60 protein-coding genes (1 of these 60 running past the window's edge) are annotated in these 53,636 nt (G+C 62.2%); 24 read left to right on the top strand and 36 right to left on the bottom strand.

Annotation, left to right across the window (positions count from 1 at the left end; all coding sequences use genetic code 11):
- Nucleotides 1-163 precede the first annotated feature (163 nt).
- A complete protein-coding gene (locus ACWGXF_RS19215) occupies nt 164-376 on the bottom strand; it encodes a hypothetical protein (protein ID WP_256628486.1) in 213 nt (70 codons plus the stop codon).
- A gap of 238 nt (nt 377-614) precedes the next feature.
- Between ACWGXF_RS19215 and ACWGXF_RS19220 the strand changes: the two genes are divergently transcribed.
- A complete protein-coding gene (locus ACWGXF_RS19220) occupies nt 615-1,619 on the top strand; it encodes a 2-dehydropantoate 2-reductase (protein ID WP_256628485.1) in 1,005 nt (334 codons plus the stop codon).
- A 42-nt stretch (nt 1,620-1,661) separates the two neighbouring features.
- Nucleotides 1,662-2,036, top strand: coding sequence for a divalent-cation tolerance protein CutA (gene cutA, locus ACWGXF_RS19225; protein WP_039049678.1), 375 nt, complete (start codon nt 1,662-1,664; stop codon nt 2,034-2,036).
- A gap of 107 nt (nt 2,037-2,143) precedes the next feature.
- On the opposite strand, the gene ftsY is transcribed toward cutA, so the two are convergent.
- Nucleotides 2,144-3,301: a signal recognition particle-docking protein FtsY gene (ftsY, locus tag ACWGXF_RS19230; protein ID WP_012839659.1), complete on the bottom strand. Its 1,158-nt coding sequence runs from the start codon at nt 3,299-3,301 to the stop codon at nt 2,144-2,146.
- A gap of 64 nt (nt 3,302-3,365) precedes the next feature.
- Here ftsY and ACWGXF_RS19235 point away from each other — a divergent pair, with 64 nt between their 5' ends.
- The 4 genes from ACWGXF_RS19235 (at nt 3,366) to coaD (ending at nt 7,531) form a co-directional block, all read left to right on the top strand.
- Nucleotides 3,366-4,799, top strand: coding sequence for a M16 family metallopeptidase (locus tag ACWGXF_RS19235; RefSeq protein ID WP_256631276.1), 1,434 nt, complete (start codon nt 3,366-3,368; stop codon nt 4,797-4,799).
- Nucleotides 4,800-4,816: 17 nt separating this feature from the next.
- Complete coding sequence (locus tag ACWGXF_RS19240; protein WP_087863501.1) at nt 4,817-6,169, top strand: M16 family metallopeptidase; 1,353 nt, start codon at nt 4,817-4,819, stop codon at nt 6,167-6,169.
- Entirely contained in the window at nt 6,166-6,876 is a 711-nt protein-coding gene (gene rsmD / locus ACWGXF_RS19245) for a 16S rRNA (guanine(966)-N(2))-methyltransferase RsmD (RefSeq protein WP_003066710.1), read from the top strand. Before ACWGXF_RS19240 ends, rsmD begins: the two co-directional genes overlap by 4 nt.
- A 160-nt stretch (nt 6,877-7,036) precedes the next feature.
- On the top strand, nt 7,037-7,531 hold the full coding sequence (gene coaD / locus ACWGXF_RS19250; protein WP_003066712.1) for a pantetheine-phosphate adenylyltransferase: 495 nt from the start codon (nt 7,037-7,039) through the stop codon (nt 7,529-7,531).
- 4 nt (nt 7,532-7,535) lie between these two features.
- Here the strand turns inward: coaD and ACWGXF_RS19255 are convergent, their stop codons facing one another.
- From ACWGXF_RS19255 to ACWGXF_RS19275, 5 genes are all read right to left on the bottom strand, one after another.
- Nucleotides 7,536-8,591, bottom strand: coding sequence for a zinc-binding metallopeptidase family protein (locus ACWGXF_RS19255; protein ID WP_256628484.1), 1,056 nt, complete (start codon nt 8,589-8,591; stop codon nt 7,536-7,538).
- A gap of 112 nt (nt 8,592-8,703) precedes the next feature.
- On the bottom strand, nt 8,704-9,024 hold the full coding sequence (locus tag ACWGXF_RS19260) for a BON domain-containing protein (RefSeq protein ID WP_003066716.1): 321 nt from the start codon (nt 9,022-9,024) through the stop codon (nt 8,704-8,706).
- Nucleotides 9,025-9,093: 69 nt separating this feature from the next.
- Nucleotides 9,094-9,636, bottom strand: coding sequence for a hypothetical protein (locus ACWGXF_RS19265; RefSeq protein ID WP_256628483.1), 543 nt, complete (start codon nt 9,634-9,636; stop codon nt 9,094-9,096).
- Nucleotides 9,637-9,797: 161 nt separating this feature from the next.
- Nucleotides 9,798-9,959 (bottom strand): DUF1328 domain-containing protein, encoded by a 162-nt coding sequence (locus ACWGXF_RS19270; RefSeq protein ID WP_003051882.1) that lies wholly within the window; start codon nt 9,957-9,959, stop codon nt 9,798-9,800.
- A gap of 158 nt (nt 9,960-10,117) precedes the next feature.
- Nucleotides 10,118-11,467 carry a sensor histidine kinase gene (locus tag ACWGXF_RS19275; protein ID WP_003066721.1) on the bottom strand — a complete coding sequence of 450 codons (1,350 nt, stop codon included), beginning with the start codon at nt 11,465-11,467 and terminating at the stop codon, nt 10,118-10,120.
- Nucleotides 11,468-11,600: 133 nt separating this feature from the next.
- Here ACWGXF_RS19275 and ACWGXF_RS19280 point away from each other — a divergent pair, with 133 nt between their 5' ends.
- Nucleotides 11,601-12,233, top strand: coding sequence for a response regulator (locus ACWGXF_RS19280; RefSeq protein WP_003051886.1), 633 nt, complete (start codon nt 11,601-11,603; stop codon nt 12,231-12,233).
- A 57-nt stretch (nt 12,234-12,290) separates the two neighbouring features.
- Here ACWGXF_RS19280 and ACWGXF_RS19285 read toward each other — a convergent pair whose 3' ends face one another.
- The 4 genes from ACWGXF_RS19285 to gpmA all read right to left on the bottom strand — a co-directional run bounded on the left by ACWGXF_RS19285 (nt 12,291) and on the right by gpmA (nt 16,007).
- Nucleotides 12,291-12,671 (bottom strand): response regulator, encoded by a 381-nt coding sequence (locus ACWGXF_RS19285; protein ID WP_003066723.1) that lies wholly within the window; start codon nt 12,669-12,671, stop codon nt 12,291-12,293.
- 106 nt (nt 12,672-12,777) lie between these two features.
- A complete protein-coding gene (locus tag ACWGXF_RS19290) occupies nt 12,778-13,545 on the bottom strand; it encodes a HesA/MoeB/ThiF family protein (protein ID WP_039049682.1) in 768 nt (255 codons plus the stop codon).
- Nucleotides 13,546-13,620: 75 nt separating this feature from the next.
- Nucleotides 13,621-15,132, bottom strand: a complete 1,512-nt coding sequence (locus ACWGXF_RS19295; RefSeq protein ID WP_003066730.1) for a S41 family peptidase — start codon at nt 15,130-15,132, stop codon at nt 13,621-13,623.
- Between the two features lie 131 nt (nt 15,133-15,263).
- The gene (gene gpmA / locus ACWGXF_RS19300) at nt 15,264-16,007 is read right to left on the bottom strand and encodes a 2,3-diphosphoglycerate-dependent phosphoglycerate mutase (RefSeq protein ID WP_003066733.1); all 744 of its coding nucleotides are present in this window, start codon (nt 16,005-16,007) and stop codon (nt 15,264-15,266) included.
- Between the two features lie 285 nt (nt 16,008-16,292).
- Between gpmA and ACWGXF_RS19305 the strand changes: the two genes are divergently transcribed.
- The 4 genes from ACWGXF_RS19305 (at nt 16,293) to ACWGXF_RS19320 (ending at nt 18,816) form a co-directional block, all read left to right on the top strand.
- Nucleotides 16,293-16,700, top strand: a complete 408-nt coding sequence (locus ACWGXF_RS19305; RefSeq protein WP_003066735.1) for a rhodanese-like domain-containing protein — start codon at nt 16,293-16,295, stop codon at nt 16,698-16,700.
- Nucleotides 16,701-16,773: 73 nt separating this feature from the next.
- On the top strand, nt 16,774-17,031 hold the full coding sequence (grxC, locus tag ACWGXF_RS19310) for a glutaredoxin 3 (protein WP_003066738.1): 258 nt from the start codon (nt 16,774-16,776) through the stop codon (nt 17,029-17,031).
- Nucleotides 17,032-17,228: 197 nt separating this feature from the next.
- Nucleotides 17,229-17,690, top strand: coding sequence for a protein-export chaperone SecB (secB, locus tag ACWGXF_RS19315; RefSeq protein ID WP_003066740.1), 462 nt, complete (start codon nt 17,229-17,231; stop codon nt 17,688-17,690).
- 115 nt (nt 17,691-17,805) lie between these two features.
- Entirely contained in the window at nt 17,806-18,816 is a 1,011-nt protein-coding gene (locus tag ACWGXF_RS19320) for an NAD(P)H-dependent glycerol-3-phosphate dehydrogenase (protein ID WP_003066742.1), read from the top strand.
- Nucleotides 18,817-18,953: 137 nt separating this feature from the next.
- On the opposite strand, the gene ACWGXF_RS19325 is transcribed toward ACWGXF_RS19320, so the two are convergent.
- Entirely contained in the window at nt 18,954-19,844 is an 891-nt protein-coding gene (locus ACWGXF_RS19325; RefSeq protein ID WP_202788514.1) for a DMT family transporter, read from the bottom strand.
- A 253-nt stretch (nt 19,845-20,097) separates the two neighbouring features.
- Nucleotides 20,098-21,345, bottom strand: coding sequence for a diaminopimelate decarboxylase (gene lysA, locus ACWGXF_RS19330; RefSeq protein ID WP_256628482.1), 1,248 nt, complete (start codon nt 21,343-21,345; stop codon nt 20,098-20,100).
- A gap of 106 nt (nt 21,346-21,451) precedes the next feature.
- On the opposite strand from lysA, the gene ACWGXF_RS19335 reads away from it, so the two are divergent.
- The gene (locus ACWGXF_RS19335) at nt 21,452-22,378 is read left to right on the top strand and encodes a LysR family transcriptional regulator (RefSeq protein WP_054074903.1); all 927 of its coding nucleotides are present in this window, start codon (nt 21,452-21,454) and stop codon (nt 22,376-22,378) included.
- 87 nt (nt 22,379-22,465) lie between these two features.
- On the top strand, nt 22,466-22,837 hold the full coding sequence (locus ACWGXF_RS19340; RefSeq protein ID WP_452102361.1) for a polyhydroxyalkanoate granule-associated phasin: 372 nt from the start codon (nt 22,466-22,468) through the stop codon (nt 22,835-22,837).
- A 20-nt stretch (nt 22,838-22,857) separates the two neighbouring features.
- Here the strand turns inward: ACWGXF_RS19340 and ACWGXF_RS19345 are convergent, their stop codons facing one another.
- Together ACWGXF_RS19345 and ACWGXF_RS19350 are read right to left on the bottom strand one after the other, a co-directional pair.
- Nucleotides 22,858-24,339 (bottom strand): SulP family inorganic anion transporter, encoded by a 1,482-nt coding sequence (locus ACWGXF_RS19345; protein ID WP_256628481.1) that lies wholly within the window; start codon nt 24,337-24,339, stop codon nt 22,858-22,860.
- 91 nt (nt 24,340-24,430) lie between these two features.
- The gene (locus ACWGXF_RS19350) at nt 24,431-24,880 is read right to left on the bottom strand and encodes a MaoC family dehydratase (protein ID WP_012839648.1); all 450 of its coding nucleotides are present in this window, start codon (nt 24,878-24,880) and stop codon (nt 24,431-24,433) included.
- Between the two features lie 98 nt (nt 24,881-24,978).
- Here ACWGXF_RS19350 and ACWGXF_RS19355 point away from each other — a divergent pair, with 98 nt between their 5' ends.
- A complete protein-coding gene (locus tag ACWGXF_RS19355) occupies nt 24,979-25,380 on the top strand; it encodes a hypothetical protein (protein WP_012839647.1) in 402 nt (133 codons plus the stop codon).
- Between the two features lie 153 nt (nt 25,381-25,533).
- Here the strand turns inward: ACWGXF_RS19355 and panC are convergent, their stop codons facing one another.
- Together panC and panB are read right to left on the bottom strand one after the other, a co-directional pair.
- The gene (panC, locus tag ACWGXF_RS19360; RefSeq protein WP_003065767.1) at nt 25,534-26,373 is read right to left on the bottom strand and encodes a pantoate--beta-alanine ligase; all 840 of its coding nucleotides are present in this window, start codon (nt 26,371-26,373) and stop codon (nt 25,534-25,536) included.
- Nucleotides 26,374-26,413: 40 nt separating this feature from the next.
- Nucleotides 26,414-27,283: a 3-methyl-2-oxobutanoate hydroxymethyltransferase gene (panB, locus tag ACWGXF_RS19365; protein ID WP_003065769.1), complete on the bottom strand. Its 870-nt coding sequence runs from the start codon at nt 27,281-27,283 to the stop codon at nt 26,414-26,416.
- A gap of 203 nt (nt 27,284-27,486) precedes the next feature.
- On the opposite strand from panB, the gene ACWGXF_RS19370 reads away from it, so the two are divergent.
- The 6 genes from ACWGXF_RS19370 to yiaA all read left to right on the top strand — a co-directional run bounded on the left by ACWGXF_RS19370 (nt 27,487) and on the right by yiaA (nt 32,020).
- On the top strand, nt 27,487-28,221 hold the full coding sequence (locus ACWGXF_RS19370; protein WP_039049688.1) for a Crp/Fnr family transcriptional regulator: 735 nt from the start codon (nt 27,487-27,489) through the stop codon (nt 28,219-28,221).
- Nucleotides 28,222-28,350: 129 nt separating this feature from the next.
- Nucleotides 28,351-28,650, top strand: coding sequence for a DUF4148 domain-containing protein (locus tag ACWGXF_RS19375; protein WP_003065771.1), 300 nt, complete (start codon nt 28,351-28,353; stop codon nt 28,648-28,650).
- Nucleotides 28,651-28,812: 162 nt separating this feature from the next.
- Nucleotides 28,813-29,997 (top strand): aminodeoxychorismate synthase component I, encoded by a 1,185-nt coding sequence (gene pabB / locus ACWGXF_RS19380; RefSeq protein ID WP_452102362.1) that lies wholly within the window; start codon nt 28,813-28,815, stop codon nt 29,995-29,997.
- Nucleotides 29,994-30,626 carry an aminotransferase class IV gene (locus ACWGXF_RS19385; protein ID WP_452102363.1) on the top strand — a complete coding sequence of 211 codons (633 nt, stop codon included), beginning with the start codon at nt 29,994-29,996 and terminating at the stop codon, nt 30,624-30,626. Before pabB ends, ACWGXF_RS19385 begins: the two co-directional genes overlap by 4 nt.
- Before the next feature lie 49 nt (nt 30,627-30,675).
- Complete coding sequence (locus ACWGXF_RS19390) at nt 30,676-31,248, top strand: DUF4274 domain-containing protein (RefSeq protein ID WP_452102364.1); 573 nt, start codon at nt 30,676-30,678, stop codon at nt 31,246-31,248.
- A gap of 253 nt (nt 31,249-31,501) precedes the next feature.
- Nucleotides 31,502-32,020, top strand: a complete 519-nt coding sequence (gene yiaA / locus ACWGXF_RS19395) for an inner membrane protein YiaA (RefSeq protein WP_003065781.1) — start codon at nt 31,502-31,504, stop codon at nt 32,018-32,020.
- 27 nt (nt 32,021-32,047) lie between these two features.
- On the opposite strand, the gene ACWGXF_RS19400 is transcribed toward yiaA, so the two are convergent.
- The 3 genes from ACWGXF_RS19400 to panD form a co-directional block, all read right to left on the bottom strand.
- A complete protein-coding gene (locus tag ACWGXF_RS19400) occupies nt 32,048-32,731 on the bottom strand; it encodes a tRNA-uridine aminocarboxypropyltransferase (RefSeq protein WP_452102365.1) in 684 nt (227 codons plus the stop codon).
- A gap of 121 nt (nt 32,732-32,852) precedes the next feature.
- Nucleotides 32,853-33,218: a 5-carboxymethyl-2-hydroxymuconate Delta-isomerase gene (locus tag ACWGXF_RS19405; protein ID WP_012839638.1), complete on the bottom strand. Its 366-nt coding sequence runs from the start codon at nt 33,216-33,218 to the stop codon at nt 32,853-32,855.
- Nucleotides 33,219-33,255: 37 nt separating this feature from the next.
- Entirely contained in the window at nt 33,256-33,636 is a 381-nt protein-coding gene (panD, locus tag ACWGXF_RS19410; RefSeq protein WP_003065787.1) for an aspartate 1-decarboxylase, read from the bottom strand.
- A gap of 347 nt (nt 33,637-33,983) precedes the next feature.
- On the opposite strand from panD, the gene ACWGXF_RS19415 reads away from it, so the two are divergent.
- Nucleotides 33,984-35,012, top strand: a complete 1,029-nt coding sequence (locus tag ACWGXF_RS19415) for a porin (protein ID WP_034355713.1) — start codon at nt 33,984-33,986, stop codon at nt 35,010-35,012.
- A 165-nt stretch (nt 35,013-35,177) separates the two neighbouring features.
- On the opposite strand, the gene ACWGXF_RS19420 is transcribed toward ACWGXF_RS19415, so the two are convergent.
- The 5 genes from ACWGXF_RS19420 to ACWGXF_RS19440 form a co-directional block, all read right to left on the bottom strand.
- On the bottom strand, nt 35,178-35,543 hold the full coding sequence (locus tag ACWGXF_RS19420) for a 6-pyruvoyl trahydropterin synthase family protein (RefSeq protein ID WP_003065792.1): 366 nt from the start codon (nt 35,541-35,543) through the stop codon (nt 35,178-35,180).
- Between the two features lie 138 nt (nt 35,544-35,681).
- Nucleotides 35,682-36,320, bottom strand: a complete 639-nt coding sequence (queE, locus tag ACWGXF_RS19425) for a 7-carboxy-7-deazaguanine synthase (protein ID WP_012839636.1) — start codon at nt 36,318-36,320, stop codon at nt 35,682-35,684.
- 136 nt (nt 36,321-36,456) lie between these two features.
- Nucleotides 36,457-37,314 carry a segregation and condensation protein A gene (locus ACWGXF_RS19430; protein WP_003065796.1) on the bottom strand — a complete coding sequence of 286 codons (858 nt, stop codon included), beginning with the start codon at nt 37,312-37,314 and terminating at the stop codon, nt 36,457-36,459.
- Nucleotides 37,315-37,384: 70 nt separating this feature from the next.
- The gene (locus tag ACWGXF_RS19435) at nt 37,385-37,591 is read right to left on the bottom strand and encodes a DUF3460 family protein (RefSeq protein WP_003051953.1); all 207 of its coding nucleotides are present in this window, start codon (nt 37,589-37,591) and stop codon (nt 37,385-37,387) included.
- Nucleotides 37,592-37,969: 378 nt separating this feature from the next.
- Nucleotides 37,970-38,428 carry a hypothetical protein gene (locus ACWGXF_RS19440; protein WP_012839635.1) on the bottom strand — a complete coding sequence of 153 codons (459 nt, stop codon included), beginning with the start codon at nt 38,426-38,428 and terminating at the stop codon, nt 37,970-37,972.
- 106 nt (nt 38,429-38,534) lie between these two features.
- On the opposite strand from ACWGXF_RS19440, the gene ACWGXF_RS19445 reads away from it, so the two are divergent.
- The gene (locus ACWGXF_RS19445; protein WP_003065801.1) at nt 38,535-39,041 is read left to right on the top strand and encodes a hypothetical protein; all 507 of its coding nucleotides are present in this window, start codon (nt 38,535-38,537) and stop codon (nt 39,039-39,041) included.
- A gap of 321 nt (nt 39,042-39,362) precedes the next feature.
- On the top strand, nt 39,363-40,070 hold the full coding sequence (locus ACWGXF_RS19450) for a YitT family protein (protein WP_256628478.1): 708 nt from the start codon (nt 39,363-39,365) through the stop codon (nt 40,068-40,070).
- Nucleotides 40,071-40,215: 145 nt separating this feature from the next.
- Here the strand turns inward: ACWGXF_RS19450 and soxZ are convergent, their stop codons facing one another.
- From soxZ to ACWGXF_RS19505, 11 genes are all read right to left on the bottom strand, one after another.
- Nucleotides 40,216-40,545: a thiosulfate oxidation carrier complex protein SoxZ gene (gene soxZ / locus ACWGXF_RS19455; RefSeq protein WP_087080775.1), complete on the bottom strand. Its 330-nt coding sequence runs from the start codon at nt 40,543-40,545 to the stop codon at nt 40,216-40,218.
- A 13-nt stretch (nt 40,546-40,558) separates the two neighbouring features.
- On the bottom strand, nt 40,559-41,059 hold the full coding sequence (locus tag ACWGXF_RS19460; RefSeq protein WP_256628477.1) for a thiosulfate oxidation carrier protein SoxY: 501 nt from the start codon (nt 41,057-41,059) through the stop codon (nt 40,559-40,561).
- Nucleotides 41,060-41,218: 159 nt separating this feature from the next.
- Nucleotides 41,219-42,550 (bottom strand): FAD-dependent oxidoreductase, encoded by a 1,332-nt coding sequence (locus ACWGXF_RS19465; protein ID WP_003065814.1) that lies wholly within the window; start codon nt 42,548-42,550, stop codon nt 41,219-41,221.
- A gap of 183 nt (nt 42,551-42,733) precedes the next feature.
- A complete protein-coding gene (locus ACWGXF_RS19470) occupies nt 42,734-43,756 on the bottom strand; it encodes a YeeE/YedE thiosulfate transporter family protein (RefSeq protein WP_452102366.1) in 1,023 nt (340 codons plus the stop codon).
- Between the two features lie 188 nt (nt 43,757-43,944).
- On the bottom strand, nt 43,945-45,222 hold the full coding sequence (locus ACWGXF_RS19475) for an NAD(P)/FAD-dependent oxidoreductase (RefSeq protein WP_256628475.1): 1,278 nt from the start codon (nt 45,220-45,222) through the stop codon (nt 43,945-43,947).
- A complete protein-coding gene (locus ACWGXF_RS19480) occupies nt 45,223-45,567 on the bottom strand; it encodes a c-type cytochrome (protein ID WP_452102367.1) in 345 nt (114 codons plus the stop codon). It abuts the gene before it with no gap.
- A 324-nt stretch (nt 45,568-45,891) separates the two neighbouring features.
- On the bottom strand, nt 45,892-46,242 hold the full coding sequence (locus tag ACWGXF_RS19485) for a hypothetical protein (protein WP_238553971.1): 351 nt from the start codon (nt 46,240-46,242) through the stop codon (nt 45,892-45,894).
- Between the two features lie 103 nt (nt 46,243-46,345).
- On the bottom strand, nt 46,346-48,505 hold the full coding sequence (gene metG / locus ACWGXF_RS19490) for a methionine--tRNA ligase (protein ID WP_256628474.1): 2,160 nt from the start codon (nt 48,503-48,505) through the stop codon (nt 46,346-46,348).
- Between the two features lie 229 nt (nt 48,506-48,734).
- On the bottom strand, nt 48,735-50,480 hold the full coding sequence (locus ACWGXF_RS19495; RefSeq protein ID WP_229227540.1) for a sensor domain-containing diguanylate cyclase: 1,746 nt from the start codon (nt 50,478-50,480) through the stop codon (nt 48,735-48,737).
- A gap of 75 nt (nt 50,481-50,555) precedes the next feature.
- Complete coding sequence (locus tag ACWGXF_RS19500) at nt 50,556-51,842, bottom strand: patatin-like phospholipase family protein (RefSeq protein ID WP_003065828.1); 1,287 nt, start codon at nt 51,840-51,842, stop codon at nt 50,556-50,558.
- Between the two features lie 93 nt (nt 51,843-51,935).
- Nucleotides 51,936-52,505, bottom strand: coding sequence for a restriction endonuclease (locus ACWGXF_RS19505; RefSeq protein WP_003065830.1), 570 nt, complete (start codon nt 52,503-52,505; stop codon nt 51,936-51,938).
- Nucleotides 52,506-52,628: 123 nt separating this feature from the next.
- Here ACWGXF_RS19505 and apbC point away from each other — a divergent pair, with 123 nt between their 5' ends.
- Nucleotides 52,629-53,636: the 5' portion of an iron-sulfur cluster carrier protein ApbC gene (gene apbC / locus ACWGXF_RS19510; RefSeq protein WP_003065831.1), read on the top strand. It continues 84 nt past the right edge of the window; 1,008 of the gene's 1,092 nt are visible here — the first part of the coding sequence; it begins with the start codon at nt 52,629-52,631; the stop codon falls past the right edge of the window.

The raw sequence follows: 53,636 nt of genomic DNA on the forward strand, positions 1-53,636 counted from the left end.
TCAAGCTACGGCCCGCGCGAGCAGGGCCGCTATGCCCAGGAGTTCTACACCACGGTGAAGACGGCCTATACGCTGGCTTGATGCGCTGGCCTGAGCGAGATCGTTGATTGTTGCTTCTCTTTTGCCGGGCCTTGGGCCCGGCTTTTTCATGGCGCGGTGGCGATCAGCCCAGCAGCGCTGCCTTGATGGTCTTGACACCGTCGGCGTTGTCCCAGACCCCTTCTTCCAGCGCGTCATGAATGCTCTTGTCCAGCGCGGCAGCCAGTTGCTCGCGTGTCTGGGCAGCCTGGGGGCTGGCGTCCAGCACGATGCGCAAGGCAGTGGCCAGTGCCGTGATCTGGGCTGTGAGATTGACGACGGTGGTGTTGGAGCTCATGAGTCGGTCCTTGAAAATGCGATGAACAGGGCAGCTGGCATGGCGCGCAGTGCGGAGTGCCCAGCTGTCAACGGCCTTCAGTGTCGCGCGGGTCGATACTGCTGTTAACGTATCAACAATGAGCAGCGGCCGCGAAGATCTCGCCTGGTTTCAAGGGTGGATAGTCTTCAGATGCTTTACGGTAAAGCACCGGCAGCTACTGTTTTTGAGAGTTCTATAAGACAGGAGAGACAAGAGCATGAGTCTGAAGAGAGTCTGTATCTATGGTGCCGGAGCCATTGGCGGTTGGCTTGGCGTGGCGCTGGCCAAGGCCGGCTGCGAGCTGAGCGCCGTGGCGCGGGGCCAGACGCTGGCTGCGCTGCAGCACAACGGCCTGACGCTGGTGCATGGCGAGGAGCGTGAGACCGTGGCCGTCAATGCGCAGCAGGACCCGGCTGAGCTGGGCGTGCAGGATGTGGTGGTGATTGCCGTCAAGGCGCCGTCCATGCCCGATGTGGCGCGTGCCGTCGCACCGCTGATCGGCCCGCAGACCCTGGTGCTGACCGCCATGAACGGCGTGCCCTGGTGGTTTCTGGCCGGTGGCGTGGATGCCAGCCTGCGCGGCCTGCAGCTCAGGACAGTGGATCCGCAGGGCGAGATTGCGCGCGCCATTCCCACCGAGCAGGTGCTCGGGTCGGTGGTGCATGCCAGCTGCTCCCTTGACGCTCCCGGCGTGGTGCGCCGGCATTTCGGCAACAGCCTCATCGTCGGCGAGCCCACGGCCCAGTCCGGCGATGCGCCCACGCCGCGCCTGCTGGCGCTGGCCGAGCTGCTGCGTGCGGGTGGTCTCGAGGTCAGGCTCAGCGACAACATCCAGCGCGACGCCTGGTACAAGCTCTGGGGCAATATGACCATGAACCCCGTCAGTGCGATCACGGGCGCGACCACGGACAGGATTCTGGGCGATGAGCTGGTGCGCAACTTCATCACGGCCGTGATGCTGGAAGCCCGCGAAATCGGCGCGCGCATCGGCCTGCCGATTGCCGACAGTCCGCAGGACCGCCATCAGGTCACGCTCAAGCTGGGCGGCTTCAAGACCTCCATGCTCCAGGATGTGGAAGCCGGCAAGCCGGTGGAGCTGGATGCCCTGGTGGGCGCGGTGCGCGAGATGGGCGCCATGTGTGGCATGAGCACGCCGTTCACCGATGCGCTGCTGGGACTGACGCGGCTGCGCGCGCAGCAGCTGGGTCTGTATCCGGTGTAAGGCGGTGGCGGGCAGGACGCTCTTGGGCCTAGACTAGATGGCATGAGCACCACATCTACCCAGACCGCCACTCTCAAGTCCGCATCCGCGCAGGACAGCCATTGGGCCACGCTGTGCGTGGTGACGACGACCGTTGGGCATTCGGCCGAGGCCGAGGACATGGCGCGGGCGCTGGTCTCGGCCAAGGCTGCGGCCTGCGTGCAGACCGAGCGCATCACCTCGTATTACGAGTGGGACGGCGTGCTGCAGACCGCTCCCGAATGGCGTTTGATCTGCAAGACCCTGCCCGAGGCCCTGCCGCGGCTGACGCAGCTGCTGCGCAGCCATCACAGCTATGAAGTGCCCCAGATCACCATGCGCACCGAGCGCTGCCTCAACGACTATGCCAAATGGCTCAAGCAGCAGGTGCAGCTCTGAAGCCTGAATAAAAAAGGAGCGCCTTGCGCGCTCCTTCATTAGGTTTCAGTACTTAATCTATCTGAAAACTTGATAGATAAAGCGCTGGCAGCTATGGTTTTTGTGCTTCAGGACAGCAAGGCCTGGGCGAACTCGCGTGCGCTAAAGGTTTCCAGATCCTCGATCTTCTCGCCCACGCCGATGAAGTAGACAGGCACGGGGCGCTCCTGCGCAATCGCGGCCAGCACGCCGCCCTTGGCCGTGCCGTCGAGCTTGGTGACGATCAGGCCCGTGAGCTGCAGCGCGTCATCGAAGGCGCGCACCTGGGTCAGCGCGTTCTGGCCGGTGTTGCCGTCAATCACCAGCAGCACCTCATGGGGCGCCGTGCCGTCGGCCTTGCTCACCACGCGCTTGATCTTCTTGAGCTCTTCCATCAGATGCAGCTGCGTGGGCAGGCGTCCGGCCGTATCGACCAGCACCACATCCTTTTTGCGTGCCTTGCCGGCGGAGACGGCATCGAAGCTCACGGCGGCAGGGTCGCCACCGTCCTGGCTGATGATCTCCACGGTGTTGCGATTGGCCCAGACGCCCAGCTGCTCGCGCGCGGCGGCGCGGAAGGTGTCGGCGGCGGCCAGCAGCACGGACTGCTCGCCGTCGGCCAGATGCTTGGTCAGCTTGCCGATGGAGGTGGTCTTGCCCGCACCGTTGACGCCGGCCACCATGATGACGGTCGGTGTGTGCTCGCCGATGGTCAGCGGCTTTTCCAGGGGCCTCAGCAAATCGGTCAGCGCATCAGCCAGCAGCGCCTTGACGGCGGCAGGCTCGGTGGTCTTGGTTTCCTTGACGCGGCGCTTCAGGTCTTCCAGCAGATGCTGGGTGGCCTTGACGCCGGTGTCGGCCATTAGCAGCGCGTCTTCCAGCTCTTCATAGAGCCGGTCGTCGATCTGCGTGCCGGTAAAGACGGTGGCGATGCTGGAGCCGGTCTTGCGCAGACCGGCTTTCAGCCGTTCCATCCAGTTTTGACGGGAATTTGGGGCTTGCGGCTTTGCGGTAGGCTCGGGGGCTGCTACAAAATCCTGAGTGGCAGGCTGATCTTCGGCGGCCTTGGCCGTCGCGCCGCCACCAAAGGGCTTGCGCCACCAGGAGCTGCTGCCGTTTTCGGCAGGCGTATCCTGTGGAGCTGGCCCGGTTTGCGGGGCAGGAGCGGGCGCCGCGGCTGCCTCGGCAGCGGGCGTGGTGTTCACTGCATCGGGTGAACTGGGCTTTTTCTTGAAAAAACTGAACATTGGCGGGTTTTTAGAATCGCATCATTCTATGAAACATGTACGCGCACTCCCTGTACTGGGCTTAATGGCCTGTTTGAGCGCTGGGGCAGCCTTGGCTGCGCCGGGCGCATCGTCGCAACCTGTGCCTGCTGCCGCCACGGCGGCCGCGCCGCAAGTGCAGCAGTTCACACTGAAGAACGGCATGCAGCTGATCGTGCAGCCCGACCGGCGCGCGCCCACGGCCGTGCACATGGTCTGGGTACGCGTAGGCTCCATGGACGAGGTCGACGGCACCACGGGCGTGGCCCATGCGCTGGAGCACATGATGTTCAAGGGCTCCAAAAGCGTCAAGCCCGGAGACTTCTCGCGTCGCGTGGCGGCGCTGGGCGGCCAGGAAAACGCATTCACCTGGCGTGACTACACGGGCTACTACCAGCAGATTCCGTCCAGCCGTCTGGAAGACGTGATGAAGCTGGAATCCGACCGTTTTGCCAACAACCAGTGGCCGGACTCCGAATTCAAGAAGGAAATCGAGGTCATCAAGGAAGAGCGCCGCATGCGCACCGACGACCAGCCGCGCGCCATGCTGATGGAGCAGCTGATGGCGGCCACCTTCATGGCCTCGCCCTATCGCCGCCCCGTGGTGGGCTGGATGAGCGATCTGAACTCCATGACGCCCGGCGATGTGCGCGATTTCCACAAGCGCTGGTATGTGCCTGCCAACGCCGCCGTGGTCGTGGTGGGGGACGTGAACGTCAACCAGGTACGTGCCTGGGCCGAGCAGTATTACGGCAGCATTCCCGCGCGTGCCCTGCCGCAGCGCAAGCCGCAGACCGAACCCAGGCAGATCGGCGTGCGTCGCATCGAGGTCAAGCAGCCTGCCGAGCAGGCCTTTATCGCCATGGCCTATCGCACGCCCACCCTGAAGAGCGTGGACAAGCTGCAGGCCGACGACAAGGATGCGCTGGCGCTGCTGGTGCTGTCCGCGGTGCTCGACGGTTATGACGGCGCCCGTCTGGAACGCGCCCTGGTGCAGGGCGAAGGCCAGGCCAACGGTCGTGTGGCCGATAGCGCCGGCAGCTCGGCCAGCATTTTGGGGCGCGGGCCCAGCCTGTTCATGCTGACCGGCGTTCCGGCCCAGGGCAAGACCGTGGCCGATGTGGAGGCTGCGCTGCGTGCCCAGATCAAGAAGGTGGCTGATGAGGGCGTGCAGGCCGATGAACTGGAGCGCGTCAAGACGCAGTGGATGGCCTCCAACGTCTATGAGCGTGATTCCGTCATGGGCCAGGCCCAGAACCTGGGCAATTACTGGATTCAGAACATGCCGCTGGATGCCGAGGACAAGCTGCTGGCCGAACTGCGCAAAGTCACCTCTGACGATGTGAAGGCCGTGGCCGTCAAATATTTTGGCGACGACCAGCTCACTGTCGGCACCCTGGTGCCTCAGCCTCTGCCGGCGGGTAGCAAGCCCCAGCGTCCCATGTCGGGCAAGGCGGATGCAGATAAATCCATGCACTGAGCGCAGCGGAGAAACCTATGAAAACTATGAAAAAGATAGCTGCTGGCGCCTTTGTAGTAAGCGCTGGAATGGGTTTTTTAACCCAATCTGCCTGGGCCTTGCTGCCGATAGAGCATTGGACCCAGCCCAGTGGCGCCCAGGTCTGGCTGGTACAAAGTCCCGGCATTCCCATGGTGGATGTGCAGGTGGACTTCGACGCCGGCAGCCGCCGTGATCCCGAGGACAAGGTAGGTCTGGCGACAGCCGTGGCCATGATGTCCTCCAAGGGCATCAAGGCGGCAGGCGATGCGCCTGCGCTGGATGAAAATGGCCTGGGTCAGGCCTGGGCCGACCTGGGCGCCAGTTTTGGCGCCAGTGCGGGGCGTGACAGCTTCAGCTACGGCCTGCGCACTCTTACCGTGCCCGATCTGCAGCAAAAGGCCGTGGCCCTGGCGGCGCGCCAGATCGCCTCGCCAAGCTGGCCCGATGCCGTGTGGCAGCGTGACCGCGAGCGCTGGAGTGCCTCCATCAAGGAAGCCGACACCCGTCCCGGCACCGTGGCCTCCAAGGCATTCCGCAAGGCCGTGTTCGGCAGCTCGCCCTATGGCTATCAGACCACGGTCGACAGCCTGGGCCGGATCGATGTTTCGGCCATGCAGGACTTTCACCGCAAGCTGATTGCCGCCTGCCGTGCCAAGGTCAGCGTGGTGGGCGCGGTCAATCGCCAGCAGGCCGATGCCATGGTCAAGCAGTTGTTGGGGCCGCTGCAGGCCACCAATGGCAACGACTGCCCGCCGCTGCCTGCCGTGGCCAAGGTGCAGGACCTGCAGCAAGCCAAGGTCGAGAACATTCCGTTCGAGTCGGCACAGGCCCAGGTGCTGATCGGCCAGCCCGGCATTGCGCGCAACAACCCCGATTTTCTCGCCGTGATGGTGGGCAACCATATTCTGGGCGGCGGCGGCTTCACCTCGCGGCTGATGGAAGAGGTGCGTGAAAAGCGGGGCCTGACCTATGGCGTCTCCAGCGACTTCTCGCCGGGCCTGGATCGTGGCGCCTTCATCATCGGCCTGCAGACCCGGCCCGATCAGGCGGCCGAGGCACTCAAGGTCTCGCAGGACGTGTTGCGCAAATTCATAGCCGAAGGTCCTAGCGACAAGGAACTCAAGGCGGCCAAGGACAATCTGATAGGCGGCTTCGCCCTGCGCATAGACAGCAATCGCAAGCTGCTGGGCAATGTGGCCAATATTGCCTGGAATGGCCTGCCGCTCGATTATCTGGAGCACTGGACCGATCGCGTTCAGGCTCTGACCACCAAGGACGTGAAGGAGGCGATGCAGCGCATGGTCCAGCCCGAGCGCATGGTCACCATCACTCTCGGAGCCAAGCCATGAGCCGCAGCGCCATCAAGCTACACACCCCGGCAGGCCGCAAGGCGCTGGACAAGATGATTCACGAGTCCGAGCGCAAGGCGCAGGAGCTGGCGGCCAGCCGTCCGGCCCGCCCCGGAGCCAAGGCTGCCCAGCCCGCTGCAGCCAAGCCGGCCGCCACGGGGGCTGGTGAAATCCGCATCATCGGCGGGCAATGGCGTCGCACGCGCCTGGTCGTGGCGCAAAAGCCCGGTCTGCGGCCCACGCCCGATCGTGTGCGCGAGACCCTGTTCAACTGGCTGGGCCAGGACTTGAGCAACTGGAAATGCGTCGATGCCTTCTCGGGCACCGGGGCACTGGGTTTCGAAGCCGCATCGCGCGGCGCGACCAGCGTCATCATGAACGAGCAGGATGCCGCCCTGGTGCAGCAGCTGCAGCGTCTGCAGCAAAAGCTCGATGCCAGGATGGTCAAGGTGCAGCGCGGCGATGCGCTGAGCTGCCTGAAGACCGTGGCGGGCCAGGATCTGATTTTGCTGGACCCGCCATTCGGCCAGACCGAGCTGTTCGAGCCCGCGCTCAAGGCGGCCATCGCGGCCTTGAACGACGGCGGTTTCATTTACCTGGAAGCTCCCGAAGCCTGGGCCGAAGAGCGCCTGCTGGAAATGGGACTGGAGCTGCATCGCTATCTGAAGGCCGGCGCCGTCCATGCGCATCTGCTGAAGAAGCAGTAGACCTTTGCTATTGAACCGGGAGCTGCAGGCGCTTTGAGCAGATGCGTCAGCAGCTCTTTTTTGTATGGGGCAGCGCTGTGCAGGCCTGAATGCATAATCTCTTTACGCTGCACTGCAGCAGCCCTCACCCTCATCAAGACCCGCAGGAGAGAGATAAGCCATGAGCCAGGACCTGATTGCTGTTTACCCCGGAACCTTTGACCCGATCACCCTGGGGCATGAAGATGTGGTGCGCCGGGCTGCACAGCTGTTTGGCAAGGTCATCGTGGCCGTGGCGGCAGGCCATCACAAAAAGACGCTGTTTTCGCTGGAGGAGCGCATTGCCATGGTGCGCGAGTCCTGTGCCAATTATCCTCAGGTGGAGGTGGAGAGCTTTGACGGGCTGCTCGCGCATTTTGTGCTCGCGCGCGGCGCCAAGGCCATGGTGCGCGGCCTGCGTGCGGTGACGGACTTCGACTATGAGTTCCAGCTTGCCGGCATGAACCGCACGCTGATGCCCGAGGTGGAAACCGTGTTCCTCACGCCCAGCGATCGCTATCAGTTCATCAGCTCCACCTTTGTGCGCGAGATTGCCACGCTCAATGGCGATGTGGACAAGTTTGTCTCCAAGGGCGTGCATGAGCGCCTGATGCTCAAGGTCGGCCGCAAGGCCTGAGCTTTCAGCCTCCCTGGCTAGTCGCCCTGCTGCGATAGCTGCTGATGGTCTCGTGGACAAAGCGCAGCTTGTCCCAGGCCGGGCCGGAAATGGCAAACGGATAGGCATCGCCATGGCCGAGGCTGCGATTCAGGCTGTTGTGCAGCAGGGTCAGCGGCACCCACTGGGACTGCATCACCGAAAAATCGGGCGGCACCGGCCCCAGCGGGTTTTGAATGAGTTGCTGGCCCGTGCTGGGTATGTCCGGCACGGTAATGCAGGTGCCGTAGCTGGCAGCGGTCTCCAGCAAGTCCACCATGTGCAGATAGTGAGCCCAGGTTTCGGCCCAGTCCTCCCAGGGGTGTGAGGTGGCATAGGCGCTGATGAACTGACCGCGCCAGCTGTTGTCCAGAGGGTCCTTGCCATAATGGCGCTGCAGGGCCTGGGCATAGTCCTGATTCTCATAGCCAAACAATGCCCTGAAGCGCTCCAGATGCTCGCTGTTGGCTATCAGCTGATCCCAGTAGAAATGTCCCGATTCGTGACGCAGATGTCCTATCAGCGTGCGATAGGGCTCGTGCAAGGCCTGGCGGCGTTTGGCACGTTCGTCGTCGTCCGCCTCGACCACGTTGAGCGTGATCATGCCGCTGGCGTGGCCGGTCATGACGGGATTCTGGCCGGGCAGGTCTGCGAGCAGGGAAAAGCGCGGCTCGGCCACGCGGTGCCCATGAGGGTCCAGCAGGCCCAGCCTGGCCAGGGTGTAGAACAGCCTGCGCTTGGCGACCTCGATCTTGGCCCAGCGCAGCTCATTGGCGGGATCGCTGCCGTCCGGCAGCCATTCGGTCTGTCGGCAGGAAACGCAAAGCGGCTGCGGGTCTGAGGCCTCGATCGCAAAATTGCACAGGCTGATGTTGTGGCGGTGGGCGCAGGCGCGGTAGCGTGTGTCGGGGCCCCCGGCCGGGGGCAGAATGCCGACGCGCAACTGGTCGGGCAGAAAGGCCTGGCTTGCTCCGCAATGCACGCATTGCAGGCTTTCAAAATAGATCAGGTGGCCGCAGGCCTCGCAGTTGAAAACTTGCATGCGGACACTTTAATGGCGAAGTCAGCGACCCGGTTGTAGGAAAAAACAAAGCCAGCTCAAAAGCTGGCTTTGGGGCTGGAAGTGCAGCAGGGCTTTGCTTCATGCGGGCAGATCAGGGTCTGACCACGATGCTGTTGCGCACTTCGCGCACATGCTTGGTCGTGCGGGCAATTTCGCCGGCACGGGCCTTTTCTGCTTCGGATTTGGCAAAGCCCGACAGCTGCACGGTGCCGTTCATGGTTTCCACGCTGATGGCGGTTGCAGAGACATTCTTGTCTTCGGCCATCTTGGCCTTCACCGCAGTGGTGATGCCGGCGTCGTCCACATAGGAGCCCACAGTCTGCTGGTCACGAGCCACCGAGCAGGCCGTGGTTGCCAGCACGGTCGTTGCGGCGACCAGACTGAAAGCCAAAGCGCGAGTCAGATTCTTCATATGGTTCTCCCTTGGTTTTGAAAAGGCGCAAAGAACGCTTGCGAAAAACGGCTCAGAGTGAATTCCTGTTCACTTCCTGCGCGAGCGGCCCAGAAAGAAGGCCGTCGCCAGAGCTGCCCCGGTCGCCGCGGCGATCAGCACGGAGCGCCCAGGTTGTTCGGACACATACTTGGTGGTCGCATCCGCTGCGGTGTTGAACTGACGGCGTGCGCGGTGCGAGCTGTCGGCCCAGAAGTTGATACTGCGCTCGGCCAGATCCTGAGCGCGGTTGGCAAGGTTGTCGATCAGCGGGTTTTCGCTGTCGTCGATATTGCGCATATGACGCCCCGTGGAGTCGATGGCCTCGGAGGCTGTGCGCCGTGCGCGGCGTGCGGCGTCATGAACCTTGTCGGCGACGTCCTCTGCCACATCCTGAGCCTCATTCACCATTTTCTGGGCGGCCTGCTTGCCGGAGTCCGCTGCATCTTCAGCGACATCGGCTACCTTGTGGGCCACATTCTGGGCGGATTGGGCAGCATGCTTTGCCGAGTCCTTGGCATCGGCAGCCAGCTCCTTGGCAGCGTCCTTGAGATCTTCAACCGTGTCCTTGGCGTCTTTTACGGCTTGGCTCATTGTTTGGAACTCCCTGAAATCTAGAAATTATCGTGACAGCGTGAAGTAACGCCAGTCTTCGTAACCCGGCCTATCGGAGGCAGAAGCTGAGAGCGATCATGGCGAATACTGGTGGTTTGTGCAATGTGCAGGAACAAAGTTCTACACATTTGGCGCCAGTGCTATTTCTTCACGAGGCCCATCAGGAAGGTGATGACGGCCATGACCAGAAACACGAAAAACAGAATCTTGGCGATACCTACGGCGCTGGCCGCGATGCCGCCGAAGCCGAACACTGCAGCGATCAAGGCAATCACCAGAAAGACAATGGCGTAGTGCAACATGGTTTTCTCCTATCGAATGCAGGCCGACAGGCATTGCCGTGCGGCCATGTATTGAATGTAGAGAACTGAGCAGCCCAAGCTTGACGGTGAGCTTCTGTCACCAGGGTCGGGGTATTTAGGGACAGTCATGTAGGACTGCGTTGACATGTGCGCCCAGTTCAGGTGCTTGCCATTGTCAAAGGAATGACTGCCGAGATCGTGGTTCCCTTGCCGAGCTGGGATGCCACGGTAAGCCTGCCGCCGACAGCTTCAACACGGTGTTTCATGCCTGCCAGTCCATGGGAGTTGGGGCGCATGCTGGCCGTCTCGAAGCCTTGGCCATCGTCCTGGATCTGCACGGCCACATAGGTGGGATAGTTGTGCACCGTGACGATGACATGGCTGGCCCTGGCGTATTTCCCGATGTTGGTGAGCGACTCCTGTACGACGCGATAGACCGTCAGCTGCGTGGATTCAGGCAGGTCCACTTGCTCCAGGCTGCATTCCACCTCGATGTTGCTGCGTTCACCGAATTCCCGGGTCAGGATTTCCAGCGCGGTGGTCAGGCCCAGGTTGGAGAGAGAAGAGGGGCGGAGGTCTTCAATGATGCGGCGTTTGAGTGCAATCCCGCTGTTGAGCGTCTCGATCAGATGGGTGATGCGTTCGGAGACGTCGGGTGTCGAGGTGTCGATCTTGGACTTGAGGCGCGCAACGTCCAGTTTCGCGGCGGTCAGCAGCGAGCCCAGTTCATCGTGCAACTCGCGTGCCAAGTGCGCTCGCTCATCCTCGCGTACCTGCTGCAAATGGGTTGCCAGCTCGGTGAGGGCCGCTGTGCGGTCGCGAACGACTTCCTCCAGACGATTGCGTTCATCGCGCTGAATCTCCTGCTCGCGCTGATGTGAGTGCTGCAACGCATTGGCCTGTCGCAGATACATGAAGAAGCCCAGAATCCCCAGAGCGGTCACTGTCGCAATTCCCAGGCGTGACAGACCCAGCGTTTGTTCGATATCCGCGAGATTGGACTTGACGCGCTGATCGATGCTGTCCATCAGGGTTTTGATATGGCCCCGTATGGCATCCATGTTTTCCATGCCTACGTCGGTAAACATCACAAAGCGCCACGCTTCATCGTTGCCCTGGCGATAAAGGCGCAGGCTCAGCTCCATTTCGCTGGTCTTGCGCTCGACCTGGCGGGCCAGCGGAGTAAAGGTTGCCAGCTCCTTGGGGTCCATGATGAAGATGCCGCGCAGGTCATCCATGCTGCTGCTGATCGCGGCGGAGGCAGAGTTATAGGGCTCGAGATAGCGCTCCTCTCCTGTCAGCAGGTAGCCGCGCAGGCCGGTTTCCGCATCCAGCATTTGCTGCATCAGCAAATTGAGCTTGGCTCTGGTGGCTTGCGTCTTGGTGAGCGTGTCCAGAGCCTGCAACGAGCGCTTATAGCCTGCTTCATTAATGCTTACCATTAAGACTGCCGCAATGACTGCGATCGTCAGGCTGACTGCAATTTTGCGGATATTGGTCCAACGCATCTACATCCTCTCACCTACAAGGCAATTACCTGATATTCTGCATAACCGTAGCGTCAACGACTGACATCATAGTGCGGGTCTTAAAATGTGATGCGCCCTGGAGATGAGCGCAGTTTCATGAAAAGAGGTGTTCATGATAAAAGTAGGCATAGTGGATGACCATGCGATTGTTCGCTCGGGATTACGCCAATTCCTGTCGGAACATGTAGACCTGAGGGTCGTGGGAGAAGCGGGCAATGGGCGGGAGGCCATTGACTTGGTTCGGGAGCATGAAATTGACGTGCTGTTGATGGACTTGTCCATGCCAGGGCAAAGCGGCATAGATGCCTTGGCAATGCTCAGAGCCAAAGCACCTGATATGGGCATCCTGATACTTAGTGGATACCCTGAGGAGCATTACGCAATCAACTTGATTCGTCAGGGGGCCAGCGGATATCTCAACAAGGAGTGCGATCCCCAGGATATTGCAGAGGCCATCCGCACCGTGGCTCTGGGAAGGCGTTACCTGACGCCGGCGGTGGCCGATCTCCTGGCCCAGCAACTCAACCGCAAGGATGATGTTCCGGCACACGAGCAATTGTCGGAGCGTGAGTTTCAGGTATTCCTGAAGCTTGCGCGCGGCGAGACTGCCGGAGACATTGCCAAATCGCTTTCGTTGAGCGTGAAAACAGTGAGTACTTACCGGACAAGGCTCATGGAAAAAATGGGCCTTTCCTCAAATAGCGATCTGACATACTATGCGTTGAAAAATCGATTGATCGATTAATGAAGACTCAAATAAAAAAGGCTTGAATATTCAAGCCTTTTTTATTTTGCGTTATTTTCAAGATTTACTGGTATTTAAATCAATACAGAAATCGATAAGCGCATCGATTTCGTTGGATTTGTCAAATACGGCATCTGCGCTGAGTTCAAGGCAGCGCTGTCGTATATCGGCGGTCGCGTAATTGCTCAACACGAGCAGCTTTTTCTGCGGTGGTCGATGTTGAAGGCTTGTGACGATGCCGAGACCGCTGCCCTCACGCAAGAACAGGTCCACGATGACCAGATCCCAGGCGTCAGGGTTGTGGCTGAGCCAGCGTACGGCATCGGCTTCGGTCTCTGCCACCCCCACCGCTTCCACATCGGCAAGCTCCGCCATCGTCGCAATCAGGTTGTCGCGAATCGTGGGATTGTCTTCAACAAAAAAGGTACGCAGTTTCACGACGGTAGCAAGCTGATGAGGTGGACGCCAAGGATCAAGCGGCGAGAGTCATTTCAATTCTCAATGTGGAAAATCAATTACGGCCCATGAAAAAATCATTGTATTGTCATTTTTTGTAATTTGTGTTTGGCGTTCCGCAGATATCACAGGTTTTAACCCTAGCAATTTTCATCCTACTCCACTCCATGGAGCGTGCATCAAGCATTTGAAGTTGTCCGACAGAAGATTGGCCAAAACCGACAATCAGCTTCAGTGCTTCCGCAGCTTGCTGGGTGCCGATCAGTCCAACCAGCGGAGCAAAGACGCCCATGGTTGAGCACTGAACCTCTTCAAATTCAGCCTCTGGCGGAAAGACGCATGCATAGCATGGGCTGTCGGGGTTGCGTGGATCAATGACCATCAGCTGGCCATCGACACGGATGGCAGCTCCTTCGACCAGGGGTACGCCGTGGCGTACGCAAGCCGCATTGATGGCCTGGCGGGTCTTGTAGTTGTCGGTGCAGTCGAGCACGATGCTTGCCTCGGGCAGCAGTTCATCGAGCAGGGTCTCGGTTGCACGCTGCTGGATGCAGCGAATCTCGATCCCGGGATTGATGGCATGTACGGCAGTGCGGATCGATTCCACCTTGGCCATGCCTATGCGCTCGGTCGTGTGGGCAATCTGGCGCTGCAGATTGGTCATGTCCACGACGTCGTTGTCGACGATGGTGATGCGCCCCACACCTGCCGAGCCCAGATAGAGTGCGGCAGGCGAGCCCAAGCCGCCGGCTCCAATGATCACTGCATGCGCCGCCAGAATGCGCTCCTGGCCTTCGATGCCGATCTCGTCGAGCATGATGTGACGGGAATAGCGTAGCAATTGATCGTCATTCATCGGTTTGCTTCCATGGTTCCAAGAAAAAAGCCGGGCAAGCCCGGCTGATTTTGAGCGGGTTCCATAACCCGGTGCTTATTTTTTGCTCTTGTCGGATTCGCCTTTTTCGGGCGCTTTCTTGTCAGCGGGCTTTTTGTCCGCGGCCGTCGCGTCTCCGGGCTTCTCTTCGATTTTGCGCTCCGTCAGGGTTTTGCTGACCTTGACAGCTTGGCCTTTGAGCTTGTTCAGTGCCTGTTGCAGCTGAAAGTCCTTTTCAGACCCGAATTCCGGCAGGCGGCGTTCGGCGGCTGGCTTCTTGGCTTCCTCTTCCAGGCGTTTGCGAGCTTCCTCGCGGGCCTTTTCAAGCGAATCGTTCTTGACCTCCGCACCCTGTCCGCTGGACAAATGCTTTTCAAGGTCTGCTTCACGCATGCTCAGTGCTGCAAACAAATCGCCGTCTGCAGTCTCGTCCACCATCACATCGGGCACGATGCCCTTGGCCTGAATGGATTTTCCGCTAGGCGTGTAGTAGCGCGCCGTCGTCAGCTTGAGAGCCGTATCGGGGCCCAGAGGGCGCACGGTTTGCACCGACCCCTTGCCAAAGGACTGGCTGCCCATGACGGTGGCGCGTTTGTGATCTTGCAGGGCTCCGGCCACGATTTCGCTGGCCGAGGCCGAGCCTTCATTGACCAGCACCACCAGAGGCAGCTTTTTCAGTGCTGCAGGCAGGCGTTGCAAGGGGTCGCCAAAACCGCGCTGGGCGTAGAACTCGGGCGAAGCCTTGTAGACGGCCTTGCTTTCGGCCAACTGGCCGTTGGTCGAAACCACGGGCACATCGGGTGGCAGGAAGGCCGCAGAGATGGCTACGGCAGCATCCAGCAAACCGCCTGGATCGTTGCGCAGGTCCAGCACCAGTCCCTTGAGATTGGGTTCCTGCTTGTAGATTTCCTCGACCTTGCGGACAAAGTCATCGACGGTGCGTTCCTGGAACTGGCTCAGGCGGATCCAGGCGTAGCCAGGCTCGATCACCTTGCCCTTGACCGATTGGGTCTTGATTTCTTCACGGGTGATGGTGACGGGGAAGCTGCGGCTTTCATCCTTTCGCAGGATGTTCAGGCGCACCTTGGTATTCGGTTCGCCACGCATGCGCTTGACAGCGTCATTGAGCGTCAGGCCCTTGACGGCAGTGTCGTCGATCTTGGTGATCAGGTCGCCGGTCTTGAGACCCGCGCGGAAAGCGGGCGAGCCTTCGATGGGGGAGACGATCTTGATCAGCCCGTCTTCCATGGTGATCTCGATGCCGACGCCAACGAACTTGCCGGAAGTGCCTTCCTTGAATTCTTTGTAGGTTTTCTTGTCGAAGTACTGGGAGTGAGGGTCCAGGCTGGAGACCATGCCGGAGATGGCGTCGGTGATCAGCTTCTTGTCGCTGACCTGCTCCACGTAATCGGTCTTGATCAGGCCGAAGACGGCCGACAACTGCTGGATTTCTTCAAGTGGCAGAGGCGTCACACCCCCGCGAGCCAGCGTCTGCAGGGATACGGTGGTCAACGCACCGGCGACCACGCCCACAGAGATCCAGCCTGCAATTTTGATTTTTTGACCCATAGCACCCCTTAAACCATTCGCAATATACACCTTGGACGGCGGAAGGCCCATGAGGTTCCAAGGCCTTTTGCCGTGTCAGTCCTGTTCAGACTGCGCAAGCGGTCTGAACAGGAACGGTGAAGAGGTCTCTCTCAGGCCTTGCCCTGGGCCGCAACTGCCGCTGCAGCCTTGGCTGCGGCTTCGGCGTCGCCCAGGTAGTAGTGGCGGATGGGCTTGAGGTCGGCGTCCAGCTCATAGACCAGAGGAATGCCGTTGGGCACGTTCACGCCCACGATCTGGTCGTCGGCGATGTTGTCCAGATACTTGATCAGGGCGCGGATGGAGTTGCCGTGTGCGGCCACAACCACCCGTTTTCCGGCCTTGATGGCGGGTGCGATGGACTCGTCCCAGAACGGCACAACGCGGGCCACCGTGTCCTTGAGGCACTCGGTCAGCGGGATCTGCTCGGGCTGCAGCTTGGCGTAGCGCACATCGCTGCGTTCGCTGCGGGGGTCGGTGGCTTCCAGGGCGGGAGGCGGCACGTCGTAGCTGCGGCGCCAGACCAGCACTTGCTCGTCGCCGTACTGCTTGGCCATATCGGCCTTGTTCAGACCTTGCAGACCGCCGTAGTGGCGTTCGTTGAGGCGCCAGCTATGCACCACGGGCAGCCAGGTGCGGTCCATTTCATCCTGCACATGCCACAGGGTACGGATGGCGCGCTTGAGCACGCTGGTATAGGCCACATCGAAGTCATAGCCTTCTGCCTTGAGCAGTTGGCCGGCCTTCTTGGCCTGTTCGACGCCGGTGGCAGTCAGATCCACATCGGTCCAGCCGGTGAAGCGGTTTTCAAGGTTCCAGGTGGATTCACCGTGGCGGATCAGAACGAGCTTGTACATGGATTCTCTCAAAGTAGCAAAGCAGTAATGACACAAAGTCAAAACCGTGCATTTTAGGGGCTGGCCTTTGTCCGGGCTTGAAGCAAGGTAAGCCGGTCGCACCCAGCGGTGGCCGCCAAGCTATTCCTGTTGGGCCCTTCGGGGATTGTGAAGAGCACTCACTTGGGGCCTAGGGCATGTGAACAGAGGGTTTTGGCTTGCGAGAACAGGGGCTGTGGCCCTCTGGCGTGATCCGCCGGCAAGCCTGCCTCTAAAATCGTTCGGTTTGCCATCCCAAGGAATGACGTGAAATTCATCATTGATAACTGGTATTTGATCCTGATTGCCGTGGCTTCGGGTGTGATGCTGCTGCTGCCCGCACTGCGCGGTGCCACAGGCGGCTCGCTGTCGGCAGCGGCTGCGGTGCACCTGATCAACCGCGAAAAAGCCGTGGTGCTGGACGTCTGCGAGCCCGAAGAGTTTGCCGCCGGCCATGTCAACGGAGCCAGGAACCTGCCGCTGAGCCAGTTGGAAGAAAAGCTGCCCACCACCGTCAAGAACAAGCAACTGCCCGTGGTGCTGGTGTGTGCATCGGGCGCCCGTGCCGTGCGTGCCGAGGCCGTGGCCAAGAAGCTGGGTTACGAAAAGGCCCAGGCGCTGGCTGGCGGCATGAAGGCCTGGCGCGATGCCGGCCTGCCGGTTGAAAAAGCCTGATTCGGCCGCAACTGAGAACTGTGACGACTGCAGCACAGCGTGCTGCATTGCAAAAACTACAAGGAAGTTGCTCATGCAAGCCGTGAAGATGTACACCACCGCCGTCTGCCCCTATTGCATTCGTGCCAAGCAGATTCTCAAGTCCAAGGGCGTGGATCAGATCGAGGAAGTGCGCATCGATTTCGATACCGCTGCCCGCGATCACATGATGCAGGTCACCGGCCGCCGCACCGTACCCCAGATCTTCATTGGCGATACCCATGTGGGCGGTTGCGACGATCTGATGGCGCTGGATGCCAAGGGCGGTCTGCTGCCCCTGCTGCAAAGCTGATTACATGCCGTGCCACTGCCGCCAAACGGCATGAATTTGCGCTTTGTGCTGCTTGCTACGATGCAGCCTCTGGCTGTCACTGCATAATGCAAAGCGCTATTTCATGGAAATGCCTGCTGTGAGGATAGCTGCGTGCTAGTCCTCTGCGCAGGCATTTGCATTTCCCTCTCAAGATTTTCTGAAAGACCTAGCTCATCATGGCCGAACAAGACAACAGCCCCGTGTTCCAGATCCAGCGCGTGTATCTGAAGGACCTGTCCCTGGAGCAGCCCAATTCTCCCGCCATCCTGCTGGAGCAAGAGCAGCCCAGCGTGGACATCCAGCTGGGTGTGGAAGCCACTCCCGTGGCTGAAGGCGTCTACGAAGTGGCCGTGACCGCCACGGTTCAGACCAAGATTCAGGACAAGACCGTGTTCCTGGTCGAAGCCAAGCAGGCCGGCATCTTCGAAATCCGCAACGTGCCCGAAGACCAGATGGGCGGCGTGATCGGCATTGCCTGCCCCCAGATCATCTACCCCTATCTGCGCGGCAACGTGGCCGACGTGGTGACCCGCGCCGGTTTCCCTCCCGTGCACCTGGCCGAGATCAACTTCCAGGCCATGTACGAGCAGCAGCAAGCGGCTGCCGCAGCACAGGCCGAAGGCCAGCTGCCCCAGTAAGCTGACGGCAATTGTTGATTCCTGCGATGTGCAAGAATCGGCAGCCAGGCAAAAAGAGGCCCTAGCGGCCTCTTTTTCTTGTGGGTTGTGCGCAAACTGCTATCAAAATTCAGGTATGAAAATTCTTGTCATCGGCGCTGGCGCCTGGGGTACGGCCATGGCCATCAGCGCGGCCACCCATCCCGAGCAGGGCAGCGTCAGACTCTGGGCACGTGACCCGGCGCAGGCGCAGCTCATGCAGGCCGAGCGCGCCAACAGCCGCTATCTGCCCGGCATCCGCTTCCCGGATGCGCTCACGGTGGTCAGCGGTGATGTGATGGCCCATGTGGCGGATGCCGATCTGATCGTGCTGGGCACGCCCATGGCGGCGCTGCGCCAGTGGCTGGGCCAGCTCAAGGATTGCCGCCGGCCCGTGGTCTGGCTGTGCAAGGGCTTCGAGGCCGTGGCCGCCGACGCACCTGCCGGCAGCTATGGGCTGATGGCGCATGAAGTCTGCCAACAGGTGGCTCCGCAGCTGCAAAGCGGTGCGCTCAGCGGCCCCAGCTTTGCGGCCGAGGTGGCGCGCCAGCAGCCTACGGCTTTGGTGGCCGCCAGCGCCCATGAGGGCGTGAGCGAGCTGTTGGTGTCGGCCTTTCACGGCGAGGCCATGCGCGTCTATGCCAATCAGGACATCGTGGGCGTGGAAGTCGGCGGAGCCGTCAAGAATGTGCTGGCCATTGCCACGGGTCTTTGCGACGGCCTGCAGCTGGGGCTGAACGCGCGCGCGGCCCTGGTCACGCGTGGCCTGGCCGAGATGACGCGCCTGGGCGTGGCGCTGGGCGCGCGCGCCGAAACCTTCATGGGCCTGTCCGGCCTTGGCGATCTGGTGCTGACCGCCACCGGCGATCTCTCGCGCAATCGCAAGGTGGGTCTGCTGCTGGCCGAAGGCAAGAGCCTGGAGCAGGCCGTGACATCGCTGGGCCATGTGGCCGAGGGTGTGTACAGCGCCCGCACCGTGCTCGCACGGGCGCGCCAGGTCGGCGTGGAAATGCCCATTACCGAAACCGTGGTTGCCTTGCTGGACGGTCAGCTGCCGGTGACCGAAGCCGTGCAGCACCTGATGGTGCGCGATCCGCGCGGCGAATAAGCCTATAGAACGATAGCTGTTAGCGCTTGATATTCATGGATCTCAGATACTTTTCTATCTGAAAGTTAATGGATGCAGGCGGTCGCAGCTATTGTTTTCCATGGTGCTGACTGACGGATTCAGGCGCGCCCGGCGAGCTACTTCGCCTCTCTGACGCTGAGCCAGGCACTCGCCGCCCCGCACAGCGCAATGACGACCATGCCCAGCACGGCCCATTGGTCGGGGATATGGCCATAGACCAGCCAGCCTGCCAGCAGTGCGCAGGGAATCTGGCTGTAGAGAAACGGCGTGATGGTCGCAGGCTCGGCTTTTTCATAGGCCTTGAGCAGCATCAGGTGTCCGACTGCGCTGCCTGCGCCCATGGCAATCGCGGCCAGCCAGAGTGCGGCGCTGTCCGGCAGCTGCCAGGACCAGGGTAGGGCCATGCAGCTCAGGCTCAGGGCCACGAGGCTGGTGTAGATCTGCGTGGTCAGCGGGCGCTCCTTGCCCGCCATGCGGCTGCTCAGGATCTGATAGGCGGTATTGGCCAGCAGCTGCAGCGCAGGCCAGACCAGGGCCCAGCCGCTGAACTGGCCGCCGCCCGGCCGCAAGATGACCAGCGTGCCCGCAAAGCCCAGCGCCACCAGCACCCAGCGCAAGGGGCTGACCTGCTGGCCCAGCCAGAGCGCGGCCAGCAAGGTCAGGGCCAGCGGCGTCAGCGCCACGATGGCCGTGAACTCCGCCAGTGGCAGATAACGCAGGCTGAGCATGGCCAGCGCATTGCTCAGACAAAACAGAATGGCGCGCAGACACTGAAAGCCCGGGCGCTGGGTGCGAAAAATCTCCAGCCCATGTCTTGCCACGCCAAAGCCCACGGTCAGCACCGACTGCAGCGCATAGCGCAGCCACAACGCCATCAGCAGCGGCAGCACGGCGCCCGCATATTTGGAGCCCGTATCGAGTATCGAAAAACAGGCGCAGGCCAGCACTGTGAAGCCAATACCCGTCAGCGTGTGGTGATGGGGGGAAGTGGCGGGTTGCTGTGACATGGAGAGAGCTCATTGGGCACTGCGCGGTGCCATAGAGAAAAGAAATTCAGGTGATTCTGGCCTGAAACCCTTTAAAGATAAGCGCTAGCTGCTATTTAACTTGAAGATGCAATTGCTAAAGGGCGCGGGCCAAACAAGAGCAGCCAAGCAAGGGCCGCCCCGCAGCGATGGCTGCGTCCCCCTCCCATAGCGCGCAGCGCGTAGAGAGAGGGGCGCCCGGCCAGGGGAAGCCGCAAAGCGGCTCAGGGGGAGCTTACAGGCCCAATTCCAGGGCCAGCAGTTCCTCCACCGTCTGGCGACGGCGAATCAGCTGGCTCTGAGCGCCATCGACCAGCACTTCGGCGGCCAGCGGGCGGGTGTTGTAGTTGCTGGACATGGAGCTGCCGTAGGCGCCCGTGTCATGAATCACCAGCAGGTCGCCCACGCTGGCGCCGGCCAGCGAGCGCGGCAGCACCACGCCGCCGTCGCCCTGGGTGAAGACATCGCCCGATTCGCACAGCGGGCCGGCCACCACGCTGTCCTGCGCGGGCAGGCTCTGGCCGTCGCGGCGCAGCACTTCCATGCCGTGGTAGCTGCCGTACATGCTGGGGCGCATCAGTTCGTTGAAGCCGGTGTCCACCAGCACGAAGTGGTTGCTGCCCGCATTCTTGGTGGCGCGCACGGTGCCCAGCAGCACGCCGGACTCGGCCACCAGGAAGCGGCCGGGTTCCAGTTCCAGACCCAGGCTGTGGCCCACGATGCCTTCTGCCTGCTTGCGCGCCGCATCCCACAGACCGTGGTAGTGGTTGGTGTCGATGGTGGCATCGCCAGCACGATAGGGGATGGACAGGCCGCCGCCGGCCGAAATCGCATGCAGGTCCACGCCCGCCGCCTTGGTGCGCTCGACCAGCTTGACCATGGCGCCGCAGACTTCCTGCAGATGGCCGTAGTCCACGCCCGAGCCGATGTGCATATGCAGGCCGGCCAGCACCAGGCCGCCGGCCTTGATGGCGTCCAGTGCGACTTCGAGTTCGCTGTGCCAGATGCCGTGCTTGCTGTGCTCGCCGCCGGTGTTGGTCTTGTTGCTGTGACCGTGGCCGAAGCCGGGGTTGATGCGCAGCCAGACATGGTGGCCCTTGGACACGGCGGCCAGCTGGTGCAGCATGTCGATGGAGCCCGCGTTCACAGGCACCTGGTGTTCCACCACGGTGGCCAGCGTGGCCTCGTCCATCACGTCGGCCGTGAAGACGATATCGGCAGGTTCGCCGAAGCCGGGCGTGAAGCCCGCCGCCAGCGCACGCAGGACTTCGCCGCGCGAGACCGCATCCACCTTCACGCCTTGCTCGCGCATGAGCTTGAGGATGTGAATGTTGGAGCAGGCCTTCTGGGCAAAGCGCACGGTGTCGAAAGCCTTGAGCTGGGCAATGCGCTCGCGGATGGTAGCGGCGTCATAAACCCACAGCGGCGTGCCGTACTGGTCAGCCAGGTTCCAGAGCTGTGCGGGAGAGAAGGGGTTTGCCATGGGCGGTCTCTTGAAAGGGAATAGTTCAGCGCATCATGCATGCGGCTGTCTATTCAGTCCAATAGCTTGATTTATGAAGATTATTCAATATTGATATGCTTTGGGCATGACTGATTCAGAAGCTTCTCAGCGCATCACCCACCGCCATATCGAGGTGTTCCGTGCCGTCATGACGGCCGGCAGCGTCACGGGCGCGGCGCAACTGCTCTATACCTCCCAGCCCACGGTCAGCCGCGAGCTGGCGCGCATGGAGCAACTGCTGGGCTATGCACTGTTCGAGCGCGTGCAGGGCCGGCTGCGCGCCAATGCGCGGGCCTTGCTGCTGTGGGACGAGGTGCGGCGCAGCTGGCAGGGTCTGGAGCGCGTGATAGACCGTGCCGTGGAACTGGGGCGCCCGCAGGGCGCGAGCATCAGCGTGCTGTGCCTGCCGGCACTCAGCCACGCCTTGCTGCCGGGCGCGCTGGCGCGTCTGCAGGTCAGTCATGGCGCCGTGGCCGTGAGCGTGAGCACCCAGGAGGCACCGCTGCTGCAGGAATGGATGGCTGCCCAGCGCTTCGACCTGGGCCTGTCCGAGCTGGCCGAGGCGCCGCCGGGCACACGCAGCCAGCCCTTGCCGGCCATGGACGAGGTAGCCGTGCTGCCTGCCAACCATCCGCTGGCGCAGAAGGCGCTGCTGAGCGAGCGGGACTTTGAGGGCGAATCCTTCATCAGCCTGGCGCGCGACGACCCCTACCGGGCCCAGATCGATGCGGTGTTCGCCCGTGCCGGCGTACAGCGCCGGCTGAGCCTGGAGACCGCCAGCGCCGTTGCCGTCTGCGCCATGGTCCAGCATGGCCTGGGTCTGGCCATCGTCAACCCGCTGACTGCGCGGGCCTGCGCCGGCCCACAGTTGGTGGTGCGGCCGCTGGCGTTCTCGATAGCGTTCCAGGTGCATATGCTGCTGCCGCTGCACCGGCCTGCCGATGCGGGCCTGCCCTGGCTGACGGCGGCACTGGAGCAGGAGGCACTCAGCCTGCTTGGGCACAGGCGCTGAATTCGGCGATAGGGCTTTCGCAGGTGAGCTTGCGCAAACTTCTATGTTGCAGTGCACAATAAAACGCCTGAGTGCAAGGAGTTACACATGCCTGAATCCGCCATCCCCCACCGCACTGCCAGCGAACTGCTGGACATCAGCATGGCCGTGCCTCAGGTCATCAACCACCGGCTCACGCGCATGGCCCTCAGCGGTCCGTTGCTCTCTGCGCGCGACCAGAAGGAGTTCACGCGCATGGTGGTGGAAAAGCAGGTCGCCTTCAGCCAGGCCTGGCTGACCATGGGGGCTGAAATGTTCAAGGTGCAGCAGCAGCTGTGTCTGGCCTGGATGCGCAACCCCTGGACCATGAGCCAGAAGCTGCCTGTGGCGGCCGACAAGGTGGCGGCCAGAAGCCTGGCGCCGATTCGCCGCAAGGCCGTGGCCAATGCCAAGCGCCTGTCGCAGACCAGCCTGAAATAAGCGGCCACCAGCCGCCAAACCTAGACCCTGATGCGTTCTATCAGTCGTTGACTGGCCTCGTCCAGCCCCGTCAGCTCCACGCGGCAGCCATGCTGGCGCAGGCGCTCCATCACCTTGTCCAGCGCGCCCACGGCAGTGATGTCCCAGAAATGAGCGCCACTTACATCGATGCGGACCGGCCTGCCGGCCGCGGCATGCACGTCGAAGGCTTCGATCAGCGCATCGGCCGAGGCAAAAAACACCTGGCCGCTCACCGTCCAGGTATAGAGTCCGCCGGCCTCGTCCAGGCTGCCCCGGACCTGCAGCATATGGGCCACCTTGAAGGTGAAGAACACGCCCGAGAGCAGCACGCCTGCCACCACGCCGGCGGCCAGATTGTGGGTGGCGATGGTGATGACCACCGTCACCAGCATCACCGAGCTGGACAGGCGCGGGTGGCGCACCAGATTGCCCAGCGACTTCCAGTCGAAGGTCGAGACCGACACCATGACCATGATGGCCACCAGAGCAATCACCGGTACCCGCGACACCCAGGGCTTGAGGGCGACCATGAGAATCAGCAGAAACACCCCGGCAAACAGGGTGGACAGACGACCGCGGCCGCCGTATTTCACGTTGCCAACCGCCTGGCCTATCATGCCGCAGCCCGCAATGCCGCCGAACAGGCTGGCCGAGACATTGGCCAGGCCCAGGCCCGTGCATTCGCGGCTCTTGTTGCTGGGCGTGCCCGTCAGGTCGTCCACCACGGCGGCTGTGAGCACCGACTCCAGCAGACCCACCATGGCAATCGCCAGGGCTGGCAGGGCGATGATGCGCAGCGTCTCCAGGCTCGCGGGGATTTCGGGCAGGGCGAACAGCGGCAGGCTGTCCGGCAGATGGCCCAGATCGGCCACGGTCTTGAGGGGCAGGCCCATGAAGCTGGCGAGCAGCGTCAGCACCAGCACGCAGATCAGTGGTGAGGGAATGGCGTTCAGCGCCTTGAGCTGCAGTCTCTGTCCCAGCCAGGGCAGGCCGTAGATCAGGGCCAGGCCCAGGGCCAGCATGGCCCAGGTGGCGGTGTTGGCTCCGTGCAGATGCGGCAACTGGGCTGAAAAGATCAGAATGGCCAGCGCGTTGACAAAACCCGTGCGCACCGAACTGGAGACAAAGCGCACCAGGCTGCCCATCTTGCACAGGCCGAAAGCGATCTGCATGACGCCGGCCAGAAGGCCCGCGGCCAGCAGATATGGCAGACCATGCGATGCGACCAGCGGAGCCGCCACCAGGGCCACCGAGCCGGCCGCTGCCGAGACCATGGCCGGACGTGCGCCGAACACGGCAATCACGATGCTGATGATGAAGGAGGCATACAGCCCCACGGCCGGGTCCACACCCGCGACAAAGGAAAAGGCAATGACCTCGGGAATCAGCGCAAACGTGGCGACGGCGCCGGCCAGCAGCTCACGCGGCACGCTGGGCGCCCATTCGGCGCGCCATCGGCTCAGAGAAAAATGGGGATTCATATCGCAGCAGCAAGTGATGCGCTGCCTGTGCAGAGCAGGCAGCGCCGGTGGGCGATATTAAGCAGTGCCCGGGACTTTTGCTGCGCAAGGGTCAGGCCGGGCGCTTGAAGCACACCATCTTGGGCCTGAAGCGCTGCAGCACCTCGCCGCGCTGGTTTTTGGTGTGGGAGAGCACGCGCACCAGGGCCCGGTTGGGTTTGGACTGGGAAGGAATGATCTCCACGATTTCCGACTCGACCTGCAGCACGTCACCAGGGCGTGTGGGCTGGGGCCAGGCCAGCTCTTCCATGCCGCCGCCGATCACGCCGTCGGCCAGGGGAATGCTTTGCGTCACCAGCAGCATGCTGATGGAGGCCGTATGCCAGCCGCTGGCGGCCAGGCCCTGGAAGAAGGTGTGCTTGGCGGCTTCGGGGTCGAGGTGAAAGACCTGGGGGTCGAACTGCCTGGCATAGGCAATGATTTGCGCCTCATCCAGCGGGTAGCCTTCGCTGACGAACTTCTGGCCCACGTACAGATCATCGAGATACAGTTTTTCGCTCATTTGGCTCCTCGTTCCTTCTTGTGTGGAGTAGCCGACAGTATGCGCGGCAGCGGCCCTGGCCGCTGTTGCCAAGGTGCCAGAGCGCTATGCTCGGGCCCATGAATTTCGAGTTTGAAGATTCCGAGGTCGCCGCAATCAGCCTGCAGAACGGCGCATTGCAGATCCGCTTTTCCGCTGCCCGTGTGCTTGACGGTGACCGAGTCGGGGCCGGGGAGGGCCTGTGGCAGCCGATGCTATTGATATGCAAGCAAACTGCGCAGGCTGACAAGGTGCCGGAGGCCGATTTGGCGCGAATCCTGGCCGCCGTGGGCCGTGTCCGGCAAGCGCAGCTGCATATTGCTGGTCAGCGCCTGCGCAGCCTGCCCCTGCCTTTTGTCAGCGATGCCGATTTTGTGCTGGAGCTGGAAATGGGCAGCGGCCTGTTCTGCCGGCTCAATGGGCAGGGACTTGAGCTGCAGCCTCTGCCCGGTCGGTCATCGACGGACTCCTACCAGTGCTGAGAGCGCTACTCGCCTCTGCATTGGTCTTGATGCCTGACGCTGGCGGGGCCTGAATCAGAGACACGAGGCAAGGGCCTGATCCTGGGTTGGCCGCGCCGCAGCGGGTGTGCCGCCCGCTGCCCACATGCCTCGCCACAAAGCGCCTAGGAAGGCCTAGAACTCCAGGTTGTCTATGAGCCGGGTGCTACCCAGGCGTGCTGCGCCCAGGGCCACCAACTCGCCGCTGCGCGCATCGACAGGTGTCTGCAGATCGCTGCGCTGGCGCACGCTCAGATAGTCGGGCTCCCAGCCCTTGGCGCGCAGCGCGGCCATGGCCTGCGCTTCGAGATCGGCCAGATTGCCGCCCTGGCGTGCGGCATCGGCCAGTGCCTTGAGCGCCTGCGACAGCGCCATGGCCTGCACACGCTGCTCATCGCTGAGGTAGCCGTTGCGCGAGCTCAGGGCCAGGCCGCTGTCGGCGCGTGCCGTGGCGCAGCCGATGATCTCTATGGGCAGGGCGAACTGCTGCACCATGCGGCGGATCACCATCAACTGCTGATAGTCCTTCTGCCCGAAAACGGCCGTGCCGCCGCCCGTGGTGGCAAACACGGCCTGGAACAGCTTCATGACCACGGTGCAGACGCCGGTGAAGAAGCCGGGGCGGAAGTGCCCTTCCAGAATGTCGGCCAGCTGCGCATCGGGCTGGACCTTGAAGGTCTGCGGCTCGGGGTAGAGGTCTTTCTCCCTGGGGGCGAAGACGATGTCGCAGCCCTCGGCTTCCAGCTTGGCGCAGTCGGCATCGAAGGTGCGCGGGTAGCTGTCGAAATCTTCGTGAGGCAGAAACTGCAGGCGGTTCACGAAGATGCTGGCCACGGTCACATCGCCATGCTGGCGGGCCTGGCGCACCAGGGAGAGATGGCCTTCGTGCAGATTGCCCATGGTGGGCACAAAAGCAGGGCGGCCGCGACCGGCCAGGGCGGCGCGCAGGTCGGCGATGGTGTGAACGATTTGCATGACTCAAACAGTGGGGGAAAACAAAAACAAAAGCCCGGACTCACCAGGCGTGCAGGGCATTGTCGGGGAAGCTGCCATTCTTGACGGCCTGCACATAGGCTTCCATGGCGCCCTTGACGCTGCCTGCATCGGCCATGAAGTTGTGCACGAACCTGGCCATCTTGCCCAGGTTCACGCCCAGCATGTCGTGCAGCACCAGAACCTGGCCGGCCGTGCCATTGCCCGCGCCAATGCCTATGGTGTGGCACAGCGGCAGCTCTTCGGTCAGTTGGGCGGACAGGGCTGCGGGCACCATCTCCAGCACCAGCATGGCGGCCCCGGCGTCCTGCAACTCCAGCGCATGCTGGCGCAGCGTAGCGGCGGCCTGTTCGTCCTTGCCCTGGACGCGGTAGCCGCCCAGTGCATGCACGGTCTGCGGCGTCAGTCCCAGGTGGGCGCAGACGGGCACGCCGCGATCGACGAGAAAGCGCACGGTGGGTGCGGTCCAACCACCGCCTTCGAGCTTGACCATATGGGCGCCGGCCTGCATCAGCTGACAGGCGCTGCGCATGGCCTGTTCGGGACTTTCGGCATAGCTGCCGTAGGGCATGTCGGCAATCACCCAGGCTGTGGCCTGGGCGCGATGCAGGCCGCGCGTGACGCTGGCCGTGTGATAGGCCATATCCTGAAGCGTCACGCCCACGGTGCTGTGCAGGCCCTGGCAGACCATGCCCAGCGAGTCGCCGACCAGGATGCACTCCACCCCGGCCGCGTCGGCCACGGCGGCAAAAGTGGCGTCATAGGCCGTCAGCATGGTGATTTTTTCACCGGCCGCGCGCATCTGAGCCAGGCGCGGCAGGCTGACGGGGCGGCGCTGGGGCTGGGGCGAAGAGGGGGGGATGGTGCCGTAAGGCGTGCCGGTAGCGGTCATGGATGTCTCCTGGTCTTGTCTATGGCTGGGCCCCGCAGAAAAGCCTGCAGGCAAATTTGCCCGCGAGTCTATGCGATGCTGCGCTGCAGCGCCACGTTGAAAAAGGGTATGGCTGCTGTCGGCCACCTTACTATGCTGTGTGGCCATGCATTGCATGGCCCTGCGTTCAGCGGCCTTCCATTTCTTTTTGCACAAGGTGGTTCATGTCCATGCTCGAGTCCCCGCAGCCCTCGGTTTCAGCGCCTGTGTCAGCCGTTGCCTGGCAGGGGCTGCGCAACGTGAGCTGGCTGGAGTCGCTTTCCGACGAGAGGCTGTCCGTGCTGGCGGGGCAATGCCTTTGGCACCGGCTGGAGTCGGGACAGGTGCTGCACGGGGCCTATACCGATGAGCGCATGTACATGCTGATCAACGGCCAGCTCAGTGTCGGCAGCTACAGCACCAGCGGGCGGGCCATGATTCTGGGTTATCTGGAGCCCGGTTTCTTTTTTGGTGCTTTCGCGCCCAAGCCTCTGGTCAGGCATGTGTCCGTGCAGGTGCAGGCCACGCATGAAAGCCTGGTGGCATCGCTTTCCAGTGCAGAGCTCGAAGCATTGATCATGAGCGATGTTCTGGTCATGCGGGCCGTGGTCCAGCGGCTCAGCGAGCTGGCCGGGGTGCTGGCGCGGCGTGTGGTCAGCCTGGGAACCCTCACGGTGCGGGGCCGCCTGCATGCCCAGTTGCTGGAGCGGGCCGAGATGGCGGGAATCGAGAACGACGAGGCCCTGCTGTCGCCGGCTCCGCGCCAGAACGATCTGGCCTTGATGCTGGGCACCAGCCGCGAAGAAGTCGCACGCGAGATGTCGCGGCTCACGCGCCTGGGCCTGCTCAGACGTGAAGGGCGCAATCTGCGTCTTTGCCGCGTCGATGGCCTGCGGCTGCTGCTCGAAGAAGCACATTGATTTCGCAATGTGAAATGATTTTTTGCGTGAGAAAACGCACAGACGGCCCGTGGGGGCAGGGCGCATAGTTCAGTCGTGCAGTACGCGGCAGGTCTTCTTTCCGCCGCTGCGCCGTTGAAAGGATTGAAAATGCGCTCCCTCACCCGTTTGTTGACCGCAGCTGTGCTGACCGCCAGCGCCGCGGTTGCCATGGCTCAAGACCTCCCCCAAACTTCCGTAACCGCCAGCAAAAGTCGTGCCGAAGTGATGGCCGACCTTGAGATGTACCAGCGTGCAGGTCTGGGCTATATGCCCACGCCTGCGGCTTATGTCGAAACAGAATTCAGCACCGAGTACCGCAAGGCTTATGCCGAATACCAGCGTCTGCTGGCCAGCCCCGCCTACACGGCTGCCGTGGCCAAGTACCAGTCGCAACTGGGCGGCAAGTAACAGAGTTCTCTCTTAGCCATCCGACAGAGGTGGCCCATTGGTGGATGCGCGCTGAGGGATTCCTTCAGCGCGTTTTTTTATGCCGGCAATGCCAGGCTGATGGATATAGCAAGTTTGATAGCATTCGGCGCATATTGATAGTGTGCTTGCAGGTGATCTGACTTGAAAACCGTTCTTGATTTCACCGCTCCCTGGCAGACGGGTGCTGCCCGTTTGCAGCATGGCTTTGACGAGCCCGAGAAGGTCTTGCAAGCGTATCGGCCCGAGGACGTGCCTGCCGTGCTGGAAGCCGTGCAGCAGGCCGCCGAGCAAGGCCTGTGGTGCGTGGGCTGGCTGGCCTATGAGGCGGCCAGCGGGTTTGATCGCGCCTATGCCGAGGCCGTGCATAGGAATTCCACTGGCCAGCCGCTGGCCTGGTTCGGCCTGCATCGCGCGCCGCTGGCTGCCTGCGGGGAGAACCCGCCCGTGCCTTCTGCTGCAATACATTGGCAGACGGCTCTGAGCCGCGAACAGTTCGATGCCCATGTGGCGCGCATTCATGCGGCCATCGCGGCGGGCGACTGCTATCAGATCAATTACACAGCCCCCTTGACTGCAGAGCTATCGGGTGAGAAAGAGTCCGACACTTCCGCCCTGGCCCAAGAGCTGTTTGCAAGGCTGCAGCAGGCCCAGCCCGGAGGCTATGCGGCATTGGTCGATTGCGGCGACATGCAGGTGCTGTCGCTGTCCCCGGAGTTGTTTTTCGACTGGGACGGCGAGCGGATTCTGACCCGCCCCATGAAGGGCACGGCGGCGCGCGGCAGGACCCCCGAAGCCGATGCGAAGGCCGCGCAAACCATGCGCGAGTCGGCCAAGGAGCGGGCCGAGAACGTGATGATTGTGGACTTGCTGCGCAACGATCTGTCACGCATAGCCGTGCCGCACAGCGTGAAAGTGCCGCAGCTGTTTCAGGTCCAGGCACTGCCGGCCGTCTGGCAGATGACCTCGGATGTGGTGGCACGCACGCGCCCGGATGTGCGGCTGGTGGATGTATTCGGGGCGCTATTCCCTTGCGGCTCTATCACCGGGGCGCCCAAGCGCCAGGCCATGCGCCTGATTCGCGAGCTGGAGCCCGAGCCCCGTGGCGTCTACTGCGGTGCGCTGGGCGTGGTGCGACCCGGGGCCAGGCCGGGGAGTATTCACGCAACTTTCAATGTTCCCATTCGCACCGTGGTGCTCAGGAATGGGCGCCTGAGCTGCGGCGTAGGCAGCGGTATCACGGCCAGCGCCAATGCGGCCGATGAATGGATGGAATGGCAACACAAGCAGGCTTTTCTGAAGGTGCTTGAGCAAGGTGTTGGAGCATGAACACGAATCTTGAGATCCTCGAAACCCTGGCGCTCAAGGATGGCCGCTGGCAGAACTGGGCCCTGCATTGGGCGCGCCTGCAGATCACTGCGCAGCATTTTCGCTATCCCTTGATGCAGATGCAGCTGGAGTCCGATATGGAGCGCATGGCCAGGCAGACTCATGCCATGGGCGACTGGCGCGTGCGGCTGGCGCTTTCGATCACCGGTGAAGTGCAGATCACGGCCGAGCCCTTGCCGCCCACGGTCCAGCCGGTGGCGCTGCAGCTGGCGCATCAACCCATTGCAAGCGCGGTGGCGCATAGCGATGTGGTGCGTTTCAAAACCTCGGTACGTCAGCATTACGACGCTTTCAAGCCCCAGATCGCCGGCATTTTCGATATCGTGCTTTTCAACGAGGACGGTCAGATCACCGAAGGCACGCGCGGCAATATTGCCGTGCAGCTCGATGGGCGCTGGGTCACCCCGCCGCTGCAATGCGGGCTGCTGCCGGGCGTGGGGCGGGCACTGGCCCTGTCCCAGGGCCGGCTGACAGAGCAGGTGGTGACGCTGCAAGAGGCAAGCCATGCCAGCGGCTGGGCCTTTATCAATAGCCTGCGTGGCTGGCTGGATGCTCGTTTGATCGCCTAGGCCTGGTTTGTTATCGTGCGGATGTAAGCAACCTGGAGGAGTCTCAGCCATGGATGACGACGACTTTGATGCCCTGTATCTGGACCTGATGAAGGAATTCCTGGCCACTGCCACGCCCCTTCAGTGGCTGGCCGTGGTCACCACCATGAACTACGACAACGGCAGTGCGTTGTCCGACTGGATCAGCAAGCATCCCAAGCTGGAGCCGGCCGTTGCCAAGGCCTTGTACTGGTATCAGCAGCCTGGCTATTTCCAGCACTATGCTTCGCAGGACAAGGTTCCCAGCATCAACCGCTCAGGCTGGGCCCGTGTGCAGGCGCTGAGCCAGCGCTTTGAACAAGGCAATCTTGCTCCGGCCACCATTGGCTGGGATCCGGCCAACGATCTGGCTTCGCCCACGGGCAATGAAAAGCATCCTGGCTATGACTGGACCAGCGAAGCCGTCAAGGGCGATGAAGCCAAATGGCAGATTCCGGCCATCATGCTGCAGGCCGTGCCCGGCGAGCAACCCGATATCTATGCCTATGTCGACGAGCATGGCTGGGAAGACGGCATGCCGCCCCATGTCCAGGAGGAGCTCAATGCCGCCATGGATGGAGATGAAGTCGAGGATGAGGATTAGCGCCTGCGCGCCCGGTTGTTGCGCTCACGCAGGCTTCTGCTTAGGGCAACTGCAGCGCATGAAGCGGCAGATGGCCGTGCTCCGGATGAAGCCGCTGCCGCCGGGGTTCGTAGCCGGGTCGGTTCAGGCAAGCCAGTGGCTGATGAGTGAAACAGCTCTTTGGGTATCTTCTGGCGATACCTTGTGAAGAAACTCTTGGCTTGAGAGAATGGATTTTCTACTATCCGTTCACCACAACTTTCGAGACAAGCTCATGAACTCTCAAGCCGTCACCAGCCACAAGCCTTCAACCGCCTTTGTCGGCGCATCCTGGGCCGCCTTGCTGCTGGGTGTCGTAGCCTTCATGGCCGGGCTGTGGAATGCAGCCATGCAGCTCAACGAGAAAGGCTTTTACTTTGCCGTGCTGGTGCTGGGCCTGTACTCGGCCATCTCGCTGCAGAAAACCGTGCGCGACAAGCTCGAAGGCGTTGCCGTGACCGGCATTTACTACGGCATCAGCTGGGTGGCGCTGATCATCGCGGTGCTGCTTCTGGGCACAGGTCTCTTCAACGCCACGTTGCAGCTCAGCGAAAAAGGGTTCTATGCCATGGCTTTTGCACTGGCTCTGTTCGGTGCGATTGCCGTGCAGAAAAACACCCGCGACAGCCTGAGCGCCGACGATGGAGCAGCAGAGCGCAAGCGCGGCAAGAGCGAGCGCAGCGGCCCCGCTCTGGTGGTGACCGATCCCGCCAAGCCTGCCGATGTGCCTGAGCAGGTGGTCAACAACCGCTGAGTCGAAAAGCCGTTTGACGGCTGAACATCAGGCGCTCCTTTGGGGTGCCTGATTGTGTTGGCGCAGCTGCATTTGCTGCGTCACAAACTGCTTGAAGACTTCATGCAGTGTTGCATTGGCTGACCCATCTGCTGTCCAGTTGTGCAGCTGTGCCAGGGCCTGGGCCGCTGCCTCGAAGCTGGAGAGCTGTCCTGGCAGATGGGCCTTGCGGATGGCGTAACCGGAGTCCTCCACATTTTGGAGGGGCAGGCGCGGTAAGGCTTGCAGAGCAGGATTGAGATAGAGCATCTTGCGGCTTTTGCGCCAGGTGCCGTCGATGACCACCAGCCGAAGGCGCTCTGGCGGCTGCGGCCAGGGCAAGGGTAGGGGGCTGGCCGCAGCCAGCTCCAGGGCGGCATCCTGCTCTGCGGTATCGGGGTAGAGCAGTAGGCTGTGGCGTGGCGCACCATCGGTATCGGCCCAACTGGTCCAGCTTCCATGGAGAGCCGCTTCCAGCTCGGCGGCATCGAATTCCTCGCCCACCATCACCCGGCTATGCGGCAGACACAGATGCAGCAAATGCCCCGTGCCCTTGGCTTCATGCACTTCCATGGGATGCATGAGGATCAGCACTTCGGCCTGATGCGCGACCGCCTGAGCCAGCGAGCAGATGCAGGTGTGCAGTGCTCGGTGACAGTGGGGGCAGCGGGGGCGAGAGTCAGGTCTGCTCATGATTCAAGAGCTGTTTGTGCCTTTGGAGAAGGCAAGGCGATTTTTATTCAGGCCGATGTCCCTGAAACAGCAACGCCCGCAAGCAGGGGCTGCGGGCGCTGTTGCGGGAGTCGTGAAGGACTTAGAGGCGACCCTTGAAGTAGGTGGCCTTGTCCATATCGGATACGTCCACGCTCAGCTGCACCATCACATCGGCAGGCTGGGGCACGAGGCGGCGCAGGACTTCGGCAATGCCGTCCGACATCTGCTTCTTGGCTTCGGTGCTGCGGCCTGCCATCAGCTGCAGGTGTACATGGACAAAGCCGCGCTTTTCGGGCTGGGTGCCGATATAGACATGGTCCATGTTCAGGCGGGCAATACGGGCCTTCACATCGGCTTCATCGAGAACGGTGGGATGGGAGCAGACCACTGCGTTGATGTCGCGCATCAGCTCGCGCTCGTTCAGGCCGGTCAGGTTGTCGGTGTATTCAATATGCAGATGAGGCATGGAGTTCTCTCGCTCGGTGTTGGAGGCAAAAGCCGTTTTACAGCATCTGGGTGGGCACTTTGTGGCGCAGCTCGACCTGTTTGTTGCTGTCGTCCACAAAGACCAGCTGGGGCTGGTGCTCGGCCACATCGCTTTCATGAACCTGGGCAAAGGCGGCAATGATGAGCAGATCGCCCACGCTGGCGCGGCGGGCAGCCGAGCCGTTGACGGAAATCATGCCCGAGCCGCGCTCGCCCTTGATGGCGTAGGTCACGAAGCGCTCTCCGTTGTCGATATTCCAGATATGGACCTGTTCGTTTTCAGCAATGTTGGCGGCATCCAGCAGATCCTCGTCGATGGCGCAGGAGCCTTCGTAGTGCAGCTCGCATTGCGTGGTCTTGACGCGGTGGATCTTGGATTTGAGCAGGGTGCGGAACATGGTTGTCTCTCTGGGGCGCTTTGCGCGTTGCTGGAATGGGGCAGGCCTGTGCTTGCGAAAAATCACGCAAGTCTAAATGCGATCGGTAAAACCCATGTAGTTCATTGAGGGCATTGACAGGGAAATGCGGCGCCTGCGCATTCTCGATGTCGATAGTTCTGCCAACCGCTGATGTAGGACGATGTGACGATTGTGGTTGAGATTGTTGTTTTGTTGAGAATTTAAGGGTTGTAACTAATGTTTCATTTTCACTTTGTTTAATGACTTCAGTCCCAGACGGGGCCCGTCCAAAGCAGGCCATCTCCGTACTGCATGGGCTTTCTCATTTCTACAAACAAGTGAACAGCATGAAACGAACTCTTCTCGCCCTTGCCGCCCTGACCGTTTCCGCCGGTGCTCTGGCTCAATCCAGCGTGACCGTCTTTGGCGTGGCCGACGTGTCGGTGGCCCACATCTCCACGACCGGCAAAAGCGTTTCCGGCCTGGCCAACGGCGGCAACTCCAGCAGCCGTCTGGGCTTTCGCGGCGTGGAAGATCTGGGCGGCGGCCTGAAGGCCGATTTCTGGCTGGAAGGCAGCCTGAGCGTGGACGACGGCACGGCTTCCGGCTTCAAATTCGATCGCCGCTCCACCGTCAGCCTGCTGGGCAACTTCGGTGAAGTCCGCCTGGGTCGCGACAAGACCCCCGCCTACCAGAACCTGGAGACCTTTCATGCCTTCGGTGACACCGGCATGGGCGCCATCAACGGCCACAACCTGATCAGCGGCTCGGCTGCAGGCACCTCCGAAGGCTCCAACCCCAAGCGCAACTCCAATGCCATCAGCTATCTGCTGCCCAAGCTGGGTGGCGTCTACGGTCAGCTGACCCACAGCTTTGGCGAGCAGGCCGACGACCACAGCCTGGCCAGCTCCACCGGCCTGCGTCTGGGCTATGCCAACGGTCCCCTGAACGTTGCCGCAGCCTACGGCATCGCCCGCGGCGGCACGGCTGCCGCTGGCGTGGACTACAAGACCATGAATCTGGGGGCTTCCTACAACTTCGGCGTTGTCACTCCCATGCTGCTGATCGCGTCGGACCGCGGCAACGGCAAGCGTGTCGATCTGTACAGCCTGGGCGTGAAGATGCCTCTGGGCGCCGGCGAACTGCGCGCAGCCTATACCTGGTACAAGGACAAGAAGCAAAGCGATGCGGACTCCCAGCGTCTGGCCCTGGGCTATGGCTACAAGCTGTCCAAGCGCACCGAAATCTATGCGGCCGTGGCACGCATGAGCAACGACGACAAGGCTTCCCGCAAGCTGGGTTCGTCGCTGAGCCCTACACCTGCTGTGGGCAAGAGCCTGACGGGCTACGAAATCGGCCTGCGCCACAATTTCTAAGAGCATGGGCAGCAAAGAGCTGCGGCGGCTGCCGCACTCTGCTGTCTGATGATCTTGCCGAGTTAGGCCTCCTGGTGGGGAAGCCGTCTGACTCTCAGCAAGCTGGCCCCGCAATAGCGGGGCCTTTTTTTGGGGTTTGTTTCGGGGCCTATGCGGTGGCTGTCTTCAGGACAGATCGAGCACGCAGCCGTCGCCGATGCTGTCGCGCCAGACGCGGATGCGGCTGGGCGCAGGCTCAAGGTCGGCCAGGGCATTGGCGATGAAGAGACAGAGGTTTTCCAGCGTGGGCTTGCCCAGGCCCGGCACTTCATCGAGAAAGTGATGGTCTAGCTGATCGCGCAGCAACTCCAGGCGCGCGCGCAGGTGGCCGAGGTCGATGACCATGCCGTTGTCCGGATTGCGCGGGCCTCTCACGCTGACCTCGGCCCAGTAAGTATGGCCGTGAATGCGGCGGCTGCTCTCGGTCTCGATAGCCCGCTCCAGGGTATGGGCGGCATCGAAGAAAAAACGCTGGTGAACGGTGAACTGCATATCAGTGATCGGTGACGCTGAGCATTGTCTTCGGCCTTTGAGTTGGGAGCGGACCCCATGGCGGACGGCCGGCAAGGGCCGCCCCGCAGCAAAGGCCGTCGTCTCCCTGGGGGGAAGGCGCGAAGCGACTCAGGGGGGTCATCTAATTCCAGTGAGCTTGTGGGTTTGCAGGCTCAGGCGCCAGCCGGGGCGCTGCATGCATTGCGCGATACAGGCGGCAATATTGCTGCTCTGCTGGGCGTTGTCCATGGGCTGCAGAAAATAGTGCTGGAACTCGGTGCTGGCTTCAATGGCCGCCAGATCGAACGTGGGCTGAGGCCAGACCAGCTTGAGCTCCTGCCCGCTGCGCTGAATCCAGTCCGCACCGGCCTTGGGGCTGATGCACAGCCAGTCTATGCCTTCGGGTGCGGCCACCGTGCCATTGCTTTCCACCGAGATACGAAAACCGCGCACATGCAGGGCTGCGATCAGGGCCTGGTCGACCTGCAGCAAAGGCTCGCCGCCCGTCAACACCACCATGCGGTGCCGGCTGTCGTCGGCGGGCCACTGGCCCAGAATGCGCTCGGCCAGTTCATCGGCCGTGGCGAACTTGCCGCCCAGCGTGCCGTCGGTTCCGACAAAATCGGTGTCGCAGAACTGGCAGATGGCCTTGGGTCTGTCCTGCTCACGGCCAGTCCACAGATTGCAGCCCGCAAAGCGGCAGAACACGGCTGGCATGCCGGCCTGGCCGCCTTCGCCTTGCAAGGTGTAGAAAATTTCTTTGACGCTGTATGTCATGTCGTGTGTGTCGCGTCAAGGCGCGGTGGAACAGGAGGCTGGCGTGCTGCAGCCCAGGATGCGAATGTAAGCCCTTGCTGAACTTCTGGTGGGCCATAGGGTTACAAGGCCGAGGCCCTGCAACTGTTCTCCGGCCTCACACCGGGGTATAGGCCAGGCGCACATAAATGGGCGCGTAGGCTTCGGCCTGGGTGATTTCGATCAGCGTTTCCTTGGCCAGCTCCAGCATGGCGATAAAGGTGACGACCAGCACGGTCGAGCCTTTTTCTGGATTGAAGATGCGCTCGAACTCCACAAAACGCTGACCCTGCAGCTGCTTGAGGATCTGGCTCATGTACTCGCGCACCGACAGCTCTTCGCGCGTGATCTTGTGGCTTTGCACCAGCTTGGCGCGCTTGAGGATGTCGCGCCAGGCGGCTTGCAGCTCGCCGATTTCCACATCTGGAAAGCGCGGTTGCAGGCTTTGCTCGATATAGACCGTGGCCTTGAGAAAGTCGCGCCCGTAGGTGGGCAGCTGTCCCAGTTGCTGGGCGGCCAGCTTCATCTGCTCGTATTCGAGCAGGCGGCGCACCAGCTCGGCGCGCGGATCCTCGGCTTCTTCGCCATCCTCCTGCTTCTTGGGCGGCAGCAGCATGCGCGACTTGATCTCGATGAGCATGGCCGCCATCAGCAGATATTCGGCTGCCAGCTCCAGATTGCGGCTGCGTACCTCGTCCACATAGGTCATGTACTGGCGCGTCACGTCCAGCATGGGGATGTCGAGGATATTGAAGTTCTGCTTGCGGATCAGGTAGAGCAGCAAGTCCAGCGGGCCTTCAAAGGCTTCGAGAAAGACTTCCAGCGCATCGGGCGGGATATAGAGATCCTGGGGCAGCGCAAACAGGGGCTCGCCGTACAGGCGTGCCAGGGCCACCTGATCGACGACCGAAGGCGACGGATCAGAAGCGTCCGGGTTCTGGCCCGGCAACAGAGTCTGTTCTTCAGCCTCGCTCATGGTCTGCTATGGATTGCAGAGCTGAGCGCGCTTGATGAGTAAGCGCTTGAGGCTGATTTCATCGAAAAGATCAGGAATGGTTGGTCTGGTACACGTAGGGCTGTTGTTCCACGCGACCGGCGCGCAGATCTTCCCAGACTTCATAGTTCACGTCCTTGTCCCACAGCAGGGCGCGACCGGCTTGCTGTTGCTTGTCCAGCTCGGGCTTTTGCTGCTTCAGGTCGTTGATGAAGTTGGTGGTGTCGGAACGGTAGTCGGGGCGGCGGAAGAAAGACATATGTGTAAAACCTCTCAGAACAGCGGATTTTAGCCCGTCGCGGACGCCAGGCCCGCTCCGGGCCTTTAGAACGTGCTTGCGATCTCTACGCAGCCGCGTTGGAGCGCAATCGGGATGAGTTCGAAGCGATGGCTCGCCGCTTGCACCGGGGTGCAAGCAAGAGACAGAGTGCAGAAATCGTCCGATTTCGCGCCAACCCTGCGGGACAGTGTCTTTGCGGGCGCCCGGTCAGGGGCGGTATGCGGCGTTGCCTCGCCGGCCGCGCAAATCCTCGCAATAGCACGGCTATTGCTACGGTATCGCGCGCGGGGGGGCCGCCCCCTGGCATTCCATCCCGCAAAGCCTCTGTCGCGGCGCGAGGAGATCGCAAGCTCGTTCTTACAGATCCTTGAGACAGATCTGCGCGAACTCCTTGCAGTCGTCCGAGGCCAGTGGCGAATCGACGATCTTACGCAGCACAGCGGCAAATTCGGTGGCTCCGACCGGGTTCGGGTCATTGCGCTGGAAGTCCTCGTCCACGCGCATGGTGCGGTCCAGCCAGCCTATCACCTGCACGCTGGGTTGACGCTCCAGCGACGCCAGCAAGGCCGGGGTGTAGGCGGCCATGGGGTGTTCCTCGATCAGGCTGCCGAACGGACCGGGGCCGCCATAGTCCAGTTCGGGATAGGTTTCGATCAGCGTCAGGATATGCGGCAGAACCTGCTCCAGTGCGGCATCTTGCAGTGTTTCGAGGTGCTCGTAGACGGGATCGATGATCAGCCATTTGTCCTGCTGATCCTGGGCCGCCTGTGCGGCGCTGGTGAATTGGGAAAACAGCTGCTCTATGGTTGTGCTCACTGGGGATAGCTCCGTTTTGACAAGCGTTTGCAAAAGTGGCGCGCGTGCGCGGGTGGCTTGATGTCAGAATTCGCATTCTGTCTGGCAAGCATTGTGATCCAAGCCCATGAATATTTTTTCCCGTGTGACGGCGGCCCTGGCGGCGGCTGCTATCAGCACCCTGGCGCTGCTGGGCTGCGACGAGCAGAAGATCAAGGAGCTGGAGGAAGGCCTGTCCACCGAGGCCGATGTGCGCGCCCGGTTCGGCGAGCCCGAGCGCATCTGGAACGAGGAAGACGGCTCGCGAACCTTCGAGTACAACCGTCAGCCGGCCGGTGCCAGGAACTACATGATCACCATAGACACTGACGGCAAGATGAGCGCGCTGCGCCAGGTGCTGGCCCCGCATGTGTTTGCCAAGATCGTGCCCGGCATGGAGGAAAACGAGGTGCGCCGCATGCTGGGCAAGCCTGCCAAGATGATGACTTACAAGCTCAAGCAGGAAACCGACTGGGACTGGAACTACATCGATCCGCCCACGCGCGAGATGCAGTTCACGGTGACCTTTGGCGCCGATGGCCGGGTGCTGCGCACGCTCAACCGCGAACGCCTGCCCGACGAGCCGCGCGGCTGATCGCCTGCAAAGCCACCGGATCTCTTAAAAGCCCTGTTTGCGATGGTGCAGACAGGGCTTTTTTGCCTCTGGTCTGGAGAGGGCCTGAATGCTGTGGTGGCGGGGGAGTCGAGATGCTTCTGAATTAATAGCTTTTAGCGCTTTACCGGTAAGCGATGGAAGCCAAAAAGCTTGAAATATTCGACGGGGTTGCCTCTGAAATTCCCCTTCGGGATTTGTTGCGTTGCAGCAAATCATGTGCATACAGCATGAGTCCATCCGTAAAATTAAGGGGTTTCCCGGTGTTATCCGCATCGGCTCGCCCCGGTCTTTATCGAGATCATGGGCATCAATCTTGCTGTCTTACCCGACATGTCGACACCGCTATCTTCTTCGGCCAGCTCTGCTCTGGCCGGCCGCATGGATGCCCCCGCTGCTGCTGAACCGGCCACTTCGGGCCTGCGCCATGGCCGCTTCGAGGACGCGCAGGCCCTGTTCACGGGCTCGCTGTTTGTCTCCATCACCATGATGCTGTTTGCGCAGGCGGGACTGCTCACGGGCAGCACGGCGGGCGTGGCCTTTTTGCTGCACTATGTGACGGGACTGCCTTTCGGCGCCATTTTCTTCGTCATCAATCTGCCGTTCTACTGGTTTGCCTGGAAGCGCATGGGCGCGGAGTTCACGATCAAGACCTTTGTCTCGGTTGCCATGCTGGCGCTGATGGCCGATGTGGGCCCACGCTTCATCCATATCGACTATCTGAATCCGCTCTATGCGGCCGTGGCTGGGGGCTTGCTCATGGGATCGGGTTGCCTGTTCCTCGCACGGCATCATTCCAGCCTGGGCGGAGCCACCATCGTCTCTCTCTACCTGCAGGACCGCTACGGCATTCGCGCCGGCAAGGTGCAGATGATGATCGACTGCACTGTTGTGCTGCTGGCGCTGGCCATCGTGCCGCTGGAGCGTGTGGCGTATTCGGTGCTCGCTGCGGTCATCATGAGCATGTTCCTGTGGATCAGCCATCGCCCCGGCCGCTATCAGGGCAACTGAGGTCTGTCATCCATGAAAAAAGCCCCGCTCCGGTGCAAACCGGGCGGGGCTTTTTCATCGCCGGGCCGCTCCAAGATGAAAACGCCGGGGCCGCGGCCACACGTAGTGGGCAAGCGTGGGGCGCCATTTCTCATGGCTCTCGCGATCAGGCGACGCTGATCGTCTTCTGGGCGCTCAGTGTCTGTCCTTGCTCGTCCTTCCACTGCATATTCAGCTCGCCGCTTTCGCGCGCCACAAAGGTGAACTCGATATAAGGGTTCTGGGCAATCGAGATGCCTGGTTCCCAGCTGAACAGCAAGGTGTTGCCCAGCCGGGCTTCGAAACGGCTCACGATATTGCGCGGGCGCACCTTGCCCGTGGCCGGGTCGGTGCGCAGACCGCTTTCCATGACATGTTCCATCTGCGCGCGCACGCGCAGCACTTCGCCTTTCTTGGGGTTGGCATTGCTGACCCATACGCGAGCTGGTTTGTTCATAGTTATGTTCCTCTCACATGCCGCAGCCGCTGGCGGCTACCGTCGTTGCTTGCTTTGCTACCAGCACCTTGCCGCTTTTCATGCGCGCCAGGGCGTGCACGGTCTGCGACTGGGACAGGCGAATGCGCACCGCCGCCTCTGCCGTGCCTGCGGCCGCAGAGAATTGCAGGCGGCAAGTCAGCGGCGAGGGGTTGAGCTCGGCCAGCACAATGATCTCCTCGCACCAGTCCTGCTCGGTGATGGGCAGCGTCACCTTGACCTTGACGGGCACGGCACTGGGGTTGTCGGCCAGCACGGGCACATCGAGCTGCAGACCATCGGCCTGAGTGGCCTTGCCGCCGGTGAATTGCTCCATGAGCTTTTTGAACTCGGCCGGGTTCGGCGCCAGTGGCCCGACCAGGGGAGTCTTGGCTGCGCTGCTGGCTTGCGCCAGAGCCGATGCGGGCAGAGCCAGACTGGCCCCGGCTGCCGCCGCGTTCAGCACCATGCTTCTACGGGTGGTGTTCTTGAACATTGCTTCTCTTCAATCCAATTAACAAAACTTCAAAACTCGCACCGCCTCCAAGCGAGAGACGCCAAGCAAGAGCCGCCTCGCGGCGGGGGCGCCTAGCAGAGGGCGTCGTCCCCCTCCCGAAGAGAGAGGGGGAAGCGGCAAAGCCGCTCAGGGGGAGATTTAAGTGCCCAAGAAATCACCGAACTTGCCGTTGATCCAGGCAAAGTCTTCCTTGACCAGATCGGAGGTGCGCACATCCATGTCGATCTGGGTCTGGTTGACCTGGCCGCTGGCGTCCACCTCGTATTCGAACTTCACCGAAATTTCCTCCTGAGGGTCGCCGTTGACCATCATGTAGCAGAGGTTGTCGGGCAGCCGGGCCACGACCTCCTTGCCGGCCACGCGCTCGGCAATGTTCCGGGCGACGATCTTGCCGATGTAGTTGGCCACATGGCCGCTCTTGGGATAGTGGCCGAACTGGGGCGAGATCGCGCCCATCAGATCGCCCACAAAGTAGACGCGGTCGTCGCTCCTAGCATGGAACAGGCGGTTATGCATATCGGCCCAGCCCGTGGGCTTGCCGGTGGCGGCATCCTTGCCTATCAGGTCTGCCTTCCAGACCATGTCGGCGGCCTGGTGGGGCGGCATGAGGATGGCGTCGTCGAACTTGAAGTCGCCCGCAGCGGTCTTGATCTGCTTGTTGAAGGGGTCCACTTCCTTGACGCCGGCATTGGGCACATGGGTGATGATGTCTGCGTACAGCTCCTCGAAAGCCTGCTTGTAGCCCACGCCGATGGGGGCGATCTTGGGCTTGGGGTCGAGGATCAGGATCTTGCCGGGAATCTTGTTCTTCTTGATATGCCAGGCGATCAGGCAGGCGCGCTCATAGGGCGAGGGCGGGCAGCGATGCGGTGGAGGCGGCAGCGTCATCACCAGCGTGCCGCCCTTGAAGTTCTTGACCTTGCTCTTGAGCGAGAGCATCTCCTGGTTGGGGATGTAGGCGTTGGGGAAATGCGTGCGCGTGTACTCGATGGCGTGCTGGTCGTTGCCGAACCAGGCCTCGTAATCGTTGCGAATGCCGCCCGAGAGAATCAGGAAGTCGTACTCGATCAGGCCATGGGCCGTGCGCACCAGCTTTTTGTCGCGCTCAAAACCCGTGACTTCGGTCTGCAGCAGTGTGTAGCCGTATTTGTTGGCCGGGTGCAGCATGTCGCGGTTCACGAAGTCCGTGCCAACTATGTCCACCAGCCACTTGTTGCTCATGGGGCCGGACCAGAAGGTCGGATTGCGCTCCAGCAGCACGACGTCGGAAGCGGGAATCAGCTCGCGCAGATAGCGTGCCGCCGTGAGGCCGCCCCAGCCGCCGCCGCAAATCACGATACGCGGCCCCTTGCCCTTGCGCGGCAGGATGGGCGACTGGCTGCTGATGATGGCGGGTGCAGCCATTGCCGGGCCGGCAGCGGCGCCCAGGGCGAGTGCGGGCGGAGTCCAGAGGAAATGGCGACGTTGCATGAGCATTGCTCCTGTAATGGGAATGGGGCCTGATTCAGGCCTTGGATTCGGGGGAGGGAAGCAAGCTTGGGCGCAGCGCGATGGGATTGCCTCTCAGCCGACACTCGGCACAAGCAGAGCTGGTGGCTGGAGATTCTAGGAGCAGGTCCTGATCCGGAGGTGAATACCCAAGCGAAGCCAGCGCTATTGCTGGCGCAGCAGGCGCAGGCTGAGAAGCGCTCCGAGCAGGATGCCGGCAACGGCCGCAAAGCTGGCCAGCGACAGCGTGGACAGCCCGCTCAGCCCCTGGCCGATGGAGCAGCCTGCGGCCAGCACGCCGCCAACGCCCATCAGCAGGCCGCCACCGGCGCTGGCAGCCAGCCGGCTGGTGGAGTCAAAGCCTTCCCAGCGTGCCGTGCGACTGCCAAAGGCTGCGAGAAATGCGCCGGCGAGCACGCCAGCCGTCAGCGCCAGGCCTATGCCGGGCTCGCGGCCCACGGACAGTTGCAGATAGAGCAGAGTCTCGGCGATCGGGCCGATGAAGCTCAGCGAGGTGAGGCGGGCCAGCTCGAATTCATCGACCCCGATATGCGCAGTCAGCCACCAGCCGGCAGCCACCAGCAGGCCTATGAGCAACGCACTGCCCCACTGCAAGCGGCTTTGACGCAGGCCGGGACGCAGCAGGGCATAGGCCAGCAGCAGCAAGGCCAGCCCAAGCGTCAGCAGCCATGTATTCAGGGAAGACAGATAGGCGGGCAAGGTGGCCTGGGCCAGAGTGAGGGGGGCGAGGGCCTGCAGCCACAGGCGCAGAGGCGTCAGCACACCCGTCATGGCCAGTTGTGCGCCCAGCGCCAGAAACACCACGGTGACCAGAGAGCGCAGATTGCCTCCCGCCAGCAGCACCAGAGAGCGTGCTCCGCAGGCGCGTGCCAGCACCATGCCGATGCCAAACAGCAAACCACCAATCAGCACGCCAGCCATGGAAAAGCTGGGCCGCGCAATGGCGGCCTGGCTCAGATCGAGCATTCCCAGAGCCTGCAGCCCCTGCGAGGCCAGCAAGGCCACGGCCAAGGCCAGGGCAAAGGCCTGCAATGCAGGTGCCTGGCCCGCCGCGACTTCGGTATCCAGCCCCATTTGCTGGCGCAGGCCGCGCAGCAGACAGAAACGCCCCAGCCGCGCGGCGACGCCGAAGGCCATGCCCAGCAAAAAAACAGACCACAACAACATATCAGTCGTTCAATAAAGCAGAGGAGGGCGGGTGGCAGAGATTCGCATCCAGCGCATGAAGCATGAACTTTCGCTCGGGCTGGCGAGCAAGGGCCGCCCCGCAGCAAAGCCAGCGTCCCCCTTCCCGCAAGCGAAGCGCAACGAGAGAAGGGGGAAGGCGCGTCAGCGCCTCAGGGGGATGCCTCTAGTCAACCACCCCAGATATCCGCGCTGATCGCCTTGTACCAGGCTGCGCCGTAGTCGGCCTCGGCCTTGCGGAAGGCGGCATCGCCGTTCAAGGGGCTCACGCCGCCGGAGTCTGGCACCTCGATCAGCTTGCCCGCTGCCGTGCGGTAGACGCCGGCCACGGAGATGCCGTAGTCGGTGCCGATCAGGCTGTAGCAGGTGTTGGCAAAGGCCGCCGCAGGCAGGGGCTGGCCGCTCAGCTCGGCGGCAATCGCAGCAGCGGCCACCTTGCCTTGTGTATTGGCGGCAAAGCCGGACTTGGGCATGGGCGCGGCAATCGTGGCGTCGCCCAGCACATAGACATGCTGGACCTGAGTGGACTCAAAGGACTCGGGCTTGACGGGCACCCAGCCACTGGCATTGGTTACGCCGGCGCGGTCGGCGATAAAGCCGGCCTTCTGGGGCGGGATGACGTTGAGCACATCGGCCTTGTGCCTGGTGCCGAACGCAGTTTCCACTTCCAGGTTCCTGGCATCCACGCGCGTGACCTTGCCGTCATCGGCCTGCTTGACCCATTCGATCATGTCGCCATAAAGCGCCTTCCAGCCCTGAATGAACAGGCCTTGCTTGGAGAAGGCATCCTTGTCGTCCAGCAGCAAAATCTTGGACCGGGGTTTGTGCTTCTTGAAGTAGTGCGCCACCATGGCCGCGCGCTCGTAGGGGCCGGGCGGGCAGCGGAAAGGGTTGGCAGGGATGACCATCACGAACTTGCCGCCGTCGGGCATGGCTTCGAGCTGCTTCTTGAGCAACTGGGTCTGCGCTCCGGCCTTCCAGGCATGGGGAGCGAGTTGGGCGGCCGCCTCGTCATAGCCTTCCAGTGCATTCCAGCGCATGTCGATGCCGGGCGAGAGCACCAGCTTGTCATAGCTCAGCGCCTGACCGTTGGACAGCAGCACGCGCCTGGAGTCGGTCAGGACCTGGTCGGCCCGTGCGTGGACCACGTTCACGCCGGCCTTGCGCAGGCCGCCGTAGCCGTGGCCTATGCTGTCCCAGCTGCGCAGGCCGGCCAGGTACAGATTGGAGAAGGGGCAGGTATAGAAGCGCTCGGCCGGCTCCACCAGTGTGACCTGGATATGCGGCGCGAACTGGCGCAGATAGCGCGCGGCCGTGGCTCCGCCAAAGCCGCCGCCGATCACGACCACATGGGCCGAAGCTGCCTTGGCCTGCACGATGGCGGGCATGGCGAAGCTGGCTGCGCCGGCGGCGGCACCGCCGAGAATTTGACGACGATTGATCTGCATTTACTGGCCCTTCTTGCTGAACCATTGGGCCAGCGCTTTGAGTTGCTCATCGTCGTAGCCCTTGGCCAGACGGGTCATGACGGTGGCGTCCTTGGCAGTGCCAGCCTTGAAGGCCTGCAGGCGCTGCAGCAGATGGGCCTCAGGCAGGTCGCGAAGCTGGGGAATGACGCCCGTGGAGCGGCCGTCCGGGCCGTGGCAGTTGGCGCAGCTGGCAGCCAGCACGGCTACATCCTGCACACGCAAGGAGGTGGCAGCAGGGTTGGCCAGGCTGGGCAGCGGCGCTGCCAGGGCAAAAGCCAGCCATAGCGCAGGGCGCGCTGAAGTGAGCAAGGGTTTCGATCGCATGGGGCCTCCCGTTGTCCCCACGCAAGGCCGCGTGGGGGATTTATGACCTCGATGCCTGAATGTGCACGGCCTTTGTTATGTGTGGCGAATGTCGAGCATTCTTCTGGGCAGGGGCGGAGCAGGCAGAGCTGATGGAGTCGGATTCTAGGAAGCGGACCGGCTCTGACAAGCTCAATATCCCGGTGGTGTAACAGGAAGTTATTGGTTATTTAGTTATGCGCTGCGCTTGTGCTTGCGGGGGCGCGTCAGGGCATGAAAAAACCGCATTGCGCTATCTGATGTGTAGCGCAATGCGGTTTCCTATGAACGGATGCGGGTGATTCGTCAGTTTTGCGGCGGCATTCCGTCAGAGGGCGCGGAAGGCGTGGTATTGGCGGACGTTGCCGGCATTTCTGCCGCTGCGGGAGCGGTAGCCGACGGATCGCGGTAGCGAATATTCACGCCGCTGGCATCGGGCTGGTCCTCATCCATCAAGGCGTCAGCGGCCTTGCCAACCCCCTTGCCCACGATCTTGGCCGTGCCGATGGCGGCATCGGCGGCCAGACCCACGGCCCCGGCCGTCACGCTGATGGCAGTGCCGGTGACGGCGATCACGGTGCAGCCCGAGAGCGTCAGGGATAAAAAAACTCCAGCCAGCCAGAAGCCGCAGGAGCTTGGGGAAGCAAGTCCCTGCAAGGAGACACCGGGCAAGAGCCTAAGGCGGCCCCGCCGCCTCGCGGCGAAGGTGTCGTCCCCCCGGGGGGAAGGCGCCAAAGGCGACTCAGGGGGGATCATGAGATCAATGAATCCGCATGCCGGGCATGGCGCCGGGGAAGGGCTCCAGCACATAGATGCCGGGGTGGGCCTTCTCGTCGGCATGGCTGGCTGCCAGCACCATGCCTTCGGACAGGCCGAACTTCATCTTGCGCGGAGCCAGATTGGCCACCATCACCGTCAGCTTGCCCTGCAGCTGCTCAGGCTGGTACATGCTGCTGATGCCGCTGAACACATTGCGGGTCCTGGGCTGGCCGTTTTCGTCCTTCTCGCCCACGTCCAGCGTCAGCTGCAGCAGCTTGGTCGAGCCTTCCACCGTCTTGCATTCCAGAATCCTGGCGATGCGCAGATCGACCTTGGCAAAGTCGTCGATGCTGATGGTCTCGGCCAGCGGCTCGCCGCCGGGGGCATTGGGGTCGATCACGGGCTCGGCCTTCTTGGCGGCCTTCTTCTCGGCCTTGGCGGGTTCGGCGGCGGGGGCGGCCTGGCCCGAACCTGCAGAAGATGGCGCTTCGAACAGGGCTTCGAGCTGCTTGGGATCGACGCGCTGCATCAGATGCTGGTAGATGCCGATCTGGTGGCCTGCGCCCAGGGGCTTGACCACGTCGGCAAAGCTCTCGGGCGGCACGATGAGGAATCGGGCCACTTCGGCGGCCACGCCGGGCAGGATGGGGCTCAGGTAGATGGTCAGGATGCGGAAGGCTTCGATGCAGGTCGTGCACACATCGTGCAGGCGCGCATCCATGCCTTCCTTCTTGGCCAGTTCCCAGGGCTTGTTGGCGTCCACATAGCTGTTGACCTTGTCGCACAGCAGCATGATCTCGCGCGCGGCGCGGGCGCTGTCGCGGGCCTCGTAGGCGGCGACGATGGCGGCTTGCTGTTCGCGCAGCGCGGCCAGCAGGGCCTGGCCGTCTTCGCTTACCTGACCCAGCCTGCCGTCAAAGCGCTTGCTGATGAAGCCTGCGGCGCGCGAAGCGATGTTCACGTACTTGCCGATCAGGTCGGAGTTGACGCGCAGCATGAAGTCTTCGGGATTGAAGTCGATGTCTTCGTTCTTGCCGTTGAGCTTGGCGCCCAGGTAGTAGCGCAGCCACTCGGGGTTCATCTTGAGCGACAGGTATTTGAGCGGGTCGAGGCCGGTGCCGCGGCTCTTGCTCATCTTCTCGCCGTTGTTCACGGTCATGAAGCCGTGCACGCAGATCCTGGTCGGCGTCTTGCGGCCGCTGAACTTGAGCATCGCAGGCCAGAACAGGGTGTGGAAGGTGATGATGTCCTTGCCGATGAAGTGGTACTGCTCCAGGTCGGGGTCGGCCATATAGGCGTCGTAGTCTTCGCCGCGTCGGTTGAGCAGTTCCTTGAGCGATGCCAGATAGCCCACGGGCGCATCCAGCCAGACATAGAAATACTTGCCCGGCGCATCGGGGATCTCGATGCCGAAATAGGGCGCGTCGCGGCTGATGTCCCAGTCGTCCAGGCCTTCGCTGGTCGAGCCGTCGGGGTTGGTGCGCACGCCGAACCATTCCTTGATCTTGGCCGCCACTTCGGGCTGCACATGCTTGCCGTTTTGCGTCCACTCGGTCAGGAACTCCACGGCGCGCGGGTCGGAGAGCTTGAAGAAGAAATGCTCGGAGGACTTCATCACCGGCGTGGCTCCAGACAGGGCCGAGAACGGGTTGATGAGGTCGGTGGGCGCGTAGACCGAGCTGCAGACTTCGCAGTTGTCGCCGTACTGGTCCTTGGCGTGGCAGCGCGGGCATTCGCCCTTGATGAAGCGGTCGGGCAGGAACATGTTCTTCTCGGGATCGAAGAACTGCTCGATGGTGCGGGTTTCGATGAAGCCGGCCTTCTTCAGGTCCAGATAGATCTGCTTGGACAGCTCGTGGTTTTCGGCGCTGTCGGTGTTGCTCCAGTTGTCGAAGGCGATATGGAAGCCGTCGAGATACTGCTTGCGGCCGGCGGCGATGTCGGCCACGAACTGCTGGGGCGTCTTGCCGGCCTTTTCGGCGGCAATCATGATGGGCGCGCCGTGGGCGTCGTCGGCACCCACGAAGTTGACCGCATTGCCCTGCATTCGCTGCGCACGCACCCAGGTGTCGGCCTGGATGTATTCCATGATGTGGCCGATGTGGAAGTTGCCGTTGGCGTACGGCAGGGCGGTGGTGACGAATAGTTTGCGTGCGGTCATGAGGAAACAGCTTTCACAGAGAACCCGTCATTCTAGAAGGGCTTGGCGCCAGGCTGCGGGCGCGGGTTTTGCGGCGGCGCCCACCGAGTTCGTTCGGGAACGGTAGTTGCTTTGTTTTTTATAGCTAATTACGTAGTTCAAATATTGTTTTCAATGTAAAAATAATAGTAATTCTATGAATATAAAGCGTAAGCAGCTTCAAAATTGGAAGCGATAGCCGAGGCTGCGCTCAGCCCACCGAAGGCCTTTTGTTGCGATACATGTCCTGGTCGGCCACCTTGAGCAGGCTTTGCGCATCCTGGGCATCCCTGGGATACAGGGCCTGCCCCACGGATGCGCCCACGGTCACGGCTTCGCCCTCGGGAATGCCTTGCAGCGTGCCCAGCGGCTGCTGCAGCGCATGCTCTATCTTCAGGCGCACGGCCTGTACCTGCTCCTCGTCGCTGACGCCGCGCAGGATGAGGATGAACTCGTCACCGCCCAGACGCGCCACGACGTCATCGGGGCGCAGCAGATTGCGCAGGCGCAGGCTGATCTCGGCCAGTGCCAGATCGCCGTTGTCATGGCCCCAGCGGTCATTGAGCGGCTTGAAGCGATCCAGGTCCACAAACAGCAGGGCAAACGGGGCGGCCATGCTCTGGCCGGGCAGGGGGCGGGTGAGTGTGGTCAGAATATGCTGCAGTGCGCTGCGGTTGCTGGCCCCGGTCAGTGGATCGGTGAACAGGCTGTGGCGCATGCGGTGGAAATTGTGGGCCAGCTCGCCAATTTCATCGCGGCGCTGCACTTCGATCGGCGTGTCGATTTCGCCCAGGCCCACGCGGCGCACGGCGCGGGTCAGCGAGCGCATATCGTTGGCCACGGCGCCGAAGATGCGGGTGCCGATGACGACGGCCACGACCAGGGCCAGCAAGCCCAGGCTGCCCACCAGGGCCATATGGCGGTAGACGCCGGCCAGCATGTCCTTGTGCGGCACGGCCACCACGGCCATCCAGTCCTGACCGGCTCCATTGCTCAGGCGCCGGTAGGCAATGCGAATATGGTTGTACCTGTCATCTTCGAGCAGGGCCGTGCCGGGGCCGTCGCTGGACAGCGAGGACTGGAAGGCGCCCTGGATTTTGTCGTACACCGCCTGAATCAGCGGGTCCTGGCTGTTGGCGGCGCTCATGCGCTCCAGCTTGCCGTCTTCGCGCCGGTGGATGTTGGGCATGCCGGTGGCGGCGATCAGGGAGCCGTCGGCCTCGATGATGAAGGCGCGGCCATGTTCGCTCAGATGCAACTGGTTGACGAATTCATTGAGTGCGCGCAGCGAAATATCAGTGGCAATCACACCCTCTAGGCTGCCCTTGCTGGAGAGAATGCGGCGTGCGCGAGTGAGCACCAGGTCCTTGGCGCTGAAGTCGATATAGGCAGGAGTCCAGATCACATCGGCCGACTCCGCCGCCAGCTTGAACCAGGGTCGCTGGCGCGGCTCGAACAGATTGGTTTCGGTGGATTCATAGATCGGCTCGGCATGCATGCTGGCGACCTTGAAGTAGCTGCGGTGCTCGCCGGACTGAGTCTTGAGGCGCAACTGGCCCAGTTCTGGAGCCACTCGCTTGAGAGCAATGCCCTGGCCCGCGATATTGGCGTAGTACACATAGTCATTGGGCCGGGTATGCAGCGAGGTCGCCACCCACAGCCGGGAGATCAGGTCGGGAATATGTTCGCGGATATCGGCAGCTACGGGCTGGCCGCTGGGAAACGCAGCCTCCAGCACGGCGCTGGACGGGTGCAGGTGACGATCCACGATCAGCGCGATACGCTCGGCCTTCTCTTCCATCACCTGCTCGGACAAGGCGGACACCGTGTTGCTGCCCGTCCAGTACCAGAGCATGCCCAGGGCCGATGTCAGCAGCGCAATCAGTGCAACAAAAGGCAGGATCAGCGAGAGCTTGAGCGATTTGGAAGCGCGGATGGGCTGTGGGGATGGAGTCACTAGGCGATTGCCGGAAAGATGATGAAGGTCATGCAAAGTGTCTCACGCATCATTTGCCTGGCTCCTTTCGCATCATTAACATTTGTTACATTCTTGAGGCCAACCTAGGAAGGCGCACAGCTCCTCACTTCGAGCCAGTGCGTCTTTGCGGCCCAGTGCTATCAGTTCACGGGTATAGCCTTGCTCAAACAGCAGGTAGCTGGCCAGCGCGCCGTCACGCATGGGGTTGCCTGTGCCAGCGCGCACGCCCAGCGTGGCCAGCAAGGTGCGCACCGGCCGCGGCAGCTTGTCGATGTGGCGCGTGGCAATATCGTCGATGCGCTCGCTGGGGGTGATGGCCAGTACCTCGATAGGGCGCAGCCGGCTGTGAATGCGCTCGGCCGGTGAAATCAGGCTCAGCGTGTGATTGATGCGTTCGGCTCGCTCTATGTCCACAGCCAGCGTGTCCAGAAAAATGCTGGACAGCGCGTGCCCGGCCACCTGGGCCAGTGTGGGATAGCTGGCATCGACCTGCGGCTGGCTGCTCACAGGCTCGTGGCGTCTGCCCGCGCCGACGACCAGCAGTTTGCTGGCGCCCAGATGAATCGCTGGTGCCAGGGGCGCAGTCTGGCGCATGGAGCCGTCGCCGAAATGCTCGAGATGTCCGTCCATGGGCAGCGGCATGGCTGGAAATATGAAGGGCAGGGCCGACGAGGCCAGCAGGTGATCGGCGGTCAGCAGGGTCTGCACGGCCTTGCGCTGGTCGCGAACCCAGGGGCTCAAGGCCTCGCGAGTCTGAAAGAAAGTGATGTGCTGACCGCTGCTGTAGCTGGATGCGGTAATGGCCAGGGCGTGCAGATGACCGCTGTCGATGAGTTGTGGGATGCGCTCGAAAGGCATGAGGCCGCTGTTCATCAGGGTTTTGAGCGGAGCATTGTCCAGCAGCGAGCGCGGGCGCATGCGGCTCCAGCGGGCCAGCGCCCAGCCCAGCGACAACAGCGTCAGCCAGCGTGCGCCGCTGCGCAGCACGCTGAGCGAGTCGGCCTTGTAGATTTGCTCGGTATGCATATGGCCCCAGACATGCAGCATGCGCCGCACTGCGCTGTCAAAGGCATCGGCATGGCAAGCCAGGGCTGCGACATTGATGGCGCCTGCCGATGTGCCTGCAAGCACTGGAAAGGGATTGGGGCCATGCTGCAGACCGCGAGCGCGGCGCAGCTCGGCGATGGCGGCCAGCACGCCGACCTGGTAGGCAGCCCGGGCGCCGCCGCCGCTGAGCAACAGGCCGGTCTGCCCGATGCTGGAGCTAGGGCCTATGGAGCTCTGCCGCTCTGCTTCGGCAAGACTGGGGGGGAGGGTGGGAGAGAACTGCACTGCCGCCATGGCTGCAGTGTGCCCGGATTGGGCCGCGGGCGGTAGGTGGGCCGGGTCATCGAGCGGGCCGGCGGCGGCCCTGGTGACAGTCTGCGGCGGCCGTCAGCTCTTTTTCTGGTTCTTGGCAATCAGCGTGGCGATGGACTTGGCATCCAGCACCACCAATTGATTCTGCGCGGCCCAGCTGGCGGCATTTTCGCCCAGAGGCTGCAGAGCCACGTAAACGCAGAGATCGGCTTTCAGCTTGTGTTGTGCGGCCTGCAGCTCGCGCAGCGGCTCCACGCCATGGGCGGCGGCTTTCCAGCGGCGCGCGCCGACCACGCTGGTCTGGCCGTTGCGCGTCAGCAGCAGGTCGGCGCCGGCCTGGTTCAGGCGCTGAACCTCATAGCCTTCGGCTTGCCAGGCTGTCTGCAACTGTGCGCTGAAGTCGGCCCAGGACTGCTCGGCGATCACCTGCTGAATCTGCTCCAGCCTGGCCGGGCTGGGGGCTCGCAGCTGCTTGTAGCAGGCAATGCAGCCAACGACGAAGAACGGGAAGGCTCCCAAAGCGGCAAAAGGCGAAATGTCCTTGGGGAACACCGCCAGCGACACCAGCACCACCGCAGCGCAGATCGCAAAGCTGATCCACCAGCGTGAGCGCATCAGGACTGCAAACAGGGAATTTTCGGCCATCTTCAATTTCACGGGCTGTCTCTCAAATCTTGGGCAAAGGGCTGCATTGTCTCCTGTGCACAGGGGTTGGACAGCTTCGCTAGACTATCCCTCATTGAAGAAACCTCTGGAAAACTAAATCCAATGGCTGTTACAGAACAAGCGCTTCTGAGCGCGCTGGCCACCGTGCTTGATCCGCACACTGGCAAGGACTTTGTGAGCACGCGCGCCCTGCGCAATCTGCAGATTGCCGGTGACGACGTCTCGTTCGATGTGGAGATGGGCTATCCGGCCCAGAGCCTGCAGCCTGCCCTGCGCAGCCAGTTCATCGCTGCGGCCAGGACTGTGGCTGGCGTGGGCAATGTCTCGGTCAACATCACCACCAAGGTGGCCTCGCATGCCGTGCAGCGTGGCGTGCAGTTGCTGCCCGGCGTGAAGAACATCATCGCCATCTCGTCCGGCAAGGGCGGCGTGGGCAAGAGTACGACCACGGCCAATCTGGCGCTGGCGCTGGCCGCCGAAGGTGCCCGCGTGGGCATTCTGGATGCCGACATCTACGGCCCCAGCCAGCCCATGATGATGGGTGTTTCGGGCAAGCCCGAAAGCCATGACGGCAAGACCATGGAGCCGCTGGAGAACCATGGCGTGCAGGTCATGTCCATCGGTCTGCTGGTCAACAACGACCAGGCCATGATCTGGCGCGGTCCCATGGCCACCCAGGCGCTGGAGCAGATGCTGCGCCAGACCAACTGGAAGGATCTGGACTATCTGCTGGTCGACATGCCGCCCGGAACCGGCGACATCCAGCTGACGCTGTCCCAGCGCGTGCCCATGACGGGTGCCGTGGTGGTGACCACGCCCCAGGACATTGCCCTGATCGATGCCAAGAAGGGCATTCAGATGTTCGAGAAGGTCGGTGTGCCGATTCTCGGCCTGGTCGAAAACATGGCTGCCCATGTCTGCACCAACTGCGGCCATGTCGAACATATCTTTGGCGCAGATGGCGGCAAGAAGATGGCAGGCGAGCAGAACATCGACTATCTGGGGGCGCTTCCCCTGTCGCTGCAGATCCGTCTGCAGGCCGACAGCGGCAAGCCCACGGTGGTGGCCGAGCCCGAGAGCGAAGCCGCACAGGTCTACAAAAAGGTGGCG

The organism is Comamonas sp. HJ-2, from assembly GCF_053615495.1.

Excerpts from the sequence above, each read along its gene's own strand:
- ACWGXF_RS19500 (WP_003065828.1), bottom strand. The coding sequence starts at position 51,842 with ATGGCGGCAGTGCAGTTCTCTCCCACCCTCCCCCCCAGTCTTGCCGAA.
- coaD (WP_003066712.1), top strand. The coding sequence starts at position 7,037 with ATGAGCCAGGACCTGATTGCTGTTTACCCCGGAACCTTTGACCCGATC.
- ACWGXF_RS19260 (WP_003066716.1), bottom strand. The coding sequence starts at position 9,024 with ATGAAGAATCTGACTCGCGCTTTGGCTTTCAGTCTGGTCGCCGCAACG.
- ftsY (WP_012839659.1), bottom strand. The coding sequence starts at position 3,301 with ATGTTCAGTTTTTTCAAGAAAAAGCCCAGTTCACCCGATGCAGTGAAC.
- ACWGXF_RS19470 (WP_452102366.1), bottom strand. The coding sequence starts at position 43,756 with ATGTTGTTGTGGTCTGTTTTTTTGCTGGGCATGGCCTTCGGCGTCGCC.
- ACWGXF_RS19390 (WP_452102364.1), top strand. The coding sequence starts at position 30,676 with ATGGATGACGACGACTTTGATGCCCTGTATCTGGACCTGATGAAGGAA.
- ACWGXF_RS19460 (WP_256628477.1), bottom strand. The coding sequence starts at position 41,059 with ATGTTCAAGAACACCACCCGTAGAAGCATGGTGCTGAACGCGGCGGCA.
- ACWGXF_RS19340 (WP_452102361.1), top strand. The coding sequence starts at position 22,466 with ATGCCTGAATCCGCCATCCCCCACCGCACTGCCAGCGAACTGCTGGAC.
- metG (WP_256628474.1), bottom strand. The coding sequence starts at position 48,505 with ATGACCGCACGCAAACTATTCGTCACCACCGCCCTGCCGTACGCCAAC.
- ACWGXF_RS19240 (WP_087863501.1), top strand. The coding sequence starts at position 4,817 with ATGAAAACTATGAAAAAGATAGCTGCTGGCGCCTTTGTAGTAAGCGCT.
- ACWGXF_RS19320 (WP_003066742.1), top strand. The coding sequence starts at position 17,806 with ATGAAAATTCTTGTCATCGGCGCTGGCGCCTGGGGTACGGCCATGGCC.
- ACWGXF_RS19405 (WP_012839638.1), bottom strand. The coding sequence starts at position 33,218 with ATGCCTCATCTGCATATTGAATACACCGACAACCTGACCGGCCTGAAC.
- ACWGXF_RS19280 (WP_003051886.1), top strand. The coding sequence starts at position 11,601 with ATGATAAAAGTAGGCATAGTGGATGACCATGCGATTGTTCGCTCGGGA.
- secB (WP_003066740.1), top strand. The coding sequence starts at position 17,229 with ATGGCCGAACAAGACAACAGCCCCGTGTTCCAGATCCAGCGCGTGTAT.
- ACWGXF_RS19220 (WP_256628485.1), top strand. The coding sequence starts at position 615 with ATGAGTCTGAAGAGAGTCTGTATCTATGGTGCCGGAGCCATTGGCGGT.
- grxC (WP_003066738.1), top strand. The coding sequence starts at position 16,774 with ATGCAAGCCGTGAAGATGTACACCACCGCCGTCTGCCCCTATTGCATT.
- lysA (WP_256628482.1), bottom strand. The coding sequence starts at position 21,345 with ATGGCAAACCCCTTCTCTCCCGCACAGCTCTGGAACCTGGCTGACCAG.
- panC (WP_003065767.1), bottom strand. The coding sequence starts at position 26,373 with ATGCAAATCGTTCACACCATCGCCGACCTGCGCGCCGCCCTGGCCGGT.
- ACWGXF_RS19325 (WP_202788514.1), bottom strand. The coding sequence starts at position 19,844 with ATGTCACAGCAACCCGCCACTTCCCCCCATCACCACACGCTGACGGGT.
- ACWGXF_RS19505 (WP_003065830.1), bottom strand. The coding sequence starts at position 52,505 with ATGGCCGAAAATTCCCTGTTTGCAGTCCTGATGCGCTCACGCTGGTGG.
- ACWGXF_RS19355 (WP_012839647.1), top strand. The coding sequence starts at position 24,979 with ATGAATTTCGAGTTTGAAGATTCCGAGGTCGCCGCAATCAGCCTGCAG.
- ACWGXF_RS19415 (WP_034355713.1), top strand. The coding sequence starts at position 33,984 with ATGAAACGAACTCTTCTCGCCCTTGCCGCCCTGACCGTTTCCGCCGGT.
- panB (WP_003065769.1), bottom strand. The coding sequence starts at position 27,283 with ATGACCGCTACCGGCACGCCTTACGGCACCATCCCCCCCTCTTCGCCC.
- ACWGXF_RS19430 (WP_003065796.1), bottom strand. The coding sequence starts at position 37,314 with ATGAGCGAGGCTGAAGAACAGACTCTGTTGCCGGGCCAGAACCCGGAC.
- ACWGXF_RS19435 (WP_003051953.1), bottom strand. The coding sequence starts at position 37,591 with ATGTCTTTCTTCCGCCGCCCCGACTACCGTTCCGACACCACCAACTTC.
- rsmD (WP_003066710.1), top strand. The coding sequence starts at position 6,166 with ATGAGCCGCAGCGCCATCAAGCTACACACCCCGGCAGGCCGCAAGGCG.
- ACWGXF_RS19255 (WP_256628484.1), bottom strand. The coding sequence starts at position 8,591 with ATGCAAGTTTTCAACTGCGAGGCCTGCGGCCACCTGATCTATTTTGAA.
- panD (WP_003065787.1), bottom strand. The coding sequence starts at position 33,636 with ATGTTCCGCACCCTGCTCAAATCCAAGATCCACCGCGTCAAGACCACG.
- yiaA (WP_003065781.1), top strand. The coding sequence starts at position 31,502 with ATGAACTCTCAAGCCGTCACCAGCCACAAGCCTTCAACCGCCTTTGTC.
- ACWGXF_RS19270 (WP_003051882.1), bottom strand. The coding sequence starts at position 9,959 with ATGTTGCACTACGCCATTGTCTTTCTGGTGATTGCCTTGATCGCTGCA.
- ACWGXF_RS19295 (WP_003066730.1), bottom strand. The coding sequence starts at position 15,132 with ATGGGTCAAAAAATCAAAATTGCAGGCTGGATCTCTGTGGGCGTGGTC.
- ACWGXF_RS19375 (WP_003065771.1), top strand. The coding sequence starts at position 28,351 with ATGCGCTCCCTCACCCGTTTGTTGACCGCAGCTGTGCTGACCGCCAGC.
- ACWGXF_RS19400 (WP_452102365.1), bottom strand. The coding sequence starts at position 32,731 with ATGAGCAGACCTGACTCTCGCCCCCGCTGCCCCCACTGTCACCGAGCA.
- ACWGXF_RS19465 (WP_003065814.1), bottom strand. The coding sequence starts at position 42,550 with ATGCAACGTCGCCATTTCCTCTGGACTCCGCCCGCACTCGCCCTGGGC.
- ACWGXF_RS19445 (WP_003065801.1), top strand. The coding sequence starts at position 38,535 with ATGAATATTTTTTCCCGTGTGACGGCGGCCCTGGCGGCGGCTGCTATC.
- ACWGXF_RS19370 (WP_039049688.1), top strand. The coding sequence starts at position 27,487 with ATGTCCATGCTCGAGTCCCCGCAGCCCTCGGTTTCAGCGCCTGTGTCA.
- queE (WP_012839636.1), bottom strand. The coding sequence starts at position 36,320 with ATGACATACAGCGTCAAAGAAATTTTCTACACCTTGCAAGGCGAAGGC.
- ACWGXF_RS19480 (WP_452102367.1), bottom strand. The coding sequence starts at position 45,567 with ATGCGATCGAAACCCTTGCTCACTTCAGCGCGCCCTGCGCTATGGCTG.
- ACWGXF_RS19345 (WP_256628481.1), bottom strand. The coding sequence starts at position 24,339 with ATGAATCCCCATTTTTCTCTGAGCCGATGGCGCGCCGAATGGGCGCCC.
- gpmA (WP_003066733.1), bottom strand. The coding sequence starts at position 16,007 with ATGTACAAGCTCGTTCTGATCCGCCACGGTGAATCCACCTGGAACCTT.
- ACWGXF_RS19275 (WP_003066721.1), bottom strand. The coding sequence starts at position 11,467 with ATGCGTTGGACCAATATCCGCAAAATTGCAGTCAGCCTGACGATCGCA.
- ACWGXF_RS19235 (WP_256631276.1), top strand. The coding sequence starts at position 3,366 with ATGGCCTGTTTGAGCGCTGGGGCAGCCTTGGCTGCGCCGGGCGCATCG.
- cutA (WP_039049678.1), top strand. The coding sequence starts at position 1,662 with ATGAGCACCACATCTACCCAGACCGCCACTCTCAAGTCCGCATCCGCG.
- ACWGXF_RS19265 (WP_256628483.1), bottom strand. The coding sequence starts at position 9,636 with ATGAGCCAAGCCGTAAAAGACGCCAAGGACACGGTTGAAGATCTCAAG.
- ACWGXF_RS19420 (WP_003065792.1), bottom strand. The coding sequence starts at position 35,543 with ATGCAGTTCACCGTTCACCAGCGTTTTTTCTTCGATGCCGCCCATACC.
- ACWGXF_RS19385 (WP_452102363.1), top strand. The coding sequence starts at position 29,994 with ATGAACACGAATCTTGAGATCCTCGAAACCCTGGCGCTCAAGGATGGC.
- ACWGXF_RS19450 (WP_256628478.1), top strand. The coding sequence starts at position 39,363 with ATGGGCATCAATCTTGCTGTCTTACCCGACATGTCGACACCGCTATCT.
- ACWGXF_RS19475 (WP_256628475.1), bottom strand. The coding sequence starts at position 45,222 with ATGCAGATCAATCGTCGTCAAATTCTCGGCGGTGCCGCCGCCGGCGCA.
- soxZ (WP_087080775.1), bottom strand. The coding sequence starts at position 40,545 with ATGAACAAACCAGCTCGCGTATGGGTCAGCAATGCCAACCCCAAGAAA.
- ACWGXF_RS19335 (WP_054074903.1), top strand. The coding sequence starts at position 21,452 with ATGACTGATTCAGAAGCTTCTCAGCGCATCACCCACCGCCATATCGAG.
- ACWGXF_RS19215 (WP_256628486.1), bottom strand. The coding sequence starts at position 376 with ATGAGCTCCAACACCACCGTCGTCAATCTCACAGCCCAGATCACGGCA.
- ACWGXF_RS19350 (WP_012839648.1), bottom strand. The coding sequence starts at position 24,880 with ATGAGCGAAAAACTGTATCTCGATGATCTGTACGTGGGCCAGAAGTTC.
- ACWGXF_RS19290 (WP_039049682.1), bottom strand. The coding sequence starts at position 13,545 with ATGAATGACGATCAATTGCTACGCTATTCCCGTCACATCATGCTCGAC.